The 57,479-nt window shown below is 64.0% G+C and carries 51 protein-coding genes and 1 pseudogene (2 of these 52 cut by a window edge); 19 read left to right on the top strand and 33 right to left on the bottom strand.

Annotated features, from left to right (window positions below):
• On the bottom strand, positions 1–100 hold the start of the coding sequence (locus Q2941_RS00275) for a GntR family transcriptional regulator (protein WP_051389613.1). It extends 596 nt beyond the left edge of the window; the window shows 100 of its 696 coding nt (coding positions 1–100); it begins with the start codon at positions 98–100; its stop codon lies off the left edge, out of view.
• Positions 101–439: 339 nt separating this feature from the next.
• Here Q2941_RS00275 and Q2941_RS00280 point away from each other — a divergent pair, with 339 nt between their 5' ends.
• From Q2941_RS00280 to Q2941_RS00310, 7 genes and pseudogenes are all read left to right on the top strand, one after another.
• The gene (locus Q2941_RS00280) at positions 440–2,569 is read left to right on the top strand and encodes an acetate--CoA ligase family protein (protein ID WP_458191186.1); all 2,130 of its coding nucleotides are present in this window, start codon (positions 440–442) and stop codon (positions 2,567–2,569) included.
• 173 nt (positions 2,570–2,742) lie between these two features.
• Positions 2,743–3,594: an IclR family transcriptional regulator gene (locus Q2941_RS00285; protein WP_458191188.1), complete on the top strand. Its 852-nt coding sequence runs from the start codon at positions 2,743–2,745 to the stop codon at positions 3,592–3,594.
• A 115-nt stretch (positions 3,595–3,709) separates the two neighbouring features.
• Entirely contained in the window at positions 3,710–5,512 is a 1,803-nt protein-coding gene (locus Q2941_RS00290) for an adenine deaminase (protein ID WP_458191190.1), read from the top strand.
• Between the two features lie 153 nt (positions 5,513–5,665).
• Positions 5,666–7,456, top strand: coding sequence for a glyoxylate carboligase (gene gcl, locus Q2941_RS00295; protein ID WP_027521213.1), 1,791 nt, complete (start codon positions 5,666–5,668; stop codon positions 7,454–7,456).
• A gap of 13 nt (positions 7,457–7,469) precedes the next feature.
• The gene (gene hyi, locus Q2941_RS00300) at positions 7,470–8,255 is read left to right on the top strand and encodes a hydroxypyruvate isomerase (protein WP_027521212.1); all 786 of its coding nucleotides are present in this window, start codon (positions 7,470–7,472) and stop codon (positions 8,253–8,255) included.
• Between the two features lie 217 nt (positions 8,256–8,472).
• A pseudogene (locus Q2941_RS00305) lies at positions 8,473–9,359 on the top strand (2-hydroxy-3-oxopropionate reductase).
• 118 nt (positions 9,360–9,477) lie between these two features.
• Positions 9,478–9,864 carry a DUF1236 domain-containing protein gene (locus tag Q2941_RS00310; RefSeq protein WP_027521210.1) on the top strand — a complete coding sequence of 129 codons (387 nt, stop codon included), beginning with the start codon at positions 9,478–9,480 and terminating at the stop codon, positions 9,862–9,864.
• A 58-nt stretch (positions 9,865–9,922) separates the two neighbouring features.
• On the opposite strand, the gene Q2941_RS00315 is transcribed toward Q2941_RS00310, so the two are convergent.
• Positions 9,923–10,525: a thiamine pyrophosphate-dependent enzyme gene (locus Q2941_RS00315; protein WP_027521209.1), complete on the bottom strand. Its 603-nt coding sequence runs from the start codon at positions 10,523–10,525 to the stop codon at positions 9,923–9,925.
• Between the two features lie 8 nt (positions 10,526–10,533).
• Positions 10,534–11,094: a thiamine pyrophosphate-binding protein gene (locus tag Q2941_RS00320; RefSeq protein WP_027521208.1), complete on the bottom strand. Its 561-nt coding sequence runs from the start codon at positions 11,092–11,094 to the stop codon at positions 10,534–10,536.
• 256 nt (positions 11,095–11,350) lie between these two features.
• On the opposite strand from Q2941_RS00320, the gene Q2941_RS00325 reads away from it, so the two are divergent.
• Positions 11,351–12,400 (top strand): hydroxyacid dehydrogenase, encoded by a 1,050-nt coding sequence (locus tag Q2941_RS00325; protein WP_458191193.1) that lies wholly within the window; start codon positions 11,351–11,353, stop codon positions 12,398–12,400.
• A gap of 34 nt (positions 12,401–12,434) precedes the next feature.
• Here the strand turns inward: Q2941_RS00325 and Q2941_RS00330 are convergent, their stop codons facing one another.
• On the bottom strand, positions 12,435–12,668 hold the full coding sequence (locus Q2941_RS00330; RefSeq protein WP_245287953.1) for a hypothetical protein: 234 nt from the start codon (positions 12,666–12,668) through the stop codon (positions 12,435–12,437).
• On the opposite strand from Q2941_RS00330, the gene Q2941_RS00335 reads away from it, so the two are divergent.
• A complete protein-coding gene (locus Q2941_RS00335; RefSeq protein WP_245287950.1) occupies positions 12,562–12,966 on the top strand; it encodes a flagellar basal body rod protein FlgC in 405 nt (134 codons plus the stop codon). The two genes, Q2941_RS00330 and Q2941_RS00335, sit on opposite strands and share 107 nt — an antisense overlap.
• Positions 12,967–13,081: 115 nt before the next feature.
• Here the strand turns inward: Q2941_RS00335 and Q2941_RS00340 are convergent, their stop codons facing one another.
• Positions 13,082–13,363: a hypothetical protein gene (locus Q2941_RS00340; RefSeq protein ID WP_027521205.1), complete on the bottom strand. Its 282-nt coding sequence runs from the start codon at positions 13,361–13,363 to the stop codon at positions 13,082–13,084.
• A 169-nt stretch (positions 13,364–13,532) separates the two neighbouring features.
• Between Q2941_RS00340 and Q2941_RS00345 the strand changes: the two genes are divergently transcribed.
• A complete protein-coding gene (locus Q2941_RS00345; RefSeq protein WP_027521204.1) occupies positions 13,533–13,745 on the top strand; it encodes a hypothetical protein in 213 nt (70 codons plus the stop codon).
• An 18-nt stretch (positions 13,746–13,763) separates the two neighbouring features.
• Here Q2941_RS00345 and Q2941_RS00350 read toward each other — a convergent pair whose 3' ends face one another.
• Entirely contained in the window at positions 13,764–14,342 is a 579-nt protein-coding gene (locus tag Q2941_RS00350) for a GNAT family N-acetyltransferase (RefSeq protein ID WP_458191195.1), read from the bottom strand.
• 1 nt (position 14,343) lies between these two features.
• Positions 14,344–16,701 carry an Orn/Lys/Arg family decarboxylase gene (locus tag Q2941_RS00355; RefSeq protein WP_027521202.1) on the bottom strand — a complete coding sequence of 786 codons (2,358 nt, stop codon included), beginning with the start codon at positions 16,699–16,701 and terminating at the stop codon, positions 14,344–14,346.
• Positions 16,702–17,338: 637 nt separating this feature from the next.
• Between Q2941_RS00355 and Q2941_RS00360 the strand changes: the two genes are divergently transcribed.
• Complete coding sequence (locus Q2941_RS00360) at positions 17,339–18,178, top strand: universal stress protein (RefSeq protein ID WP_027521201.1); 840 nt, start codon at positions 17,339–17,341, stop codon at positions 18,176–18,178.
• Between the two features lie 29 nt (positions 18,179–18,207).
• Positions 18,208–21,567, top strand: a complete 3,360-nt coding sequence (locus Q2941_RS00365) for an AAA family ATPase (protein ID WP_458191197.1) — start codon at positions 18,208–18,210, stop codon at positions 21,565–21,567.
• A gap of 67 nt (positions 21,568–21,634) precedes the next feature.
• Here Q2941_RS00365 and Q2941_RS00370 read toward each other — a convergent pair whose 3' ends face one another.
• The gene (locus Q2941_RS00370) at positions 21,635–22,924 is read right to left on the bottom strand and encodes a patatin-like phospholipase family protein (protein ID WP_035661138.1); all 1,290 of its coding nucleotides are present in this window, start codon (positions 22,922–22,924) and stop codon (positions 21,635–21,637) included.
• A 419-nt stretch (positions 22,925–23,343) separates the two neighbouring features.
• Positions 23,344–23,823: an Lrp/AsnC family transcriptional regulator gene (locus Q2941_RS00375; protein WP_027521198.1), complete on the bottom strand. Its 480-nt coding sequence runs from the start codon at positions 23,821–23,823 to the stop codon at positions 23,344–23,346.
• Between the two features lie 144 nt (positions 23,824–23,967).
• Here Q2941_RS00375 and ald point away from each other — a divergent pair, with 144 nt between their 5' ends.
• Positions 23,968–25,083 carry an alanine dehydrogenase gene (gene ald, locus Q2941_RS00380; protein WP_458191200.1) on the top strand — a complete coding sequence of 372 codons (1,116 nt, stop codon included), beginning with the start codon at positions 23,968–23,970 and terminating at the stop codon, positions 25,081–25,083.
• A 535-nt stretch (positions 25,084–25,618) separates the two neighbouring features.
• On the opposite strand, the gene Q2941_RS00385 is transcribed toward ald, so the two are convergent.
• Positions 25,619–27,529 (bottom strand): flavin-containing monooxygenase, encoded by a 1,911-nt coding sequence (locus Q2941_RS00385; protein WP_458191202.1) that lies wholly within the window; start codon positions 27,527–27,529, stop codon positions 25,619–25,621.
• Here Q2941_RS00385 and Q2941_RS00390 point away from each other — a divergent pair.
• Positions 27,528–27,974 carry a hypothetical protein gene (locus tag Q2941_RS00390; protein ID WP_254113241.1) on the top strand — a complete coding sequence of 149 codons (447 nt, stop codon included), beginning with the start codon at positions 27,528–27,530 and terminating at the stop codon, positions 27,972–27,974. The two genes, Q2941_RS00385 and Q2941_RS00390, sit on opposite strands and share 2 nt — an antisense overlap.
• A 185-nt stretch (positions 27,975–28,159) precedes the next feature.
• Positions 28,160–29,218, top strand: coding sequence for a YeiH family protein (locus Q2941_RS00395; protein WP_027521194.1), 1,059 nt, complete (start codon positions 28,160–28,162; stop codon positions 29,216–29,218).
• Between the two features lie 187 nt (positions 29,219–29,405).
• On the opposite strand, the gene Q2941_RS00400 is transcribed toward Q2941_RS00395, so the two are convergent.
• The 5 genes from Q2941_RS00400 to Q2941_RS00420 all read right to left on the bottom strand — a co-directional run bounded on the left by Q2941_RS00400 (position 29,406) and on the right by Q2941_RS00420 (position 34,116).
• Positions 29,406–30,278: an ABC transporter ATP-binding protein gene (locus Q2941_RS00400; protein ID WP_458191205.1), complete on the bottom strand. Its 873-nt coding sequence runs from the start codon at positions 30,276–30,278 to the stop codon at positions 29,406–29,408.
• Positions 30,275–31,147: an ABC transporter permease gene (locus tag Q2941_RS00405; RefSeq protein WP_458191323.1), complete on the bottom strand. Its 873-nt coding sequence runs from the start codon at positions 31,145–31,147 to the stop codon at positions 30,275–30,277. The genes Q2941_RS00400 and Q2941_RS00405 overlap by 4 nt, the downstream gene beginning before the upstream one ends.
• Before the next feature lie 38 nt (positions 31,148–31,185).
• Complete coding sequence (locus Q2941_RS00410) at positions 31,186–32,607, bottom strand: ABC transporter substrate-binding protein (RefSeq protein WP_458191207.1); 1,422 nt, start codon at positions 32,605–32,607, stop codon at positions 31,186–31,188.
• Positions 32,608–32,772: 165 nt separating this feature from the next.
• On the bottom strand, positions 32,773–33,549 hold the full coding sequence (locus Q2941_RS00415; protein ID WP_458191209.1) for a Crp/Fnr family transcriptional regulator: 777 nt from the start codon (positions 33,547–33,549) through the stop codon (positions 32,773–32,775).
• A gap of 261 nt (positions 33,550–33,810) precedes the next feature.
• Positions 33,811–34,116: a gamma-butyrobetaine hydroxylase-like domain-containing protein gene (locus tag Q2941_RS00420; RefSeq protein ID WP_254113238.1), complete on the bottom strand. Its 306-nt coding sequence runs from the start codon at positions 34,114–34,116 to the stop codon at positions 33,811–33,813.
• A 225-nt stretch (positions 34,117–34,341) separates the two neighbouring features.
• Here Q2941_RS00420 and Q2941_RS00425 point away from each other — a divergent pair, with 225 nt between their 5' ends.
• The 4 genes from Q2941_RS00425 to Q2941_RS00440 all read left to right on the top strand — a co-directional run bounded on the left by Q2941_RS00425 (position 34,342) and on the right by Q2941_RS00440 (position 38,209).
• Positions 34,342–35,115, top strand: coding sequence for a ferredoxin--NADP reductase (locus Q2941_RS00425; RefSeq protein WP_458191211.1), 774 nt, complete (start codon positions 34,342–34,344; stop codon positions 35,113–35,115).
• A 103-nt stretch (positions 35,116–35,218) separates the two neighbouring features.
• On the top strand, positions 35,219–36,961 hold the full coding sequence (locus tag Q2941_RS00430; RefSeq protein WP_458191213.1) for a fumarate reductase/succinate dehydrogenase flavoprotein subunit: 1,743 nt from the start codon (positions 35,219–35,221) through the stop codon (positions 36,959–36,961).
• A gap of 34 nt (positions 36,962–36,995) precedes the next feature.
• Positions 36,996–37,229, top strand: a complete 234-nt coding sequence (locus Q2941_RS00435) for a 4Fe-4S dicluster domain-containing protein (protein WP_254113236.1) — start codon at positions 36,996–36,998, stop codon at positions 37,227–37,229.
• A gap of 2 nt (positions 37,230–37,231) precedes the next feature.
• Entirely contained in the window at positions 37,232–38,209 is a 978-nt protein-coding gene (locus Q2941_RS00440) for a HEAT repeat domain-containing protein (RefSeq protein ID WP_027521185.1), read from the top strand.
• A 3-nt stretch (positions 38,210–38,212) separates the two neighbouring features.
• On the opposite strand, the gene Q2941_RS00445 is transcribed toward Q2941_RS00440, so the two are convergent.
• The 18 genes in view from Q2941_RS00445 to Q2941_RS00530 are tightly spaced (at most 31 nt apart) and all read right to left on the bottom strand, a layout consistent with a single transcriptional unit that may run on beyond the window.
• On the bottom strand, positions 38,213–38,839 hold the full coding sequence (locus Q2941_RS00445) for an FMN-dependent NADH-azoreductase (protein ID WP_458191215.1): 627 nt from the start codon (positions 38,837–38,839) through the stop codon (positions 38,213–38,215).
• Between the two features lie 3 nt (positions 38,840–38,842).
• Entirely contained in the window at positions 38,843–40,411 is a 1,569-nt protein-coding gene (locus Q2941_RS00450; protein WP_458191217.1) for an isochorismatase family protein, read from the bottom strand.
• Between the two features lie 20 nt (positions 40,412–40,431).
• Positions 40,432–41,280, bottom strand: coding sequence for an MBL fold metallo-hydrolase (locus Q2941_RS00455; protein WP_254113235.1), 849 nt, complete (start codon positions 41,278–41,280; stop codon positions 40,432–40,434).
• Positions 41,281–41,311: 31 nt separating this feature from the next.
• Positions 41,312–42,202 (bottom strand): amidohydrolase family protein, encoded by an 891-nt coding sequence (locus Q2941_RS00460; RefSeq protein ID WP_027521181.1) that lies wholly within the window; start codon positions 42,200–42,202, stop codon positions 41,312–41,314.
• Entirely contained in the window at positions 42,199–43,320 is a 1,122-nt protein-coding gene (locus tag Q2941_RS00465; RefSeq protein WP_458191220.1) for a vWA domain-containing protein, read from the bottom strand. Before Q2941_RS00465 ends, Q2941_RS00460 begins: the two co-directional genes overlap by 4 nt.
• Positions 43,317–44,198 carry an AAA family ATPase gene (locus Q2941_RS00470; protein WP_458191222.1) on the bottom strand — a complete coding sequence of 294 codons (882 nt, stop codon included), beginning with the start codon at positions 44,196–44,198 and terminating at the stop codon, positions 43,317–43,319. Before Q2941_RS00470 ends, Q2941_RS00465 begins: the two co-directional genes overlap by 4 nt.
• Positions 44,199–44,206: 8 nt before the next feature.
• Entirely contained in the window at positions 44,207–45,229 is a 1,023-nt protein-coding gene (locus Q2941_RS00475; RefSeq protein WP_027521178.1) for a xanthine dehydrogenase family protein molybdopterin-binding subunit, read from the bottom strand.
• The gene (locus Q2941_RS00480; RefSeq protein ID WP_458191224.1) at positions 45,230–46,810 is read right to left on the bottom strand and encodes a xanthine dehydrogenase family protein molybdopterin-binding subunit; all 1,581 of its coding nucleotides are present in this window, start codon (positions 46,808–46,810) and stop codon (positions 45,230–45,232) included.
• An 11-nt stretch (positions 46,811–46,821) separates the two neighbouring features.
• Positions 46,822–47,298, bottom strand: coding sequence for a (2Fe-2S)-binding protein (locus Q2941_RS00485; protein WP_027521176.1), 477 nt, complete (start codon positions 47,296–47,298; stop codon positions 46,822–46,824).
• A 5-nt stretch (positions 47,299–47,303) separates the two neighbouring features.
• The gene (locus Q2941_RS00490) at positions 47,304–48,122 is read right to left on the bottom strand and encodes an FAD binding domain-containing protein (RefSeq protein ID WP_458191226.1); all 819 of its coding nucleotides are present in this window, start codon (positions 48,120–48,122) and stop codon (positions 47,304–47,306) included.
• A 2-nt stretch (positions 48,123–48,124) separates the two neighbouring features.
• Positions 48,125–48,568 (bottom strand): SRPBCC family protein, encoded by a 444-nt coding sequence (locus Q2941_RS00495; protein ID WP_254113231.1) that lies wholly within the window; start codon positions 48,566–48,568, stop codon positions 48,125–48,127.
• Positions 48,569–48,571: 3 nt separating this feature from the next.
• Positions 48,572–49,009 (bottom strand): SRPBCC family protein, encoded by a 438-nt coding sequence (locus Q2941_RS00500; protein ID WP_027521173.1) that lies wholly within the window; start codon positions 49,007–49,009, stop codon positions 48,572–48,574.
• Between the two features lie 10 nt (positions 49,010–49,019).
• Positions 49,020–51,920: a flotillin family protein gene (locus tag Q2941_RS00505; RefSeq protein ID WP_458191229.1), complete on the bottom strand. Its 2,901-nt coding sequence runs from the start codon at positions 51,918–51,920 to the stop codon at positions 49,020–49,022.
• A gap of 26 nt (positions 51,921–51,946) precedes the next feature.
• Positions 51,947–52,780 (bottom strand): phosphoenolpyruvate hydrolase family protein, encoded by an 834-nt coding sequence (locus tag Q2941_RS00510; protein ID WP_458191231.1) that lies wholly within the window; start codon positions 52,778–52,780, stop codon positions 51,947–51,949.
• A gap of 3 nt (positions 52,781–52,783) precedes the next feature.
• Positions 52,784–55,000 carry an ABC transporter permease gene (locus Q2941_RS00515; RefSeq protein ID WP_458191233.1) on the bottom strand — a complete coding sequence of 739 codons (2,217 nt, stop codon included), beginning with the start codon at positions 54,998–55,000 and terminating at the stop codon, positions 52,784–52,786.
• Positions 54,993–55,775, bottom strand: a complete 783-nt coding sequence (locus tag Q2941_RS00520; protein ID WP_458191235.1) for an ABC transporter ATP-binding protein — start codon at positions 55,773–55,775, stop codon at positions 54,993–54,995. Before Q2941_RS00520 ends, Q2941_RS00515 begins: the two co-directional genes overlap by 8 nt.
• On the bottom strand, positions 55,768–56,847 hold the full coding sequence (locus Q2941_RS00525; RefSeq protein WP_254113228.1) for a branched-chain amino acid ABC transporter permease: 1,080 nt from the start codon (positions 56,845–56,847) through the stop codon (positions 55,768–55,770). Before Q2941_RS00525 ends, Q2941_RS00520 begins: the two co-directional genes overlap by 8 nt.
• Position 56,848: 1 nt before the next feature.
• A protein-coding gene (locus tag Q2941_RS00530) for a branched-chain amino acid ABC transporter permease (RefSeq protein WP_458191237.1) crosses the window boundary here: on the bottom strand, positions 56,849–57,479 show its 3' portion. 380 nt of this gene lie beyond the right edge of the window; the window shows 631 of its 1,011 coding nt (coding positions 381–1,011); its start codon lies beyond the right edge, outside the window — the gene reads right to left on this strand; its stop codon occupies positions 56,849–56,851.

The following is a 57,479-nucleotide window of genomic DNA, read 5'->3' on the forward strand; positions in this document are numbered from 1 at the left end:
TGTCCATCTTGAGGATCGCTTCCTTCAAGGCGTCATACGCCTTGTTCTTGAAGCTGCTCTCCGGGGCAATACGGACGATTGCGAGATCTGCCTCGGCCATGTTGGGCGATGCCTTGATTTGCTTCACGACGATTCTCCTCCTCAGGGGGAGTCGTCTTTTACAGGAATATTTACCGAAATGTTTTTGGCATACCACATGCCAGAATGTCAAGCTGCCTATTTTTTGCGGCCCTCGGCCTCAGGACCCGCCTTGACAAGTTGGCTTCTGGCATACCAAATGCCATCGCCAGCCATTTTTGATCCAAGCCGGCGGAGTAAACTCGGGCTTTCTGCCCTCCGTTCCGCCGCATGGAACAAGGCGCGGCGAATGGCAAGCATCACGGGCAGCCGTAATACGCGCGCCTTGCAAAGCAAGATCTGAGGTCAAGGGAGAAACCACATGTCGAATTCCAAAGATGCCGTCCGCAGGGTGCTTGACCAGGTCAAGGCGGACAACCGCACCAGCCTGACGGCCCCCGAAGGCAAGCTCGTCTGCGATGCCTACGGCATTCCGGTGCCGAAGGAAGGGGTTGCGAAGTCGGCGGGCGAGGCCGGCAAGATGGCGACCTCCATGGGTTTCCCGGTCGTGATGAAGATCGTCTCGCCCGACATTCTCCACAAGACCGAGGCCGGCGGCGTCATCGTCGGCCTCAAGACGGCTGAGGATGCCGAGAAGGCCTACGAGACCATTCTCTCCAACGCCAAGAAGTACAAGGCTGACGCCAAGATCGAAGGCATCCAGGTGCAGCAGATGCTGGCCGGCGGCACTGAGGTCATCGTCGGCTCGATCACGGACGGTTCCTTCGGCAAGCTGGTCGCCTTCGGCCTCGGCGGCGTGCTGGTCGAAGTCCTGAAGGACATCACCTTCCGCCTCGCGCCCGCGACCAAGGAGGATGCGTTGTCGATGCTCGACGGCATCCAGGCGCATGAGATTTTGAAGGGCGTTCGCGGCGGCGAGCCGGTGAACCGCAACGCCCTTGCCGACGTCATCGTCAAGGTCTCGCAGCTCGTCACGGACTTCCCCGAGATCGTCGAGCTCGACCTCAACCCGGTGTTTGCGACGCCGAAGGACGCGACTGCCGCCGACGTGCGCATCGTCGTCGACTTCGCCTACAAGCCCAAGCCGAAGCCGCGCCCGACCGAAGAGATCGTCGCGGCAATGAACCGCATCATGCAGCCGAAGGGTGTCGCCGTGATCGGCGCCTCGGCCGAGGACGGCAAGATCGGCAACTCCGTGATGAAAAACCTCATCAACGGCGGCTACAAGGGTGAGATCATTCCAATCCATCCCAAGGCCTCCGAGATCCTCGGCTACAAGGCCTACAAGAGCGTCAAGGACGTGCCGGGCGTGGTCGATGTTGCGGTTTTCGCGATCCCCGCAAAGTTCGTCGCGGGCGCTTTGACCGAGTGCGGCGAGAAGAAGATCCCGGGTGCGGTACTGATTCCCTCCGGCTTTGCGGAGGCCGGCGCGCCCGAGCTCCAGGCCGAGATCGTCGAGGTCGGCAAGAAGTACGACATCCGCCTGATGGGGCCGAACATCTACGGCTTCTACTATACGCCTGCCAATCTCTGCGCGACCTTCTGCACGGCCTATGACGTGAAGGGCCATGCGGCGCTGTCGTCGCAGTCGGGCGGCATCGGCATGGCCATCATCGGCTTCTCGCGTTCGGCGAAGATGGGTGTGTCGGCGATCGTCGGCCTCGGCAACAAGTCCGATATCGACGAGGATGATCTGCTCGCCTTCTTCGAGCAGGATCCGAACACCAACCTGATCGCGCAGCACTGCGAAGACCTCAAGGATGGTCGCGCCTTTGCGGAAGCGGCAAAACGCGTCTCCAAGAAGAAGCCGGTCGTCGTGCTCAAGGCCGGCCGCACCTCGGCCGGCGCGAAGGCGGCGTCCTCGCACACCGGTGCGCTCGCCGGCAACGACAGGATCTATGAGGACGTGTTCAAGCAGTCCGGCGTGATCCGCGCGCGCTCCCTGCGGCAGTTGCTCGAATTCGCCCGCGGCGTGCCGGTGCTGCCGACGCCGAAGGGCGAGAACGTGCTGATCATCACCGGTGCCGGTGGCTCTGGCGTGCTGCTGTCGGATTCGTGTGTCGACAACGGCCTGTCGCTGATGTCGATGCCGCCGGATCTCGACGCGGCCTTCCGCAAGTTCATCCCGCCGTTCGGCGCGGCCGGAAATCCTGTGGATATCACCGGCGGCGAGCCGCCGATCACCTACGTGAATACGGTGAAGCTCGGCCTCTCCGACGATCGTATCCACGCGCTGATCCTCGGCTACTGGCACACGATCGTCACCCCGCCGATGGTGTTCGCCCGCAACATGGTCGAGGTGAAGAAGGAGATGGAGGCCAAGGGTTTTGTGAAGCCCATGGTCGCCTCGCTCGCCGGCGACGTCGAGGTCGAGGAAGCTGCCGAATATCTCTACCAGCACGGCATCCCGGCCTACGCCTATTCGACCGAACTGCCGGTCGAGGTCCTCGGCGCCAAGTACAAGTGGGCGCGCGGGGCAGGGCTGCTCTGAGCTGAGGAAACAAGAGATGCCGCTTCGGAAGTTTCCGGAGCGGCATTCTGACTAAGCGCAAGTGACGTGCGTCATTCCGGGGCGATGCGAAGGATCGAGCCCGGAATCTCGAGATTCCGGGTCTGGTCCTTCGGGCCATCCCGGAATGACGAACCAAGAGGCGGCAGGTCGCGATGAGCAAGAACGTGATCCGACGCAAATCGCTCGAGCCAAGACCGCCCCGAGAGGCGGATAGCGATGCGCGCGACGGCGGCGTGCAGTCCGTCGACCGCGCGCTGTCAATCATCGAGACGCTGGCCGAGGACGACGAAGGCTATCGCTTGCGCGATCTTGCCGTCCGCACCGGGCTGTCGGCCTCGACCGTGCATCGCCTGCTCGCGACGCTGGAAAGCCGCCGCTTCGTGCAGTTCGATCGCGCCGAATCCAAATGGCACGTCGGCGTGCGCAGTTTTACGGTTGGCGCGAGTTTCGCACGTCGGCGCAATTTCACGGCGCAGGCCATTCCCTACCTTCGCAAGCTGCGCGATCTCACCCGCGAGACCGCCAACCTTGCCGTCGTCGACGACGAATTCATCATCGTGCTGACGCGCATGGAGAGCCGCGAGATCATGCGCTCGTTGACCAAGGTCGGCGGCCGCGTCGCGATGGTGACCTCAGGCGTCGGCAAAGCGGTGCTGGCGACCTATTCGGACGAGGATGTCGGCGCGGTCATCCGGCATCACGGCATGCCGAGGCTCACGGAAAAATCGATCGTGCGGCCGAGCGATCTCTTCAGGGAACTCGCGACGATCCGCAAGCAAGGTTTTGCGGTGGACGATGAGGAGGCGCAGATTGGCCTCAGATGCGTGGCGGCTGTGGTCTACAATGCGCTCGCCGAGCCACTCGCCGCGATCTCTGTCTCCGGCATGACCAGCCGTATCACCGACGGCCGGCTGCCCGAGATCGGCCGCGTGGTCCGGGAGGTGGCAGCGGAACTCACCGCGGCGCTTGGCGGCGTTGTGCCCGCGGCTGCGGAGAAGGCCTGAACGGTTGGCCGGCAGCGTGCCCAACGCGTAAGCAGCGGTGCCGTTTTATTTGAGTTGCCCCTTCTGGCCGAGGGCGCAACCATCGCTTGGCCAACCACGCCCCGCGAGAGTCCTGATGACCAAACTGACCCGCTTTGCCGTCGCGCCTCTGCACAGCATGACCCGCCGCCTTGCCGACGTCGCCTCCGGGCGCGTTGCGCCTGACCTCGTCATCACGGGGGCGCGGGTGCTGTCGACCTATTCGGAGCGCGTCCACCCGGACCGCGAGGTCTGGATCACGGGCGGCCGGATCGCGGCGGTGAAGCCGGCGGGCACGGCCAAGAAGGCCTGGAGCGGCGTGGCCGTCTATGACGCTGCCGGCGGCATCGTCGCGCCGGGCCTCGTCGATCCGCATATCCACATCGAATCCTCGATGGTGACGGCCTGCGCCTATGCGGAAGCGGCGCTGCTCAATGGCACCACTACGATCTTCTGCGACAGCCATGAGATCGGCAATGTCATGGATGTCGCCGGCGTCGAGGCGATGCTTCAGGACGCGCGCGAGGCGCCGCTGTCGATTTTCCTGACGGTACCCTCGACGGTGCCGGCAACATCAGCTGAATTGGAAACTGCGGGCGGCGATCTCACTCCCGACAAGATCGCCGGCCTGTTCGACCGCTGGCCGGAAGCGGTGGCGCTCGGTGAGAAGATGGATTTCGTGCCGGTGACAATGGGCGACGAGCGTAGCCATGCGATTCTGGCCGCCGCGCTCAAGCGCGGGCGTCCGGTGTCCGGTCATGTCTATGGCCGCGAATTCGTCGCGGCGTATGCGGCATCCGGCGTCACCGATACCCACGAAGCAATTGATCGCGACATTGCCGACGATCTCCTTGATGCCGGCGTCTGGGTCTTCCTGCGCGGCGGGCCTCCGACCACGCCCTGGCACTCGCTGCCGCAGGCGATCCGCACCATCACCGAGCTCGGGGCCTCCCACAAGCGCACCGCGGTATGCACCGATGACCGCGACGCCGACGATCTCTTCCTGTTTGGCCTGGACTGGGTGGTGCGCGAGGCGGTTAAAGCCGGATTGTCACCGGAGCAGGCCTGGTCGATGGGCTCGCTGCATGGCGCGACGCGCTTCAACATGGAGGGCGAAATCGGCGGCCTCGGCGGCGGCCGCCGCGCCGATCTCGTGCTGATGGACGACAATCTGAAGCCGCAATGCACTTGGTATGGCGGCGAGCTGGTCGTCGAGAAGGGCAAGATCACAGAGCTCCTCGATCGGGCGCTGTCGCAGCGCTATCAATATCCAAAGGCGGCTTACGCGACCGTGAAGCTGCCGGAACAGCTCAAGCTGACGCCGGAGCTTCCGGCGAAGGCTTGCACCGTCAATGCGATCAAGACCGCGATTCCCGGCATCACGCTGATCCACGAGAAGGTCAGAATCGAGCCGGCGAAGGATTGGCCGACGCTGTTTGCGCGACACGCCCTGTGCTTCGTGTCGGTGGTCGAGCGCCACGGTAAATCGGCCGGCAACGTCGCCTTTGGCCTCTTGAAGGACTTTGGCCTCAAGCGCGGCGCGGTGGCCTCCAGCGTCGGGCACGACAGCCACAACATCATCGTCGCCGGAACCAACGAAGCCGACATGCAGGTGGCGATATCAGCCATCAAGCAGCAACAAGGCGGCGTCTGCGTAGTCGCTGATGGCAAGGTGAGGGCGCTGGTTCCGCTGCCGATCGCAGGGTTGCTCTCGGACAAGCGGATCCCCGAGGTGGCCGAGGAGGTGCGGGCCCTGAAGGAAGAATGGGCGGAGGCTGGCTGCACCATCCCCTACATGGGCTTCAATTTGATTCCCCTATCCGTCATTCCGGAAATTCGCATCACCGACAAGGGCCTCGTGCTGGTGCCGCAGATGGAGCTCGCGCCCTTGTTCGAGTAGCCGCTTTCACGCGTCTGTTGACCTAACCGATTGAGACCGCCGCAGATTTTTTTGCGGCTACCGCATCGTGGAAAATAAAATCGATCTCGTTGAGAGGGCGCCTCTTGCGATCGATGATCACGCTCGAAGTGACGCAACCGAGCGAGGTCCGATATGGCGAAGATGCGAGCCGTCGATGCAGCCGTGCGAATTCTGGAGAAGGAAGGCATCTCGACCGCCTTCGGCGTTCCCGGGGCCGCGATCAATCCGCTTTATTCGGCGCTGAAGAAGCGGGGTTCGATCCGCCACATCCTGGCGCGCCATGTCGAGGGCGCCTCACACATGGCGGAAGGCTATACGCGGGCCAAGGCCGGCAATATCGGCGTCTGCATCGGCACGTCGGGACCGGCCGGCACCGACATGATCACCGGGCTCTATTCGGCGATCGCCGATTCCATTCCGATCCTCTGCATCACTGGGCAGGCGCCACGCGCGCGGCTCTACAAGGAGGACTTTCAGGCGGTCGATATCGAATCCATCGCCAAGCCCGTGACCAAATGGGCAGTCACCGTGCGCGAGCCCGCGCTGGTGCCGCGGGTGTTCAGCCAGGCCTTTCACGTGATGCGCTCGGGGCGGCCGGGGCCGGTGCTGATCGATATGCCGCTCGACGTGCAGCTCGCCGAGATCGAGTTCGACGACGAGACCTATGAGCCGCTGCCGGTCTACAAACCGACCGCGACGCGCAAGCAGGTCGAGAAAGCGCTGGAGATGCTCAACGCCGCCGAACGGCCGCTGATCGTGGCGGGTGGCGGTATCATCAACGCCGATGCGTCCGACCTGCTCGTCGAATTCGCCGAGACCGTGAACGTGCCTGTCGTCCCGACGCTGATGGGGTGGGGCGCGATCCCCGACGATCACGTGCTGATGGCCGGCATGGTCGGCCTGCAGACCAGCCATCGCTACGGCAATGCCACCATGCTCGAATCCGACTTCGTGCTTGGCATCGGCAATCGCTGGGCCAACCGGCACACCGGCTCGATCGAGACCTACACCAAGGGCCGCAAATTCGTGCATGTCGACATCGAGCCGACGCAGATCGGGCGCGTCTTCAATCCCGATCTCGGCATCGTCTCGGATGCGAAGGCCGCGCTGGAGTTGTTCGTCACCGTCGCCAGGGAGTGGCGGCGGACAGGCAGGTTGCGCGAGCGCCAGGCGTGGCCCGCGACCTGCCGCGATCGCAAGCGTTCGATGCTGCGCAAGAGCCATTTCGATAACGTGCCGATCAAACCGCAGCGCGTCTACGAGGAGATGACCAAGGCTTTTGGCCGCGACACCTGCTATGTCACCGTCATCGGCCTGTCGCAGATCGCCGGTGCGCAGTTTCTGGGCGTCTACAAGCCGCGCAACTGGATCAATGCGGGGCAGGCGGGGCCGCTCGGCTGGACACTGCCGGCCGCGCTCGGCGTGAGGGCAGCATGTCCGGATCGCGACATCGTCGCGCTCTCGGGCGACTACGACTTCCAGTTCCTGATCGAGGAGCTCGCGGTCGGCGCGCAGTTCAATTTGCCCTACATCCACGTCGTCGTGAACAATTCCTATCTCGGCCTGATCCGCCAGGCGCAGCGCGGCTTCGATATGGACTATCACGTCCAGCTCTCCTTCGAGAACATCAACGCCCCCGAGCTCGGCGTCTACGGCGTCGACCACGTTGCGGTCGCTGAAGGCCTTGGCTGCAAGGCGATCCGCGTCACAGATCCGAAGGACGCGCAGGCCGCCTTCGCGACCGCGCGCGAGTTGATGGCGAAGCACCGCGTCCCCGTGGTGGTCGAGTTCATCCTCGAACGCGTCACCAACATCGCGATGGGCACCGAGATCGACAATATCGTCGAGTTCGAGGAAGTGCTTGATCTGCCGCTCGACGAGGTCGAGATCACGCGCCCGGGCGTGCTGCAGCCGGCGGAATAGGGAGGACAGCATCGTGCCGAAATTTGCCGCCAATCTCACCATGCTCTTCAACGAGATGCCGTTTGTCGACCGCTTTGCCGCGGCAAAAGCGGCAGGCTTCAGCGGGGTCGAATATCTCTTCCCCTACGATTTCGACAAGGCGCTACTGCGCGAGCAGCTCGAGGCTCACGGACTAACCCAGGTGCTGCACAATCTGCCTGCCGGAAATTGGGCGGGCGGCGAACGCGGCATCGCGATCCTTCCCGATCGCGTCGCCGAATTCCGCGACGGCGTGTTCCGCGCCATCGACTTTGCCAAGGCGCTCGACTGCGACCGGCTCAACTGCCTCGTCGGCATTGCGCCGGCGGATGCCGATCCGCGCGAGTTGAACGAGACGCTGGTCGGAAACCTGCGTTTCGCTGCCGCGGCGTTGGCGCGTGAGAATATCGAGCTGCTGATCGAACCTATCAACACCCTCGACATTCCCGGCTTCTTCCTCAACGGCACCGAGCAGGCAGTACAGCTCATCTCCGAGGTGCGTTCGGGCAACCTGTTCATCCAGTACGACATCTATCACATGCAGATCATGGAGGGCGACCTCGCCCGCACCATGCAGAAATATCTCGACCGCATCTCGCATATCCAGCTTGCCGACAATCCCGGCCGCCACGAGCCGGGCACGGGCGAGATCAACTATCCCTTCCTGTTCCGCCATCTCGACGCGATCGGCTTTCGCGGCTGGATCGGCTGCGAATACAAGCCGCGCACCACGACGCTGGAAGGCCTTTCCTGGCACGCGGCGCAAACTTTCGAGACCTAGAACGTAGCCACAGCGACGATGCGCTCCCTCTCCCGCTTGCGGGAGAGGGCTGGGGTGAGGGTGTCTCCACGATAAGATTCGTTGAGATGTGCGGAAGGAATCCCAACACGGAAAGAGCCCTCACCCGGCGCTGCGCGCCGACCTCTCCCGCAGGCGGGAGAGGTGCACCGAGCGCGCGGATGAAATTTCGCAAACGCAACTGAGAGAAAGTCACACCATGATCGACATCGGCTTTATCGGACTTGGCACCATGGGACGGCCGATGGCCGGCCATCTCCTTGCGGCGGGCCATCGTCTCTTCCTGCACGACGTCGCACCGATTGCGCCGGAGCTGATCGCCGCTGGCGGCGTCGCCTGCAAATCGGCGAAGGAGGTCGCGGAGGAGGCGGATGCCGTCATCATCATGGTGCCGGATACGCCGCATGTGGAGGCCGTGCTGTTCGGCAAGGACGGCGTCGCGAGCGGCATCTCCAAGGGCAAGATTGTGGTCGACATGAGCTCGATCTCGCCGCTGGCAACGAAGGAGTTTGCCAAAAGGATCGAGGCGCTCGGCGCCGATTATCTCGACGCGCCGGTGTCGGGCGGCGAGGTCGGCGCCAAGGCGGCGAGCCTCACCATCATGATCGGCGGTCCGGAGCGCGCCTTCAACACCATGAAGAGCGTCTTCGACAAGATGGGCAAGAACGTCACCCGCGTCGGCGCCAATGGCGACGGCCAGACCACGAAGGTTGCGAACCAGATCATCGTCGCGCTGACGATCGAGGCGGTGAGCGAGGCCCTGCTGTTCGCCTCGAAGGCCGGCGCCGATCCTGCGCTGGTGCGGCAGGCGCTGATGGGCGGCTTCGCCTCGTCGCGGACCTCGAGGTTCATGGCGAGCGCATGGTGAAGCGCAATTTCGATCCGGGCTTCCGTATCGAGCTGCACCAGAAGGATCTCAACCTCGCACTCGATGGCGCGCGAGCGCTCGGGCTCTCGCTGCCGAGCACGGCAGTGGCGCAGCAATTGTTCTCGGCCTGCACCGCGCACGGTGGCAAGGCGTGGGATCATTCGGCGATGGTGCGTGCACTCGAGTTGATGGCGGGTCACGAGATCGCCACTGCGTAAAACTGTTACGCAGTAACACTCCTTCGGATTGAGGCTCGTTGCCGCCGCTTGGGAACTCGGAACTATCACCGGGACCCAGCGGTTGATCGTGCACGAACAAACAATCTGGAGAGAGGACATGAAGACCCGTCTTGCGATTTCGTTGGCTGCCGCTTCGCTGCTGGCGTCCAGCGCAGCCTTTGCCCAGTCGACCACAGCCGAGGGCGCCGCGAACGGCGCGCGGGCCGGGGGCGTGATTGGTGGTCCGGTGGGCGCGATGGTGGGCGGCACCGTCGGCGCGGCCGTTGGCGCCGGCCTCGAAATTCCGAACGCGGTGATCGGTGCGGTGCCTCGCTCCGAGCCGTCCGTCGTGGTGCATGAGCGCGTGGTGGTCGGTGAGCCGCTGCCGCCGACCGTGGTGTTGCACCCGGTGCCGAATTACAGGGAATACGACTATGCGGTCGTCAACGATCGCCGCGTCATCGTCGAGCCGCGGACCCGCAAGGTCATCAGGATCATCGACTGATCAGCGTAACCAGAGGCTGAGGCCCCGCGGGAGATTGTTTCGCGGGGCCTGCACGTATTCAGAGTGGCTGCCGTACGCCGAGGCCGTGCATGAAGCGCTCGCGGATTTGTACGGGATCGCGGCGCGTGGTGCCGACGCCGGGCTTGTCGTCGATGCGCACCGCAATGAGGCTCGGTTCCGTGGCCGTCAGCGAACCCTCGACCAGCCGCTCGAAATCCTCCTCGTCCGCGGCCCAGGCGCTGTTGGCGAGACCCGAACCGGTCGCGATTGCCACGACATCGGCCACGCCTGCGGCCGGCGTCGGCTGCGCACCGGTGATCTGGTAGATGCCGTTGTCCATCACGATCATGGTGAGATTCTTCGGCCTCAAGGTCGCGATCGTCGACAGGGCGCCGAGCTGCATCAACAGCGAGCCGTCGCCCTCCAGAGCAATGACGCGGCGGTCGGGCTGCGCCAGCGCGACCCCGAGCGCGATCGGGAAAGCGAGTCCCATGCTGCCCAGCATGTAGAAGTTTTGCGGGCGGTGCCCGGCGGCCCAGAGATCGAAATTGGTGTTGCCGATGCCGCCTATCACGGCCTCCTCGTTGTTGAGCCTTGCGATCAGGCGCGAGGTGACGTCGAAGCGGTTCATCACCTTGGTGTTGCTGGTGCTGCTGTTCATCGCGGCGCTCACTTGTCAAAGACCTTGCCGCCGGTGAGCAGCGGATTGAGGATCAGCGCCACCGGCGCCTGTGTGGTGACGGCCTGCTTGATCGAGCGGTCGGCGATGAACTCGAGCTCGTCGAGCCGGGTAATGGTGTGATGCTCGAGCGCGAGCGAGTCCAGCACCGGGCGCATGGTGCGGCAGACCAGCGCCTGGCCGTAGTTGAACTCGCCGAGCGTGCCGCGCTCGGACACGAACATGATCAGCGGGATCTGATAGGGCACCGCAAGCGAGGCCAGCACATTGGCCAGCGTGGCAAAGCCCGAGGTCTGCATCAGTACGGCGCCCCGTCGTCCGCCCATCCAGGCGCCGGAGACGATGCCGACGGCTTCCTCCTCGCGCGCGGTCGCAAAGGTCGTGAAGAAGGGGTCGGCGTGCAGGGCCTTGATCAGCGGCGTCAGCACCCGATCGGGCACGTAAGGCACCAGGCTGACCTCGTTCCGCTTCAGGGTTTGCAGCACGATACTGTGCCAGCTTGGTTCGGTGGGAGACATCTGGGGCGGGGTCTGCTGCTCCACGATCGTCATCTCGTCCTCCCTTCCGCGACATCTTTTTGGTCTATGCGTGGTGCCGCTTCATAGGCGCCTTGGTCTCGAACTTGACGCGCTGGGTGGGATTGTCAACATGTCCGGGCTGCCACGGTGGTCTGCGCCCGGTGCGCTGCCGTGGCCGGCACCGCCATGTCATAACCAGTCACAACGAGAACTGCGGGAGGATGGCCGGAGCGGGCGCAAAGCGGCGCCGGCCCCGCGTGCCTCCTTTTCAGGAGCCGGAAGCCTGTCGATGCCTGTCAACACCAAGCGCGTCTTCTACGTCAAATATCTCGCACATCCGATCTATGTCGACGTCCTGAAGGCGCGGAGTGACGTCCGGCTCGATCGCATCGAGAATGAAAGCCCGGAAGAATTCTACGCGCCGATTCTGGAGGCCGCGCATGTCTATCAGATCGGCGCCGCGCGCGACGAGCTCGCTCCCCATTTCCATGCCCAGGCCGGGCTGCTGAAACGCGCGCCGAACCTGCTGATCGTCTCCTCCAACGGCGCCGGCTTCGATCCGGTCGATGTCGAGGCCTGCACGGCGGCGGGCGTGCTTGTCGTCAACCAGTCCGGCGGCAACGCCCATTCGGTGGCTGAACACGCGCTCGCGATGATGCTCACCCTGTCGAAGCGCATCATCCAGTCGGATCGCCGTCTGCGGCGCGAGCGCGACGTCAACCGCAACGATCTCATCGGCAACGAGGTCGGGGGCAAGACAATCGGCATCGTCGGGCTCGGCAATGTCGGCCGCCGCATCGCCGCGCTCTGCAACACCCTGCTGGGCATGAAGGTCCTGGCTTACGATCCCTATCTTTCTGCAGGCGAGATGGCCGCGCGGGGCGGGGAGAAGGTCGAGCTCGACGAACTTCTGCGCCGGTCCGACTTCGTCTCGATCTCCTGTCCGCTGACCAAGGAGAGCCGCGGCATGATTGGCGTCCGCGAATTTTCGCTGATGCAGCCGCACGCCTATTTCGTCACCACTGCGCGCGGATTCATCCATGACGAGGGCGCGCTACTCCAGGCCCTGCGCGACCAGCGCATCGCCGGCGCCGGCCTCGACGTCTGGTCCAAGGAGCCGCCGCCGCCGGAGCATCCGCTCCTTCAGTTCGACAACGTGCTGGCGAGCCCGCATACCGCGGGCGTGACCCGGGAGGCCCGCCAGAACATGGGACGCATCGCCGCCGAGCAGGTCCTCGATGCGCTCGACGGCAAGCGGCCGCCCCGCATCATCAACCCCGAGGTCTGGCTGCGCTACGCCGAGCGCTTCAAGCAGGCTTTTGGCGTGACGCCGGGGTAGGGCGCGCGAAGTCTGATTGCGCTCCGATCGTTGGTCACGAGGATGAGAACAGAAAGCGGCGGATTTTACCGATGGCGTGAATGAACGCGTATGACTTGTCCTGTAGATCAGGGTTCATGAGCATACCTTCGATTGCGACATCCGGACTTTCTGCGGCGAGTTTGCGCGTAAGCGTGGCCGCGAGCAACATCGCCAATGTTAACACGACCGGCCCGTTACCCGCGTCGGGCGGATCGAGCACGTCGGCCGGTGCGGGCAGCTCGGGCATTGCTCCGACTTTTCCCGCGGCTTATGTGCCATTGCGAGTCGATCAGGTCGCCCAATCGAGCGGCTCGATGCCGGGCGGTACGGTTGCGACCGTGTCGACGGTGTCGCCGAGCTTCACCGCCCAATCCGACCCAGGCGCTCCCTTCGCAAACCATGATGGTCTGGTCGCAGCGCCGAATGTCGATCTCGCCGGGGAATTCGTCGAGTTGACGACCGCAAAATACAGCTTCATTGCCAATGCGAAGGTCATTCAGGCCTACTCGGAAACGACAGAGTCGCTCCTCGACATCGACACGTGACGGGTGATGTCGGCCTGTCTTGCCAGCCTTCGCTCGTCCGCCTCCACCGGCGCGACGCCGGGGTAGGGCCTCTACCCCAGCTTTGCGCCGAGCTGCTGGAACGCGGCCTCGCAAGTCATGAGGTCGAGATGGCCGCCGCCCGCGTTCCGAAGAAGGTGATGTCGGACGGTGAGGTGCGTCCTTGCACGCGACCGCTGGCGAGATCGCAGAGATCTCCGAGGACGTCTTTCTCGCTGATCGCGCCGCTCGCGATCGGTTGCAGGATGTCACCAACGCCGTGAAAGGCGGATTCCCGCCGGTCCACGAACGCACGCGATATCTTTGCTGCCTCGTCATCAACCTTGCGGGTTTGTGGCGTGTAGCCGCCGACGAGGTCCAGATGCGTGCCCGGCCGCATTACGCCGAGCGCTTCCGGAAGACGTTTGGGGTCACGCGACGATAAGGCGCGGCGGCTGACGGATCGGGATTGGGTCCGGGAAGCGGCCTCAGTTTGATCCTTCTCAAAATCTCCTTACCCCTTTCGGGGTAATTAGGATTAGAGTGCTGCCGGGGCAGCAGGAGGTCCCATGTCACGCTATGTCGTCAGGTTCATGAAGGACGTGCTCGGTGAGTACGGCCGGCAGAGTGAGGTCTGCCAGGGAACCCTGGAAATCGACGCTTCCTGTGAACGCGAAGCGACCGAGCAGGCCAAGCTGAAATTCTGCAAGGACCAGGCGTTACATCACTGGTCCCTGCATGCGGATCGTATTCATGTGAAGGCGGCCGATTTTCCGTCCTGAGGCGGAGGTCCGGCGCGTTCAGCGGCTGAGGATGGACGCAGGCGGCGCCGCAGTCGCGCCGGCGCCGAGCGATCGCTGCACCATGACGGTATCGGACCAGCGGCGATGGCGGTAGGCGACCCCGCACAACAACCCGACCCGGGCAAAGCCGAATTTTTCGTGCAGCGCCAGTGAAGGCGCATTGTCGGCGTCGATATAGCCGATCATCTGGCGGAAGCCGGCCGCGGCGCAAGCGTCGACCAACTCCTGAAGCAGCAGGCGTCCGACACCGCGGCCGAGATGGTCGTGATGGACGTAGATCGAGTGCTTGGCGGTGTAGCGATAGGCCGGGCGCTTGCGAAACAGCACGGCATAGGCATAGCCGATCACCTCGCCGCGCCAGGTCGCGACCAGGTGGGGGAGGCGCGTCTGCCGCAGATTCTTGCGCCGGTCGCGCAGATCGTCGGGCTCGGGCGCGCCGGTGCCCTCGACGTCCTTCGCCACGCCGTGGCGGACGTGATGGCGGTAGATCGCCCGCATCGCCTCGACGTCGCTGTCGCGCGAGGGCCGGACCAGGACCGGCTCATCGTTCGTGCGCATTGCACTGGTTTCGTTCATGCTACTCGGCCACCACGTAGGTATAGAGCCCGATACGGCCGGCGGCGTCGACCTCCTTGTAGACACCCTGGATTTCGACGTCGAAGCCTGGAAACGTGTTGAAGCAGGTTTCGAACATCTTGAGATAATCGATCATGGGTTTCGCGCGTTCCGTGAGCCGCTCGCCGGGCACGATGGTGGCGATACCGGGAGGATAGACCACGAAAGGCGTCGTCGCGATGCGGCCGGCGATGGCCTCGATCGGCAGATAGTCGACATCGTTGCGGATCAGGCAGCGCGCGGCGTCGCGCGGCGACAGCGCGATCTCCGGGAGGTGCTCAGGCAGGAACTGACGCGCCTGGAGCGCACTGACGTCGGCCTTGCGGAAGAAGCGGTGCATCTCCGCACAGAGGTCGCGCAGCCGCACGCCGGCATAGCGCGCCTGCCGTCGTTGATAGAATTCGGGGATGGCGTCCGCGAGCAGCGTATTGTCGTCGTGCAGCTTCTTGAACGCGACGAGCCCCGAGATCAGCGTGCCAGCCTTGCTAGCCTCGACGCCCGGCGTCAGCAGGAAGAGCAGGGAGTTGAGGTCGTTCTTCTCGGCAACGATGCGATTCTCGCGCAAGTATTGCGCGACGACGGGGGCGGGGATGCCGTGTTCGGCATAGGTGCCGGTGGCGCGATCGAACCCTGGCGTCAGCAGCGTCAGCTTGTTCGGGTCGGTCATGGCAAAGCCCTCGGTCATGCCGGGGAAGCCATGCCAGGTGCTGTCGGGACCGAGCTGCCAAAGCGCGGGATTGGTGGCAAGCTCGTCGGTCGAGAGCGTCTCCCAGGCGACGTTATGCGCGGCGCCCGGCCGGCTCACATCCGGAATGGCAACGCGATCGGGGACGAACGGCTCGAAGAACCAGCGCCGCTCGACGTTCTGTTCTTTCTCCTCGAACTCGCGGCGCATGGCGCGGATCTTCTTGCGCAGTTCGATGCCGAGGCGGATCGTGTCGTCCCACAGCACCTCGCCCGAGCGGCCCTTCATCATCTGCGCGCCGACGTCGAGGGAGGCGAACAGCGGATAGAACGGCGAAGTCGAGGCGTGCTGCATAAAGCTTTCGTTGAAGCGGCGGTGCTCGACGCGCCGCTTCTGGCCGCGGATATGGCGGTCCCTGATGTGGATCTGGGACGCCTGCGAGAAGCTCGCGAGCTGCTTGTGGGTCGACTGCGTCGCGATGATGCCGGGTGCGTCTGGCGTGAGGCCCGACAGACCCATGGCAAAACGCCCGGCATAGAGCGGATGAAACTTCATGAAGCCGGCCCAGGCCTCGTCGAACAGGATGTAGTCGCAGAGGTGGCCGATGCGCTTCAAGATCATCTCGGCGCTGTGGATCGTGCCGTCATAGGTGCATTGTTCGACGACGGCGACGCGGAACGGCCGTTCCCTGCGCCAGGCGTCGCGATCGCTGACCAGCGGATGATTGCGGATCGCCTCGCGCAAGGCCTTCTCGTCGAGTTCCTCCCAGCGCATCGGGCCGATCAGGCCCCAGGCATTGCGGATGGTCGGCACGTAGACAGGGATGCCGCCATTGATCATCAGCGCGCCGTGATGGGCAGCCTTGTGGTTGTTCCGATCGAACAGCACGAGGTCACCGTCGGTGACGAGTGCGCCGAGTGCAACCTTGTTGGAGGTCGAGGTGCCGTTGAGCACGAAATAGGTCTTTTCCGCACCGAAGATTTGGGCGGCTTCCTTCTGCGCTTTCAGCGCCGGTCCTTCGTGGGTGAGGAGATCGCCGAGATCGAGCACGGAATTGTCGAGGTCGTCGCGAAATACGGACTCGCCGAGATGCTCGACGAAGACACGGCCGATCGGGCTGCGGCTATAGAACATGCCGCCATTGTGGCCGGGGCAGGTCCAGAGCTGGTTGCCTTCCTCGGCATAGTCGACCAGCGCGCCGAAGAACGGCGTCTTCAGCGTCTCCGCATATTGCTTGAGCCGGCTGATCAGGTTCTTGGCGATGAAGGGCGGGGTCTCCTCGGACAGGAAGACGTAGCCGTCGATAAAGTCGAGCACCTCGACCGGCAGGTCCTCGAAGCGCTTGCGGCGGATCAGGAGGATGATCGGGAAGTCGAGACCGCGGCGACGCATCAGGTTGATCAGGGCGGCGGTCTTGCCCTCCAGCCCCTTCTTGCCCCAGTCGACCACCATGCAGCCGATGGCGGCGTCTGTCTGCACGGCGATCTCGGCATCCTCGAGCTTGCGGGCCCTCACGACCTCGAAGCCGGAGCGCTGGATCTCCTCGATGATCTGGTTGAAGCGGATGCCCTCGAGGTCGTCGGCATCGAACACCGGGGCGGCGAACAGGAAGTTGAAGCGCTTGAAATAGTCCATGGTGGGTCCCGAATAGCGAAGCCAACAGCTCTCGGCATATTCGATGACAGTTCGATGACAGCGTCGTCCCTGATGGGACGCCGCTGCCGACGTCTCTGTTTGTAGGGGCAGGCGACGCGTGGCTTTCCAGCGGACATGAGGTTGGCGGCACGGGGCGTCCTTTGGAGCGTCTTCGCAGCCGACGCGGTGATTTGCCCGAGGGGCCAGGAGCGATCACAATGATTGCGTCCGGCCCAACTGGACGATCAGCAATGGTTGCTTTCGCGCCTCTTCTCAGAGCGGAGCAGCGAGCAGCCAACCGCTTCTTGTAGTGGTCAAACTGAGACTCCGCGACGATGCAGAAGACCGTCGCGATGCCACCCGGTGCGTTCTTGATTGCCAGTGAACGATGAAAGGACGCAGGTGGCGATCGCCGTTGGAGAGACGACGTTATTTGCCAGCCTGACATCGAATGGCGCGTCAGGCAATACTATCATAAAGTGAGGCGGCGCCAAATGGAGGTCGAGAAGCCGCCGGGTGCTGGATGGCTGGCGCCTCACCAACGGTCTGCCTCGGCAACAGCTAGCATTCGGAAGTCACTGCATTGGGAGATGAGCAGCGCCGCATCTGAGATTTGTGTCCAGCATGGGGGTTGAGAATGAAAACGATTCTAGTACCGACCTACAACATGGCGATGATGACATCCGCGCTCGAGGTCGCGGTACGACTGGCGCAACGGACTGGCGCCTATGTCGAAGGTTTTCCGCTCCGGTTCAGCATACCTCAATATGTCGTCGCAGAGTTGGCTACCGGGCTCTCCTTGGATTCGTACCATGAGAGGAGTGAGGAGGAGATCGCCGAACTGCGTCGTTCATTCGAGGCGTTCATGTTGAAGCACGAGGTTCCGAAGGCGACCGCAAGCTCGAACCGGCCATGCTTCGACTGGTTCGATAATGCACCTGAAGGTGAGGATTTTGTCGGAAGTTATGGACGTGCTTTCGACATCATCGTAATGCCGCGGTCCGACGTGGATGCCGCCGGCCCTCACCGCCGCGTCATTGAGTCTGCGCTGTTCGAGAGTGGCAGGCCTGTCCTGCTGGCACCACCAGACGTGCCGAGAAGCATTGCGACAAACATCGTGATCCACTGGAACGGGAGTACCGAACAGGCTCGTGCAAACGCATTTGCGATGCCGCTGCTTCGTTTGGCCGAAAGGGTTACGTTGCTGAGGGTGATTGGCGGACAGGACGTGGCAGGCCCATCCGCGGACCAGATAGTTCGCCAATTGCAGTACAATGACATTCCCGCCAAACTGGTGAGCGTTGAACTGGGAGATCGCAACACCGGCGAGGCGGTCCTCGATGCGGCCAGAGCTCAGGGCTGCGATCTCCTGATAAAGGGAGCCTTCACCCGCAACAGGTTGCGGCAAATGATATTCGGCGGTGCCACCAGCCATGTCATGGAGCACGCGGATTTGCCTGTCCTGCTGGCGCATTAGCATCGTATCGCACAGGCCGTAGGTATGCCATGACCGGTATTGCAGAGTGGCTAGCATCGATTGGTTTGGGAGAGTACGCCCAGCGTTTCGCCGAGCACGCCATCGACCTCTCGGTCGTCAGCGATCTCACAGAGCAGGACCTCAAGGACCTCGGCGTCCTGCTTGGTCACCGGCGAAAGATTCTGCGCGCGATTGCAGAACTTAAGGGTGAAGTCCTTGTATCGGCCCAAAGGAGCGCCAAACCAGCGCCGCGGGACAGCGCCGAGCGGCGCCAACTCACGGTCATGTTTTGCGATCTGGTGGACTCGTCGGCGCTTGCTGCCCGACTGGATCCAGAGGACTTACGCTCGGTAATCGGCGCCTATCACGACTGCATCGCGGAGATCGTCGCGCGGAATGAGGGCATCATCGCGCGGTACATGGGGGATGGCGTGCTTGCCTATTTCGGCTACCCCCAGGCGCACGAGGACGATGCCGAGCAGGCGACACGCGCGGGGTTGGCGCTGGTCGATGCCGTAGCCAACCTCCGGATAGATTTCGGCGCCAAGCTACAGGTCCGCGTTGGGATCGCCACCGGCATGGTAGTCGTGGGCGATCTGACCGGCGAAGGCTCCGCCAAGGAGCAGGCGGTCATTGGTGAAACACCGAACCTGGCTGCTCGCCTGCAGCAGTTCGCCGAGCCCGGTATGGTGCTGATTTCCGAGAGTACGCACCAGCTCACCGCCGGATACTTCGAATACGGCGATCTCGGCTCTATCGCGCTCAAGGGTTGGGCGGAGCCGATACCGGCCTGGCAGGTGCTCGGGATAAGCGGTGTGGAAAGCCGTTTCGAGGCGCAACGCAAGACTCGATTGACACCGCTCATTGGGCGTAACGAGGAGATCGAGATGCTGTTGCGGCGCTGGCAGCATGCCGCGTCAGGCGAAGGCTGCGTGGTGGTTCTAACTGGAGAGCCAGGTATTGGTAAGTCGCACATCGCGCTGGCGCTTCAAGAGCGACTCCGGGCCGAACCACACATCACGGTGCGCCATTTCTGCTCGGCGCACCACACCAACAGTGCGCTGTATCCACTAATCGCCAACCTCGAGCGTGCCACCCGATTCGAGCGAGGCGAGACCCCGACGGAAAAGTTCGCCAAGCTTGAAGCTCTGCTCTTGCGGTCTGGCGCTGACGTAGACCGCGTGGTGCCGGCTCTGGCCAACCTTCTGTCGCTGCCGATCAGTGACCGCTATCGTCTGCCCGAACTGAGTCCGCAGAAACGCAAGGAAATGACGCTGGCGGCGTTCTTGGCTCAGCTCGAGGCATTGGCGGCGCGGCAGCCAGTGTTCCTCATCTTCGAGGATGCCCATTGGGCGGACCCGACCTCGCTGGAGCTGCTTACGGTTACACTGGAGAGAGTGCCGCGACTTCGAGTGCTGCTGCTCATCACCGCGAGACCAGAGTTTACGCCGCCATGGCCTGGTCATGCGCACGTGACGACGGTTTCGCTCACACGACTGAATCGGCGCAACGGGGCGGCATTGGTCGAGCGCATCACTGCCGGCAAGACGCTCCCGGAGGAGGTCATGGACCAGATCCTCGCCCGTACCGACGGTGTGCCACTGTTCGTCGAGGAACTGACGAAGGCCGTGCTCGAAACCGGGCTGTTGCAGGAGCGGGACGACCACTACATGCTCAGCCGTCCGCTACCCTCGATGGCGATTCCAACGACATTGAACGCATCGCTGATGGCCAGACTCGACCGATTGGCCCCAGTGAAGGACGTGGCTCAGATCGGCGCAGTCGTAGGACGCGAGTTCTCTTACGAACTGCTGAGCGCTGTTGCCGGGCTGCCAAGACAAAGGCTTGAGGAGGCGCTTGCCACGTTGGTTCGGGCGGAATTGATATTCTGCCGGGGCGAGATACCTCGTGCGGTCTATACCTTCAAGCATGCGCTCGTGCGGGACGCGGCGGAAGCGGGGCTTCTGAAGAGCCGACGCGCAGCGCTGCATGCCACCATCGCAGACGTCTTCGAAGAACGGTTCCCGGAAATTGTGGAGACACAACCCGAGACTCTCGCACTCCACCTTACGGAGGCGGGACTGTTCGAAAAGGCAGGAGGGTATTGGCTTCAGGCGGGCAAGAAGGCGGCCATGCGCTCCGCCAACCTCGAAGCCATCGCACACTTGCGGAAAGGCATCGAGGTCTCGACCCATTTGGCCGACAGCGCACAGAGGGACAGACGGGAGCTCGATTTCCAATTCGCGCTGGGACCGTGCCTGATCGCTACCGAGGGGCCGGCCTCGCCACATGCGGTGGCGACCTTCGCTCGCGCGCGCGAACTGTGCCAGCGCCTCGGAGATCCCCCCGAGCAACTACAAATCATGTTTTGGTTGACCACTGCGAGCGTCATTCGTGGTGAGTTGCCGGTCGCCGAGGAAATGATCTCGGCACTGCTCGATCTCGCGGAGGCCCGCGGCGATCGACCAACGTTGCTCAACGCGATGCGCGGGCAGGGGATGATTCGCCTTTTCATGGGACATCTCACGGGCGCCCACGACGTGATCGAACGGGCCTACGAAGCATTCGAGGCGAGCAGCGAGCAGGACAGATTGGCGGCGCGTGCCGCCGGCCAGGACGCGGGCGTGGCCGACCTTGCCCTGATGTCATGGGCGCTCTGGCTGCTGGGCCGCGCCGATACCGCAGTCGCACGTCTCAATGCCGCCATTCAGCGTGCCGACGACACCAGTCATCCGCATTCGCAGGCCTATGCATGTTACTATGCGTCCATTCTCCACGCTCTGCGGGGCGAGTTCCTCGCCACGCACCGCTATGCCGAACGCTGTCTCGCCTTGTCAGAGGAGCACGGATTCCGGCAATGGCGAGGATTGGCGCGCGCCGTCCGGGGGATAAGTGCCAGCTTTCTTGATCCGTCGTCCGCTGCGCTCGCGGAAATCCGGACTGCGATGAACGAATATCGCAGCGCGGGCTATCAGCTCGGCATCACTGCACTATACGTGCTCCTGAGTCCGGCCCTGTTGTCGAGCCATCAATACGAAGCTACGCTGGAGCTGATCGAACAGGGCCTCGCTACAACCAGCCGCAACAGCGAACGGATATTTGAGGCCGAGCTCTACCGACTGAAGGCGCGCGCGTTGCTCCTCCATGGCGTTCCGCAGGCCGGCGCCGAGGCGCAATCGATCCTCGATCATGGTTTGACGATTGCAAGAAGCCAACACGCCAAGGCCCTCGAAATTCGAGTTGCAGTAGACCTTGCCGCCTTGTGGATCGATCAGGGCAGGCGCGAGGAGGCGCTTGACCTGCTCGCCCCCATCTACACCGGGTTCAGCGAGGGACTTGAAACGCAGGATCTAAGGCAAGCAAAGATGTTGCTCGACCGGCTGCGGTAATTCTGCTTGGACTACGGGTGTGGTGGCCTTGCTCAGCACGTCGGTCGCAAAGCCGCTCTATCTGGCGTCATGCATCCAATTGCTGTTGACATTCTCGATAGGTATTTTGCACCCCTTGCCACCCATCCTTGTGGTCCTTCGCCGGATTCTCGTTTATGAAGTGCGGCCCGGGAGGCGGCGTACCGTTTTGATGTACCTTGTATGCGTCGATCGCTTGTTCCGCAGCGGCTTTCCCCAACTTGCGCCCAGCGTCCAGGTTGCTGTGATTCCATTTGAAACTGATGTGCCCCGGTACGTGAATCTCCACGATGGTGCCTTGCCACCGATCCTCCTTTTTTCCGTCGAACCGCACGTGGTATTTGAAGAGCCTGACGTCATCTTCGCCAACGGTCGCCGCGAACAATTGGCAGAGATTTGCCAGGGCATCGTGAAGGTCTTTCGGTTTGCGGACTTGCTTCGAATCGACGATTCGGCTCACCCATATTTCGTCCAGCTCCTCGCCTTGCTTGCGGTGCTCCTGGATCAAACTCTCAAAGTTGACCGTGTCGACCAGCGCTCCCTCGCAGTAAGTAGCGCCATCGATCTTCACCGTTTCCTCGATGAAGGGAAGGGCTGAACATGCACACAAGCTCGACGCGCTGATCGGAACCCTGTACTCCTTGTCCTTGTCCTGCTGGGTCATCGGACGGTTGGAAAACAACGCAAGCCTGTGATCGTCAAGATTCCAAGCGTTATGAAATATCAGGGGCTTTTCGGGCTTGTTCAGCTCCTCGAAATTTATGCTCTTCATGAACTGGCTTTTTGGATAGTTGATCCTGGAGAGGCCGGTGACATGGGACAGATACATCATGGACGTAGCGTAGCGAACGAAAGGATTGGGTGCCAGCACCTGATTGAGGATCCATCTGTTTATGTCGCCTTCGTCCGGCATCGCGAACTTATTCCGGCCGTCTGCTTCAGGGTGTTGAGCGCACCAGAACGACATGGACTCCCCGACGGCACTCGCCATCGCTCGTGGGTCCCATAAATCCTTATAGGTTTTGGGATCTGTGACGAAGCTGGTCATTGCCCTGCCGATACTTTCCCAATCCGGACCGAACACCGTGTTTATGGGAAAGTGCTTGTAGCCTTCGTCGTCTCGGAACACGCCGTTCTTGAAGAACTGATAGGTCTTTTCCGCCCTATCTGTATTTTTAACTCCATCAAACTGATTATAGACGATCCCGACCCAAGCGCCGATGCAGGACAAAGCCCACACGTCAAACTTGATATCTGCGTTGGCAAGAGCTTCCAGAACCCCGATGTGCAGCCCCGCTGCTGGACCGCCGCCGCCTAGCGTTATCGCTCTCTTCACCATTGGTTCCTCCAATTAGTTTGTCGTGTAGTTTGTTCTCCGATCAATCTTCTGAATTGCGTAAAGTGAAGCGCTTGGTCGTTCTTGGATTATTGGAAAGCACCCGCAGGCTCACGGCCGTACAGCATGCCATCGAACCCCATTCAGACAGGCTCATAGATCCGGCATTGTGAAACACGTGTGACAGAGCGGTGCGTGTCGATGTCAGACGCATTCTCGAACATGCTGACCGCACTGGCGCACGTCGGCCGAGAACCTGAGTTAGCGTATCGCGGTCTGACCCGTCCATCTGTGAACCAGTTCACGTAAGATGTTTATCTCTAACGAGAGTACCCGTAGCCCAATCGTGACATCCGTGGTGAACACGAAGGAAGTCGCTGAGCGCGACGCGGTACGACGACGCGACTGGAGCAATGGCGCAATCAGCGCTTTATCTCGCCGAAGACCACGGTCGGCACGGCGCGGTTGACGACTTCGCGTAGGGCGAAGCTCGATTGGACCCGGGCGACACGAGGCAGGCGCGACAGCTCGGTGCGGTGGATGCGCTCGAAATCCTGGATGTCGCGCGCGAGCACGATCAAAATGTAGTCGTCGGTGCCCGACATCAGGAAGCAGCGCACGACGGAGGGGCATTTCACCACCTCGGCCTCGAAGGCCTTCAGCGCCTCGTCGCTCTGGCTCTCCAGCGCGATCCGCACCAGCACTGTCGTGGTGAGGCCGAATTGCCCGAGATCGAGCGCGGCCTGGTAGCCGTGGATATAGCCGTCATCCTCCAGCGCCTTCTGCCGTCGCGCCAGCGCCGTACTCGACAGGCCGACCTTGTTGGCGAGCTCGGTGTGACTGGCTCGCGCATTAGTGGTGAGTTCCGCGAGGATGGCGAGATCTTTTCGGTCGAGGGCCAAGGTTTCGTTTCCAGCGTGGAAGTGACAATCGGCGCCGGAAACCGGCGTCCGGGTACCGAAACTAGCTGATATTTGCACGAAACCAAACCGGGGCCGCCGCTACGATGAGGAGAAGAATCAAGACGTTAAGACAAGGAGCTCGGTATGCGCGTTGGTGTTCCCAAGGAGATCAAGGTGCAGGAGTATCGCGTCGGGCTCACCCCGGGCGCTGTTCGCGAATATGTCGCGGCCGGGCATGAGGTCTGGGTCGAGACTGGTGCGGGCGAGGGCATCGGCGCCTCCGACGAAGTCTACCGCAAGGCGGGCGCCTCGATTGCGGGCAACGCGCGCGAGATCTTTGCCAAGTCCGAGATGATCGTGAAGGTGAAGGAGCCACAGCAGAGCGAGTGGACGCAGCTTCGCGAGAACCAGATCCTCTTCACCTATCTTCATCTCGCGCCCGACCCCGCGCAGACCAAGGGGCTGCTCACCTCCGGCTGCACTGCCATTGCCTATGAGACCGTCACTGACGCGCGCGGCCAGCTCCCTCTGCTCGCGCCGATGAGCGAAGTCGCCGGCCGCCTCGCGATCGAGGCGGCCGGCGCCGCGCTCAAGCGTTCGGCAGGCGGACGCGGCGTGCTGCTCGGCGGCGTGCCCGGTGTGCAGCCGGCGCGGGTCGTCGTGCTCGGCGGCGGGGTCGTCGGAACCCAGGCGGCACGCATGGCGGCGGGTCTTGGTGCAGAGGTTACCGTGATCGATCGTTCCATCCCGCGCCTGCGTGAGTTGGATGATATGTTCCTTGGGCGCGTGCGCACGCGCTTCTCCACGATCGAGTCCGTCGAGGACGAGGTGTTTTCCGCTGATGTCGTGATCGGCGCGGTGCTGGTACCCGGTGCGAGCGCTCCGAAATTGGTTACGCGCGCGATGCTCAAGCCGATGCGGCCAGGCGCCGTGCTGGTCGACGTTGCGATCGATCAGGGCGGCTGTTTCGAGACCTCGCGTCCGACGACCCATGCCGAGCCGACCTACGACGTCGACGGCGTCGTGCATTACTGTGTCGCGAACATGCCGGGCGCGGTTCCGGTGACGTCGAGCCAGGCGCTGAACAATGCCACGCTGCCGTTCGGGCTGATGCTCGCGGGCACGGGCTTTGCAGCCGTGCTCGAGAATGCGCATTTGCGCAACGGCCTCAACGTCTATCGCGGCCGCATCACCAACAAGGCGGTGGCCGAGAGTCTCGGTCTGCCGTTCTCGCCGGTCGAGAGCAGCCTGGCGGCGTAACTGCGCCGTTACATCTGGCATGATGATCACGCATTAGGCAACGTGCGTTCCGCAGCGTCGCTCCGTAGTTGCAAACCTAACAATGCGCAGTTTTCGCATCTCGCTGAAAAGTTCCTACGCGCGCGAGAAACATGCGATCACGGATCAGTTCACGTCGTCGCTTAATTTCCTCGAAATGGTCACATCGGGGTTAGGTTGCTGGCATTGATAGGCACGATCCGAAATCTTCGTACGGAACGGTCCGAATGCTTGGCGTTCTCATCCTCATTCTGGTCGCCGCGATCTCGTTTGCGGCGGGATATGTCACGCGTGATCGCATCTCGCAAAAGCGCCGCGCCAAATATCTGAAGTGGGAGCCGTACGTGCGAGCGTCTGAACGACCGGCGCAGCCGCCGGCGTTTCTCGTCCAGACGCCAAGGACTCAAGCACCGAACCCTCAAACATCGAAGGCTCAGGCACCGCGGATCAGCGCAGTCGATGGCGCAGGGCCCGCGCCTGCTTCGCAGTCGCCGGCCGAAGCCAAGCGTCGCCAGGTTCACGCCTTCGTCAGGCGGTAGTCGCCGAGATCCGGATCGTGCGTCATCCGCCAGTAGTCCACGAAGCGCCACGGCATCGCTGAGAACACCCGGCCGCTTGTATTGCGGTAGTAGGTGGTCATGCCCGGATGGGTCCAGATCATCGCCTCGTGCTCGGCATCGACCTTCCGGATGTAATCGTCGTGCACATCCTGGCGGACGTCGATGGCGGCGACACTGTTTTCCATCATCTCGACGAGACAGGCCGAGATGTAGCGGCTCTGGCATTCCGACTGGAAGATCACGCTGCCGCCATGCGCAGGGCCGGAGTTCGGGCCCAGCATGCAGAAGAAGTTCGGGAAGCCCGGGACGGTGAGGCCGAGAAACGCGGTCGGATTGTCGCCCGCCCAGGCGTCGCGGAGATTCCTGCCGTCGCGGCCGGTGATGTCGAGGCGGGCCGCCATCTCGGTGACCTTGAATCCGGTCGCGACCACGATGATGTCGGCCCGGCGGTTCTCGCCGTCGGATGTCACGATGCCATCGCGATCGACATGATCGATCGAGTCGGTGACCAGCTCGACATTGCCGCGCGTGAGCGTCTTGAACCAGTCGTTGTCGAGCAGGATGCGCTTGCCGTAAGGCGGGTAGGTCGGCACGCATTTGGCGATCAGGTCAGGGCGGTCCTTCAGCTCGGAAAGGATGAAGTCCGTCAACTCCTGGCGGTGCCGGTCATTGCCCTTGTTGACCGCACGCTCCGGATGCGGCCAGGCTGGATCCTTGCGCAGGAACGGCAACAGGCCGTCGCCATAGCGCCAGAACATGTTGAAGCGGTACCACTGCACATAGAACGGCAGGTGCGCGAGCAGCCAGCGCGCGCCCTGTGTAATTGGATCGGAATAGCCCTTCACCGGTCGCGCCCATTGCGCGGAGCGCTGGTAGACGGTGACGGAAGCAGCGCGGGGTGCGATCGCCGGCACGAGCTGCATCGCGGTCGCGCCGGTGCCGATGATCGCGACATGCCTGCCGTCGACGTTGATGTCGTTCGACCACAGCGCCGAATGGAGGATCCGGCCCTTGAAATCCTCCTCGCCTTTGAACCGCGCGCGGGAGGGATCGTTGAGCTGGCCTATCGCGCTGACGAGTGCCGTGGACTCGAACGTTTCTTCGCCGCTGCTTGTCCTCAGCGTCGAGATCCAGCGGCGCCTGCTCTCGTCCCATCGCGACGAGGTCAGTTGCGTGTTCAGCCGCAGATGCTTGCGCAGGCCGAACTCGTCGGCGACCTTCCTGAGGTAATCGAGCAACTCCTCGCGCTGGCAGAAATAACGGGTCCACGCGTTGCGCGGGCCGAAGGAGTAGGAATAGGAGTGGTTCGGCGTGTCGACGCCGCAACCGGGATAGCGGTTGATCCACCAGGTGCCGCCGAGCTCGGCATTCTTTTCGACGATGGTGTAGGGAATGCCGAGATGGCCGAGCGCCACGCCAAGCGCGATGGCGCAGACGCCGGCGCCGACGATCAGCACGTGCTGCTCCGCCAATTGCGCGTCGAACGGACGTCTGCTCCAGCGCGCCTCGCGCGGCGCGAAACCCATCTCCTCGCGCATCAGCGGCGCATATTCCGGCGCGACATTCTCGCCAAGGCAGGCACGCATCATCTTCAGAAGCAGCTCTTCGCCAGGATCGGTGATGACTGGTGTTGGATTGCCGTCGGCAAAGAGTCCGACCACAGCGGCGCGGATTTCGTCCTGCGCGTCCCTCGGCACGCCGGCCTCGGGATCAGGGATGAGACGGATGTCGCGCTTCGGCAAATAGGGCTGGGCGAGCCACCGCTCGTCGCCGGTCATGTGAACGAGCACCATCAGGAGGCAGCGGATGTCGCCCTCGGCGATTGCGGAGGCGAGGTCGAGGTGCTGGCGCGGCAGTTCGATGTTCATGAATGATCCCAAGTCCGGCGAAGGCGACCAATGCGATCGTCGCACTTTACTGCCGAACCGGGCAGGGGGCTTGGGCCCAGACGCCGCCAAAGAAGAAAGCTATCGTTGTAGCCTGCTCCCGCGGAAGGAAATTCCCGCGCGGGGGCGAAAAAAGCCAATCAGTTCCATTGCCGAGAGAAGCGCAAACGACGACATTCCGTTCAGAATTCAGTGGATTGGCCTCGCGATGGAACGCGCAAATTTCGAGCCTTTTGGCGAGCGACTGGCCCCGGCAAGGGACGACCGGCCGCAGTCTCGCGCCTCCAAATATCTGCTGTGGACGGGCACCGGTTTGTTCTGGTCGCTGGTCGGGGCCATCGTGCTCGCCCGCGCCGCCTTCTTCGAGCCTGGCGTTTTCGACGGTTTTAGCCGCGTCGCATCCCTGGCCAAGGGCCTGATCTTCTAGGCCATCCGAGCAGCCGCTCCCTTCTGTCTGCAATGTGCTCGAAGGCCATCCTTTGGGCCGCACTCGCCTGCGCGCACAGGAGAATAGCCTTTAAGGACATTACTTGCTTCCGCCGGCCGGAATCGAAAATATATTGCCCTCTTGCGCCCTCTCGCGCATAAAATCTTCTCCTTCGGGAGATTTGAGTGGCCCAGAACGAAGCATCCTCTTCAGCCGGCACAAGACCGGCGACCACTGCCGGCCGCATTGTGGCGCTGATTCCGGGCGTTCTCCTTTGCATCGGCATTGCCGGCATCTCAGCCGCCCTTGAAGCCACCGAACGGCACGCCTTCGCGCATCCCTATGTAGAGGCGCTGGTGATGGCGATCCTGCTCGGCATGGCCGTACGCAGCTTCTGGAAGCCGTCCGAGCGCTGGCAGGCCGGCGTCGCCTTCAGCGCCAAGCAACTCCTCGAAGTCGCGGTGATGCTGCTCGGGGCCTCCATCAGCTTTGCCGCGATCGCCGCCTCGGGCGTGACGCTGCTCGCTTCGATCGCCGCCGTGGTCGTGGTCGCGCTCTGCGTCTCGTTTGGCTTAAGCCGCATGCTCGGCCTGTCCACACGGCTGTCGATCCTGATCGCCTGCGGCAATTCCATCTGCGGCAACTCGGCGATCGCCGCCGTGGCGCCGATCATCGGGGCCAACAATGACGAGATCGCATCCTCGATCTCCTTCACCGCGATCCTCGGCGTGATGATGGTGCTGGGCCTGCCGCTGCTCATCCCGCTTTTGCAACTGACGGCGACGCAATATGGCATCCTCGCAGGGTTGACCGTCTACGCCGTGCCGCAGGTGCTCGCGGCGACCGTGCCGGCTGGCCTCGTCAGCACGCAGATCGGAACGCTCGTGAAGCTGATGCGCGTGTTGATGCTGGGGCCGGTCGTCGTCGGCCTCTCGCTCGTTGCTTCGCGCCGGCAGGGCGGAGCGAAGAAGACCAGCGTCGGCTTCTTCCGGCTCGTGCCCTGGTTCATCCTCGGCTTTCTCGCGCTCGCCACGCTCCGTTCGCTCGAGATCGTTCCGTCAACCGTAGTCGGTCCGGTGACGAAGATCACAAGCTTCCTCACCGTCGTCTCCATGGCCGCACTCGGTCTCGGCGTCGACGTGCGCGTGCTCGCCAACGTCGGGGGACGCGTGACGGCGGCAGTGACGCTGTCGCTGATGCTGCTGCTCGGGATCAGCATCGGACTGGTGCACTGGTTCAAGTGAGGGACGCACACTGAACCCTCTTCCCTTGTGGGAGAGGGTGGCTTCGCGTGAGCGAAGCCGGGTGAGGGGTCTCTCTCCGCGAGAGACACGCTCATGATATTCTCGGACGCAACCCTTCATCCGGCGTGCTGTGCGCGCCACCTTCCCCGACAACGTGAGAAGGGAAATCAGTTCACGAGAACGCCGCTTACAACACGTCCGCCAGAGAGTGGCCGTGCAGCTCGATGTTGAGCCCTTGCATACCGAGGTCGTTGATCTCGCCGCCCATCGCCTTCAGGCTTTCCTCGCGGATCAGGGACATCAACCCGCGGCGCAGCGCCAGGAACTCCGAGGACATCATCATGGATTGTTGTCGCGGCCGCTCCAGCGGAATCGGGATCTCCGCCTTGATCGAGCCGGGCCGCGCGGTCATGCAGTAGACCCGATCGGAGAGGAAGATTGCTTCGTCGATGTCGTGGGTGACGAACAAGACCGAGATCTTCAGCCGCTGCCACATGTTGGTGAGGATCTGCTGCATGATCACCCGGGTCTGCGCGTCCAGCGCGCCGAAGGGTTCATCCAGCAGCAGCACCTTCGGCCCCGTCGCGAGCGCACGCACGATGCCGACGCGCTGCTTCATGCCGCCGGAGAGCTTTTCCGGATAATGCTTCTCGAAGGCCTCGAGGCCCGCGAGCCCGAGCAGCGTGCGCGCCGCGCGCTCGCGCTGCGAGCGGGGCATGCCACGCATCTTCAGGCCGAACTCGACGTTCTCCCGCACCGTCTTCCAGGGAAACAGCGAATATTGCTGGAACACCATGCCTCGCTCGGCGCTCGGCCTACTGACGCGTTCGCCGTCGACCGTGATGGTGCCGGTGGTGGGTTTGAGAAACCCAGCCACCGCATTCAGGAAGGTCGACTTGCCGCAACCCGATGGCCCGACGATCGAGACGAATTCCCCCGGTTTGACATGGATATGCGTGTTGGTGACGGCCTCGACCGATCCGTCGATGGTCTCGTAGATCAGCGAAAAATTCCTGACCTCGATATGTCCCTGCGGGGTGGCGGTCGCGATCTCGCTCATTTCGCCCTCCATGGCATCACCAATTGTCCGGCGCCGCGGATCAGCAGGCTCGATCCGAGGCCGAGCACGCCGATGGCGATCATGCCGAGCGCGATGTCGGCATATTGGACCAGCGAATAGGCCTCCCAGGTGAAGTAACCGATGCCGTATTGCCCGGAGATCATCTCGGCCGCGATCAGCGACACCCAGGCAACCCCCATTCCGATGGTGAGGCCGGTGAAGATGTGCGGGAGCGAGGCCGGAAAATACACCTCGCGGAAGATCGAGCGCTCGCGCGCCCCCAGGCATTGCGCCGCGCGTACCAGCACTGGATCGACCAGCGACATGCCGTGCAGCGTGTTGACCAGGATCGGGAAGAACGATCCAAGGAAGGTGATGAAGACGATGCTCTGCTCGTTGGTCGGCCACAGCATGATCGCCATCGGCACCCAGGCGATCGCCGGGATCGGCCGCAGCACTTCCGCAACCGGGAACACCACCTCATGGACCAGCTTGAAGCGGCCCATGATCAGCCCGAGCGGCACGCCGACGATCGCAGCCAGCGAGAAGCCGAAGAATATGCGCCGGCAGCTGAGCAGGATGTGCATCAGGAATTTGGGATCGTGGATCGCCTTGGTGAAGCTCGCATAGACCGCCAGTGGTGAGGGCACGTTGGTGAAACGCACGAAGAACACGACGCGGTAGGTCGTGAGCAGATGCCAGACGAGCAGGAAGGCGGCGAGCGAGATCACGCCGATGGCGGTCGCACGCAACCTGTCCTGGTTGAGCCGATACCAGCGACCTGCCAGGGCGCCGAATGAGGGCGACGCGGGGGTCGGCGTCGCGACAGGCGCAGGCGAGGGCTCTGTGACGGCTGCGGCTGCCGGCATGGCGTCCTCCTGATGGCGCAGGATGGCGGGACTGCTGCTCACGTCTTGCCCCCGGTGACCGCCGATTTCACGGCATCATCGAAGCCGAGAACCTTGCCGTTGATCTTGGTCGCATAGGTTTCCGCGTCCTTCTTCACGAGGAACGGTGCGACGTCGCCGGCGCCGACCGCATAGAAGGCCTGGTCGGCGAACAGCTTGATGCCGCGGGTGGTGTCGAAGACGTAGGCGACGTTGATCTTCTTGCCCTTGGCCTTGAGGTCGGCATAGGCGCCGAGCGTGCAGGCCGCGCTGGCGAAGGGCAGGATGCCGGCATCGTCGACCCAGACCTCGCCGGCCTTGCGCGGATCGACGATCGGCTTCCTGCAGAAGCTGTCCTCGCCGGAGATCTCGTAGTTCTTGGTGCTCGCGAGCTGCGCGTCATAATCGAGCTTCATCTCGGCATAGGCCTTGCGGATGGAGCTGTCGTCGACCCATTTCTTCGGATCGAACTCCTTCATGCGGCCGAGATTCTGCAGCACCTTGACGTCGGTGGTGGCCGCGTCGATCAGTGCTGGCTTGATCGTGGGATCGGTGGTCATGTTGCCGCTGGGACCTAGGAAGATGTAGACGACCTCCTTGCTGATGCCGGTCCATTCCTGGATCTTCTCGGCCGCCAGCTTGGGATCGTCGCGCAGCCACTGATTGGCTGCGATGATCGCCTTCATGTAGGCGACGACGACCTCCGGATATTTTTCGGCGAAGTCGGTGCGCACGACGATGCCGTGAAAGGTCGGAAGGTTGGTCTCGACGCCGTCAAAAATCTTGCGCGCGAAGCCGCGGAACGGCAGCAGCTCGGCGAACGGAACGAAGTCGGCATGGGCGTCGATCTTCTTCTCCTGGAGATTGGTCGAGCCGACCTCGGGGCTTTGGCTCACGAGCTGGAAGAAGTCGGACGCATAGCCGCGGTCCTGCATCGCCTTCAGCACCATGCCGTGCGCGGCTGAGCCGAAGGGCACGCTGACAAGCTTGCCCTTGAGATCGGCGAGATCGTAGTAGGGCGAATCCTTGTGGACGACGATGCCGTTGCCGGAGCCGGAGAGGCTGTAGGCGGCAACGCCGATCAGCCGGCTCTTGCTCTCGGGATTGCTCTCGAAGGTGAAGCCGTTCACGATCAGCGGATAGTCGCCCATCATGCCGATCTGGAGCTTGTTCGCCATCATCGCATTGGTGACGGGCGGACCGGACGTAAAATTCTGCCATTCCAGCTCGAACTTGATGTTGGCGTATTTGCCGTCGGTTGGCAGATATTTTTCGAGGAGGTGAAGCTGCCGGATCACGACGCCGGCGGTGACCGTGTTGGTCGTGGTGTCCTGCGTGCCGATACCGAAGGTGACTGTCTCCGCCGTCGCGGGCTGCGCCAGCAAGAGCGCCAGCGATGTCACCGACATCGCGATCGAGAGCGTGGGAAGATGGCGGACCATTCTCATCCTCATTCGGTTGGATGTGCTGTGGTTGCCATGATTGGTTGAGGGGGCGGGCAGGGCAAATCCGGATTTACCGTCGCAGTCGATTAGTTGCCGGGAAAGACCGGTTGCATACTCCTTGGGCAGTTTCGCAGTTGAAAGCCAATTGCATGTGCACCAGTCTTAATCGGACGCCTGGCCGCGCATCTCCTCCAGGATGCCGGGACGGCAGACCACGATCTGGGAGCGCCTTGTCTGAACGATTCCCTTCTCCTGCATGCGCTTCAGGCTGATCGTGACCCATTGCCGGGTCGCGCCGACCATGTGGGCGATGTCGGCATGGGTGAACGCTGCGGCGATCACCGTGCCGTCAGCGTCTTCCACGCCGTAGAGCTCGACGAGGTGGAGCATCAGATGCGCAAGGCGCTGGGTGATCGAGCGCGTTCCCAGCATCTGCGCCAGCGCCGAATAGCATTTGCCCTTGAAGGTCAGCCCTTCGATCAGGCCAATCGCGAGGTTGGGGATTTCGGCCGCGAGTGTTCGCAGCTCCTTTCCGGGAAGGTGCACGACGCAGCAATTGCTGGATGCAACCCCTGACCATTGGTGCACGGTGCCTTCGAACACTTCGGGGCCGCCGACGAAATTGCCGACATGCCAGTAGGCGAGCGTGATCTCGCGGCCCAGCGGCGAGGTGTAGAAGACGCGGACGCGGCCGCTCTCGATCAGCCAGATGCCGTCATGCTTGCCGCCCTGGCTGAACAGCGTCTGGCCGCGGTTGAGCACCTTTCGGCGCCCCTGCTTCAGCACCAATTCGCGCTCGCGCGGGGTCAGCTTGTCCATCAGCGGCGGAGGTCCACCGATCCACTGCTGGTTCTCGGTGAGCAGCAGCGAGGAGCTTCCGGCAGGCCGGACCGTTGCGGGAACAGTCCCGCGAACCGCATTCGCCGCCTGCAACATCATTTGCCTCCGGATGTTCAAACCGTTCTAAAGAGGAGCAATGTCCGTGCCAGACGGGGCGCGGGACAGGCCTCTTAGGGGAACGCTTGTGGCAGGCCGGCGCCGTCCACTCCTCTGTCATCGCCCGAGAAGGCGGGCGATCCAGTATTCCAGAGACAGCAATGAGTTACGGAGAGGCCGCGGCGTACTGGATTCCCCGCTTTCGCGGGGAATGACAGAGGAGCTTGGGGCCCGCGCTCGCACCAATGCCGAGTCTGCTTCGGTCTACCGCCCCGCCAAATTCAGCAGATACGGCTTCGGGTAGATCCCGCGGTTGTGACCGTCCGAGAACGAGATGTTCAACCCGTAGCCGAGGTCGCCGATCTCCGTAATGGCGATGCCCGGAAACGCCTGGGGGAAGCGGCCGTCGAAGCGGGCGCGGGTGCAGTGGGCGCATTTGCAGGAGAGGCGGAGCTGCTCGGCGCCGAGCATGATCTCGCCATCGTGCGCGGTGCGCACGACGAGTGTCGCGAGATCGGCGCTTGTTGCGTAGTCGGTCACCGTTGGTGCGACCAGTGCAGTCATGGTCATGGCAAGCCTCCAGTCTCCTCCTAGCCGGCAAAGAAAGCGTCCCGATAGCAACTAATTGCCGGACTTGAGCGGACGCGACAATCACGAGCACAGCGCGGCTGCCTCCTCCTCGATCATTGCCCGCGAAATGTGAAACTAATCGACCGGGAACGGCAGTTCGCCGTTGCGGGAACTGCTCCTCTCCGAAACTTTCCCCGGCATCGGGCAAGCAAGGAGAGACGAACGATGAGCGCTTTTCAGAAGGAGACGGTCCTCTCGGTCAAGCACTGGACGGAATCCCTGTTCAGCTTCACCGCGACACGCGATCCCGGCTTCCGCTTCCAGAACGGCCAGTTCGCCATGATCGGGCTCGAGGTCGACGGCCGGCCGCTGATGCGCGCCTACAGCATGGCGAGCGCCAATCACGAGGAGAATCTCGAGTTCTTCTCGATCAAGGTGCCGGATGGTCCGCTCACTTCGCGGCTCCAGAAGATCAGGGAGGGTGACATCATCCTGGTCGGCCGCAAGCCCACGGGCACGCTGATCACCGGTAATCTCATTCCGGGAAAGCGGCTGCTCCTGCTGTCCACCGGCACGGGCCTCGCACCGTTCGCAAGCCTGATCAAGGACCCCGACGTCTATGAGAACTATGAGACCATCGTGCTCGCCCATGGCTGCCGCCAGGTTTCCGAACTCGCCTATGGCGAGCACCTGGTCGACAGCCTGCGTAGCCATGAATTCCTTGGTCCCCTGATCAGGGACAAACTGATCTATTACCCGACCGTCACGCGCGAGCCGTTCCGCAATCGCGGCCGCATCACCGACCTCATCGCGTCGAACCAGCTCTTCGAGGACATCGGCCAGCCCGGCCTCGACCGCGAGACCGATCGCATCATGCTCTGTGGCAGCCCCGAGATGCTCGAAGAGCTCCACGTGATGTTCAGGGATCGCGGTTTTGCCGAAGGCAATCACAGCCAGCCCGGCCACTTCGTGATCGAGAAAGCGTTCGTGGAGCGGTGAGGGCAAATCTCTCTCCGGCGACAACTAATTGCTATCGCCGGGACCCCACCTGAACAACTCTGATGCAAAGGCGCCGGACATGCCGGCGAACCAGGAGCAAGCGATGGCACTAGATCAGATCGTCGACGGACTTTCGGAGGTTTCCTGCGATGTGCTGGTCATCGGCGGCGGCACGGCCGGTCCGATGGCGGCACTGAAGGCGAAACTCAGGAATCCGAAGGCCAACGTCGTCCTGCTCGAAAAAGCCAACGTCAAGCGCTCCGGCGCAATCTCGATGGGCATGGACGGGCTGAACAACGCCGTCATTCCCGGCTACGCGACGCCCGAGCAGTACACCAAGGAGATCACCATCGCGAACGACGGCATCGTCGATCAGAAGGCGGTCTATAAATACGCGCAGAATTGTTACAAGATCATCGAGGAGCTCGACAGTTTCGGCATCCGCTTCCTGAAGAACGAGAACGGCGACTATGCCGTCAAGAAGGTGCACCACATCGGCACCTACGTGCTGCCGATGCCGAACGGCGAGACCGTGAAGAAGGCGCTGTACCGTCAGCTCCGCCGGGCCCGCATCCTGATCTCCAACCGCTATATGGCGACGCGGTTGCTGAAGTCCGCCGACGGCCGCATTGCCGGCGCGATCAGCGTCAACACGCGCACCGCCGAGATGCTCGTGATCAAGGCCAAGGCGGTGATCCTGTGCATGGGCGCCGCCGGTCGGCTCGGGCTGCCAACCTCCGGCTATATGTTCGGCACCTACGAGAACGCCGCCAATTCCGGCGACGGCTATGCCATGGCCTATCACGCCGGTGCGGCGCTCGCGAACCTCGAATGCTTCCAGATCAATCCGCTGATCAAGGACTATAACGGCCCGGCCTGCGCCTATGTCGCCGGCCCTTTCGGCGCCTACACCGCCAACAACGAAGGTTCGCGCTTCATCGAATGCGACTACTGGTCCGGACAGATGATGCTGGAGTTCTACAACGAGCTCTTGTCCGGCAAGGGGCCGGTGTTCCTCCAGCTCAAGCATCTCCATCCCGACACCATTTCGGAGATCGAATCGACTCTGCACAAGGTCGAGCGGCCGACGCGCGGCCTGTTCCAGCAGGGACGCGGCGTTGACTACCGCAGCGAGTCGATCGAGATGCACATCTCCGAGATCGGCTTCTGCTCCGGCCACAGCGCCTCCGGCGTGTTCGTCGACGACAATGCGCGCACCACCGTGCCGGGCCTCTATGCTGCGGGCGACATGGCGAGCGTGCCGCATAACTACATGCTGGGTGCCTTCACCAACGGCTCGGTCGCCGGCATCGACGCGATGGAGTTTGCCGACAGTCACGACTTTGGGGAGTTCGATGCGAGCGAGGTGGCGATGGAGCGCGAGCGTCTGATGGCGCCGACCACGCGCGAGGACGGCATTCCGCCGAACCAGATCGAATACAAGACGCGTCGCGTGGTGAACGACTATCTCCAGCCGCCGAAGGTCACCCGCAAATACGAGCTCGGCATGCGCCGCCTCGCCGAGGTGCGGGAAGACATGCAGGACCGCATGATCGCCCGCAACGCGCACGAGCTGCTCCGCGCGCTCGAGGTGCAGTCGATCATGGATTGCGCGGATATGGCGGCCCACGCCTCGCTGTACCGCGAGGAGAGCCGCTGGGGCCTCTACCACTGGCGCACGGATTTCCCGGAGAAGGACAACGAAAACTGGTTCTGCCACACGCTGCTGAGCAAGCAGGACGGCAAGATGACGAGCGAGAAGCGTGCGGTCGAACCTTATGTCGTGCCGATCGCCGACGACGAGAAGGACCTCTACGACAAGCAGCGCATCCGGGCGAGCGCCTGAGCCGCCGAAGAGCAACACAACAGGAGATTTGACGATGCCTCTCGCTTCCTATGAGACCTCGGTCCCGGTGGTGGTCGACGACGCCAAATGCATCGCCGACAAGGGCTGCACGGTCTGCGTCGATGTCTGCCCACTCGATGTGCTCCGTATCAGCGATATGACCGGCAAGGCCTATATGGCTTATGACGAGTGCTGGTACTGCATGCCCTGCGAGGCGGATTGCCCGACTGGCGCGGTGACCGTCAACATTCCCTATCTCTTGAGGTGAGCATGTCGAGCCCGTTCGAATCCTACGACGACCTCGACGACGCCGACGAACGGCTTCAGGCCGCGGACCCCGCGGAACGTCGGGTGGCCATCATCGCGCTCGGCCATTCCGGCGATCCCGCCGCGGTCGGTCATCTCGCCAACATGGTGTCCGATCCCGACGCCGGCGTGCGCCAGCAGGTCGCGATGGCGCTCGGCGAGTTCGACGGGCCGGAGGCGGCGAGCGCGCTCGTCAAGCTGCTCGTCGACCCCGAGCGGATCGTGGCGTCGGCCGCCGCCGACGGCATGGCCGAGTTCAAGGATCCGGCCTGCGCCGACGTCATCCTGCCGCTGGTGAGGCATGCCCACGCCTTCGTCCGCATGGGCGCGCTGCGCGCGCTCAAGGAGTTGCGCCGCAAGGACACGCTGAAGCCGGCGCTGGAAGCGCTCCAGGATACCGACGCGGCCGTGCGCGTGCAGGCGATCGGCGTCATCGGCTTCCTGAAGCTCGAAGAGTCGATTCCGGCGCTGACCGCGCTGATCCACGATCCCGACGCCCATGTACGCCGCGCCGCGGTGAGTGCGCTCGCCTTCTCGCAGATGAAGCCGGCCGCGGAGACGATCACCCGCGCGCTAAAGGACGACGACTGGATGGTCCGGGAGATGGCTGCCGAAACGCTGGGGCTCAACGTCAACGGTTCGCTCGCCGCCGACCAGCTCATTGCGACGCTTGCAGACCAGTTCTGGCAGGTCCGGCTCAAGGCCATCCGCAGCCTCGGCAAGATGAAGATCGAGCGCGCGGTGCGTCCGATCGGCAATGGCATCAACCACGAGCAGGCCAACCTCCGCAAGGAAGCGGCCGCTGCGCTCGGCGAGATCGCCGATCCCGAGGGCGAGGCGTATCTCGCCGTTGTCGCCAACGACCCCGATCCCGACGTGCGCAAGAACGCGCGCTGGGCGCTCCAGCAGATCGCTGCGCGGAAGGCGCGGGCTGGCTCGTAAGCGTCAGAACCGCCTCGCCATCTCAGCGAGGCGGCGGTGGGCGCTGTCGCGCGCGGCGCGGATCGGTTCGGCCGGTCCCGCCGTGGGGCCGATCGGCACGAAGCGCACGTCGCTCACGCCGATGAAGCGCAGCGCCTCGCGCAAATAGGGCGTGGCCATGCCAAGGCGGCCGCGATTCATCCCGGTCGAATAATCGCTGCCGCTAGCCAGGATCACCAGCGTGGGGCGGTCCTTGAGCAGCGGAAAATAGCCCTGCGATGGATCGAGGCGAAAGGTCAGCCCGGGCTGGATGATCACGTCGAACCACTGCTTCAGCTTGTAGGGGATGCCGAAATTCCACATCGGCGTCGAGATCAGCACGCGGTCGGCGAGCGAAAAGCGTAACGCCATCCGCTCGGCTTCGGCAAAGCTGTCCCGCTGTGCGTCGTTAAAGGCCTGCGCCTTCATGCGCGCATACTTCGCCTCGACGATCGGGCCGACGAACTCCGGCATGCGCTCTCGCCAGAGGTCCATCACGTCGACGTCCCAGTCCGGGTGCACCTGACAAAACCCGTCAAGAAAGACGCGCGCGCCGGCACTCGACTCGGAGTCGGCGCGCGGCGAGCAGGACAGGTGCAGGAGCTTTGCCACCGCTCATCCCAGCGCTCTGATGACGGTCTCGGCCTTGGTGACGACGGCGACGTTCTGCATGGCGAAGTTCACTGACGCGTTGTGCCAGTCGGCATTCATGGTCGAGCAGCAATCCTCCGGCACGATCATGAAATAGCCCTTGTCCGCACCGGTTCGCGCGGTGTGCTCGACGGACATGTTGGTCCAAGCGCCGGTGTTGATGATCATGTCGCGCCCCGTCGCCTTGAGGACCGTCTCGAGCTTCGTGCCTTCCCACGCGCTCATGCGCATCTTCTCGACCACGAAATCGCCGGGCCGCGGCTCGAGGCCGGACACGGGCGCAGCGCCCCAGCTCCCGCGCACCATCGCCTTGCTGTCGACCAGCCCCTCGAACAACGGCGCGTTCAATGTGACGCCGGGCGCGCCGGGCTCGACCACGAACCAGACATGGATGATGGCAACACCGCGGGAGCGCGCGGCTTCCGCAAGCCTACGCACGTTTTCGATCACGTTCTGCTGGCGCGCATGCACGGGGGCGCCGGACTCGGCAAAGGCGCCGCCTTCCATGACGACGTCGTTCTGCAGGTCCTGGATGATCATGGCGCAGCGCTGCGGATCGAGCCGCAATTCGCCGTCGGTCAGGATCGGCGCGGCTGCGGAGGCGCTCGCGCCCGCACCGCCGCGCTTGCCGCTCATATAGGCTTCGTGCCGCGGCCCCGTTCTGGTCGGGATCGCGTAGACCGAATGCGTCGCGGTGAGATAGAGCGTGCGGAAATCCGGGCCGCCCCAAGCGAGGTTGGCGACGAGCTCCGGTACCCGCACCTTGCCGAGCAACTCGCCCCTCGGCGAATAGACCCAGACACCGCCCGGCGCAGTGACCCAGACATTGCCGTGCTGATCGCACTTCATGCCGTCGGGCACGCCGGGTTCGAGCTCCGACTTGATGCCGCTTGCGAACACGCGCGCGTTGCCGAGCGATCCGTCGGTGCTGACATCGAACACCCGGATCAGCGCCTGCACGGTATCGTTGACATAGAGCAGCTTCTCGTCCGGCGAGAAGCAAAGCCCGTTCGGCTGGTCAAACAGGGTGCGCTCGACCACGAGCTGCGGCTCGCCGCCGGGCATGACGCGATAGACGCCCTGGAAGCCGAGCTGCCGCGGCCGTTCGACGCCGTAGACCGGCATGCGGCCATACCAGGGATCCGAGAAATAGATCGCGCCCGAGGAATGCACGCAGACATCGTTGGGGCTGTTGAGCTCCTGACCCTGGAAGTGCGAGGCCAGCACCTCGCGCCGGCCATCGGGCCGTTCGCGGATCAGCGACGACGTCGCGTGCTCGCAGACGATCAGGTTCAGCTCGGCATCATAGGTCATGCCGTTGCACTTGTTCGCGGGGCGCTTGACCTCGACGACACCGCGCCGCGCATCCCAGCGCCGGCGCACGTCGCCCGGCATGTCCGAGAACAGCAGGTAGTGATCGACCGGATGCCAGATCGGCCCTTCCGTGAAGTCAAAACCCGTGCCGACCTGGCCGACCGGCGCATAGGGGTCGATCAGGGTCTCGAATTCGGAACGCAAGGTGACGTGGGTCATCGGTCGCTCCCTTCGGAATATCAGGCGGGGAACCAGTTACGCTGCGGCAACGACTGCACGATCGGTCCGGGGACCTGGTCATGCAGCCGTCCCACGACATTGCCGCCTTCGATCTTGGCGGGCCGGTCGTGCACCGGCAGCAGGTACCGCGAATTGCTGAGCAGCTTCTTGATCGCCGCCTTCTCGGCGCGCTTGGTCGTGCCGTGATTGCCGGTCGTGCGCGGCTCCCAGTCGTGGATCTCGTGGAAGGGTGTGACGATCTGGTCGTTGAAATCGTAGATCACGTCGCCGCAGATGGTCGCGATGCCATCAGCAGTGTGGACGATGATGTTCATCGAGCCTTCGGTGTGCGCGTTCGCAGCGTCGCAATAGACACCGGGCATCAGCTCGATGGGACCGGTGATCTCGAGGTCGAGGAAGCGCAGCGCGCTCTTGGTGTGCAGACGGTCGATCAGATGCTTGATGTCGGGCGCCGGATATTGCGGGTGCATCAGGCCGGAGACCGAATATTCGAGCTCGCGGCGGTTGACGACGACCGTCGTGTTCATCGGGAACAGATCGTCCTTGCCGGCGTGGTCGATGTGCAGATGGGTGTGACAGACGAAGCGGACGTCACCCATGCGCACGCCGTGGCGCGCAAGCTGGTTCTCGATCATGTGCTCGTGATACTGCAAGCCACGCATGCCCAGCGTTTCCATGATCTGGTTGGAGCGGTAGCCCGTGTCGACGACGACCGGATAGGGGCCGCCAAGGATCAGGAAGCCGAGGGTGAGGACGCGCCGGGTGCGGCCGCAGTCGCGGCCGAGAACCAGAAAGCTCGATTCCAGCTCGATATCGCCATAGTCCAGGATCTTGATCTCCAGCGGCATTCTTTCCCCTCCCTGTCTCTCTTTGCTGCCTCTACGGTCCAAGCCGGTAGACGCTCGTCGCGGTTGTCCTGAAAATGGCCTGGCGCTGCGCGTCGTTCAGTGGCGCAGCGGCAGCGCTGAACGCGTCTACCAGCTCGCGATAGCTGGTCCACAATTTCTCAATCGGGAAGTTCGAGCCGAACAGACAGCGTTCGGCGCCGAACATCATGACGGTGTCGGCGACAATGGTGGCAATATGCGCGGCATCGTTGCGGTGGATAAACGTGCCGAGCCCTGAAAGCTTGACGTAGACGTTCGGGGACGCAGCAAGACGGCCCATGCCGACGCGCCAGGCGGCGCGGCCCGCGGGAGACAAATCCTCGGGCATGCCGGCATGTTGCAGGATAAAAGTGACGTCGGGGCAGGCGTCGGCGAGATCCGCTGCATCCGGCATCTGCGGTGTGAAGACCTGCAGATCAAAGCTCCAGCCATAATCGGCGAGCCGCGCGATGTTGCGGCGGATCATGAGATTGCAGCAGAGATCAGGCCGCGCCGCAAAGCGATAGAGCGGGTTCTCGTGCCAGTGGAGCTGCATGCGCACGCCGCGCATCAGAGGATAGCGCTCCAGGCGGTCGAGTTGCGGACGGACGTCCGCGGCGGCGAAATTGGCATAGGCGACGATGGCATGCGGCCAGCCGTGCTCATCGGCAGTCCGCTGCACCCAGGCGGCCTCATCCTCGAAACGGTCGTTGGCCCAGTTGGTCTGGACGTAGACGGAGCGGGTGACGCCGGTGCCCTTGAGATCGTCGAGATATTCTTCGATCGGATAGTCGCGCCGGATCGCCTCGTACGGGCCGAAGATGCGCGGCTGCATCGGGCCCGTCAGCCATGGCAGATCAGCCTGGCGCCAGATGTGGTGATGGCCGTCGACAATACCGGTCACGCCACTCTCCTTCGTCCCAGCGCCAGCACATGCGCAACGATCGACGCGCTCGAACTGCCGTCGACGAGATCGTCGACGAAGCGTTCGATGGCGACCAACGCTTCGGTTTGCGGACGGAAACCGGCAGCCGTTGCGAGCGGCGTAAGCCAACTCAGCCGCCAGGAGCGCCGCGACAATTTTGCGACTGCGTCGCGCAAGCTATCGGGCTCGCCGCGCTCCAGGCCGTCGGAGACGATGACGACCGCGGCACCGCGCGCATAGCCGCCGAAGCGTGGCACGGCGAGGAAGGCTTGCAGCGCGTCGCCGATCCGCGTGCCGCCGTCCCAGTCGCTGACGAGATGAGCGGCGGCATTGAGCGCCTGCTCCCGGCGCTTGATGCGCAATGCCCGGGTGACGCGGGTGAGGCGCGTGCCGAAGGTGAAGACCTCGATAGTGGGCGCGGCCTGCACCAGCGCATGCGCAAGCTTCATGTTCTGCTCGGTACGGGCTTTCATTGAGCCCGAGACGTCGATCAGCAGCAGGAACTTGCGCGGGCGCTGCCGCCGCTTCAGGTGTCCGAGCCGCAGGATCTCGCCATCGCTGCGGACCGTGTCGCGCAAGGTCCGGCGCAGATCGGCGAAGGGCCCGCGACGTGCGCGCATGCGGCGATGGCCGCGCCGCTTCGGCAGGCGCCTTGGCGCCTCGCGTGCGAGGCGGCGCAGTACATCGCTGCTTGCGGTGACCGCGAACCGCCGCTCGACCAGCGCCTCGGCACGGGTAGCAGTCAGGCCCGACTCGCTGGTGTCATCAGACCGCAGCGGCTCCTCGTCGCCGCGGCCTTCCTCTTGCAGCCGCACGGTCTCGTCATCTTCACCGTCATCGGTCCGCTCGATCGCCTCGCTGCCGCGGAAGTGCAGATCGAACAGCCGGTCGAAGGTGGCGCGCCGCTCGGGCGGCGGGGCCAGGGTTGCCAATGCCGCCTGCCGGATGTCGTCGAGGCTGCGCGGGCCAAGCAGTTCGATCGCGGCGAGGAAGGACGTGGTCTGTTCCGGCGCAACGGCAAAACCGTTGGCGCGCAGAAGCGCGACGAAGGAGATGAAGACGCGCGCGGCGCGTGGCAATTGCGGTTCCGTACTCATGCCGAAGCCTCCGCCAGCAAAGCGTCGAGCCGCGGCGAGATGAAGTGCAGGTCCTCTTCGTCCTTGAGCGCAACGCCGATCGAGCGCTTGAAGGCGTCCGGCCAGCGCGCGCCGCCCTTCTGCAGCAACGTCGCGGCCTCGGCCCAGTCCACGGCCTCGGCGATCCCTGGCGCCTTGCTCAGCGGCTCCCGCCGGAGCTTGCCGACTGCCGCAACGACCGCGCGAGCGGTCGCCTCGGCGACGCTGGAAGCCCGCATCATCACGATGCGCGCTTCGCGTTCCGGGGTGGGATAGTCGATCCAGTGATAGACGCAGCGTCGGCGCAAGGCTTCGTGCAAGTCGCGTGTGCGGTTGGAGGTCAGCACGACCACCGGCCGTTCCGCTGCGCGAACAGTGCCGCGCTCGGGAATGGAGATCTGGAAGTCGGACAAGAATTCGAGCAGGAACGCTTCGAACTCCTGGTCGGCGCGATCGATTTCGTCGATCAGCAGCACGGTGGAATCAGGTGCGCGCAGCGCGGCGAGCATGGGACGCTCGATCAAGAACGTCTCGCCATAGATGTCGATGCTCTCGTCGCCGGCCTGGCGGATCGCCAGCATCTGGCGCGGATAGTTCCATTCGTAGAGCGCGGCGGACGCGTCGATGCCTTCGTAACATTGCAGGCGGATCAGCCGGCGGCCCAACACGGCGGCAATCGCTTTGGCGGCCTCGGTCTTGCCGACACCCGGCGCGCCCTCGAGCAGCAGCGGCTTGCCGAGCGCGAGCCCGAGATAGGCCGCGGTCGCAAGCCCCTCGTCGGCGAGGTAATAGGCCGCGCGCAGCGCCTTCTCCAGCGCTTCGGGGCTGTCGATGCCGACGATGTTGGTGCGAACCGCCACGACAAACCTCAGCGCCGCGCCTGCGGCCGCGCGCCGCCCTGGGCCTTGATCGCGCGCAGCACTTTTTCGGGCGTGATCGGCAGATCGTCGATGCGCACCCCGACGGCATTGAAGATCGCGTTCGCAACGGCCGGCAGCACCGGATTGGCGCACATCTCGCCGGGACCCTTGGCGCCGAACGGGCCGTCGGGAGCCGGGCGCTCCAGTACGGCGATGTCGTGTGGGCAAATATCACCTGGCCCGGGCATCAGATATTCGACGAAATCCCGCGGCCCGTGCACCGGGTCCGGATAATAAGGTTCCGGCGTCTCGTAGAGCGCGTGGCTGACACCCATCCAGGCGCCGCCGACAAGCTGCTGCTCGACAAGCCGCGGGTTGAGCGCGCGGCCGAGTTCATAGGCCGAATCCATGCGCACCATGGCGACCTCGCCGGTCTCGTCGTCGACCTCGACCTCGGCGACGAGGCAGGCATGCGCATAGCAGGTTGCCGGCGACATCTCGCCAGTTTCAGGGTCCACGTCGGAAAGCGGCACCAGGAAAATGCCGCGGCCGGAGATGGTCTTGCCCTGCTTGAACTGCGCGGCGATGGCGACGTCCTTGGTCGAGATCGAGCGGTGTGGCGCGCCCTTGACGTGGATATTGCCGCGCCCGTCGGTCTCGAGATCGGCGGCGTTGACCTCGAGCTCCTCGGCGGCGGCCTCCATCATTACCCCGCGGGCCTCGCGCGCCGCGGCCATCACGGCGTTGCCGACGCGATGAGTGCCGCGCGAGGCGAACGAGCCCATGCAATGCGGGCCGGTGTCGGAGTCCGCCGTGTCGACATAGACGTCCTCGACCGGGACGCCGAGCGTCTCCGCACAAATCTGGCGGGTCACGGATTTCATGCCCTGGCCGAGATCGATCGAGGACAGCGCGACCGTGAACTTGCCGCTGGGATTGGAATGAACCAGGGCCTGGCTCGGATCGCCGCCGAGATTCATCCCGATGGGATAATTGATCGACGCCATGCCGCGTCCGCGATGCCTGGTCATCTAGCGCCTCCTGGTGCCGAAGACGGAGGAGAAACGGGTTGCTCCGTGCGAGGGTGCTGCGGGCCGCGGCGAGGGCGGCGGCGGTGTCGGTGGCGGCGGCTCGCGGGTCACCGTGGGCGGAAGCCGGTCATAGGTCGTGCGCTGCTGCGTCGGTGCGGCCGGCCGCGCGCGTGATTCTGTCGGCGTCGGCGGAATGGCTGCGCGGCTGCCGCCGCCGTCCTTGCGCGAGGACGCTCGCCTGAACTCCTCGCGGATCGGCCATTTGGCCTTTTCGGCTGCGACCTGCACACATTCGATCAGCGCCGTATTCTTCGCCTCGCGTCGATGCGCCTTCATATCGCCGTCGCGATAGGCGTTGAGGATGCGGAACTCCATAGGGTCCATGCCGACGAGATGCGCCAGCTTGTCCATCTGGCATTCGATGGCAAAGTCCATCGCGGTGACGCCGAAGCCGCGCATCGCTGTCGCCGGCGTGCGGTTGGTGAAGATGCAGTAGACGTCGCCATACACGTTCGGGATGGTGTAGGGCCCCGGCAGATGCGCGGCGCATTTCACGGCGGCGTAGCTGGAGAGCCGCGTATAGGCGCCGCTGTCGAAATAGGCGCGGATTTTTCGCGCGACGATACGGCCGTCGCGCATCACGCCATCCTTGATGTAGATGCGCTCGGCGCCGCGCGGCGGGCCATATTGCATCTCCTCCTCGCGCCCGAATACGTAGCGCACGGGACGCCCAGTCAGCATCGCGCCGAGGATGGCGAGCGGTTCGGTCAACGTATCCACCTTGCCGCCAAAGCCGCCGCCGACGGTGCCGCCGATGAAGTGGAAGGTGTTGGAGGGCACGTCCAAAATCTTCGCGCAGGTATCGACCGAAAAGAACAGCGCTTGGGTCGAGGTATAGACGACGTAGCGGCCGTTGGTGTCGGGCGCCGCGATCGCGCCGTTGGTCTCGGTCGGCGCATGCTCGATCGGCGACATCTGGTAGCGCTGCTCCAGCACGTGATCGGCTGTCGCGAGCGCCGCGTCCGCATCGCCGAAGCGGAGCTTCTGATGATCATAGACGTCGTGATAGGTGAAAGTGTTCTTCGGATAGGTCTCGTTGACCACGGGCGCACCGGGCTTCAGCGCGTCCTCGACGTCGAACACGGTCGGTAGCGGCTCGTAGTCGATGCACACTTTTGCGATGGCCTCGAAGGCCTCGCGCTCGCTATCCGCGACGATGGCGACGATTGGCTCGCCGTTGTAACGGACCTTGTCGACCGCAAGCGACGGCTCGTCGTCCTTGCCGAAATTGATCAGGCTGAGCAGCGTATTGAGATTGCGCGGCACGTCGGCGCCGCGGATGACCCGGCGTACGCCCTGCGAACGCTCCGCGTCGCTCGTATCGATGCGGCGCAGCCGCGCGTGGGCATGGCTCGAGCGGACGACCTTCAGATGCAGCATGCCCTGCAATTTGTGATCGCCGAAATAGGTCGAGGTGCCCGTGACGTGGCCGAGCATGTCCTGGCGCTGCGTGCCCTTGCCGATCTCCTTGAGATTGTCGTCGCGCTCGTCGGCGAAGATGTCCTTGCGCAATTCCAGCATGGCAAATGTCCTCAGGCGCTGGCCCGGCCACCCGAGGCGGCGAGGATCGCGTTGATGATCGGCTCGTAGCCGGTGCAGCGGCAGATGTTGCCGGAGATGGCTTCCACGATCTCGGCGCGGCTCGGCTGCGGATTACGGTCGAGCAGGGCCTTTGCGGCCATCAGCATGCCCGGCGTGCAATAGCCGCACTGGGCCGCGAAATTGTCGGCGAAAGCGCGTTGCAGCGGATGCAGGTTTGGACCTTGCTTCAAGCTGTCGAGCGTCTCGACGGAACGGCCGGCGACGGTCTCCGCCAGCGTCAGGCAGGAGAGATGAAGCTCGCCGTCAACCAGCACGCTGCAGGTGCCGCAACCGCCCTGGCCGCAACCGAATTTCGGTGTCATGTCGCCGATCAGCTCGCGCAGCGCGACCAGCAGATTGGTGCCGCCATCGACGAAGATAGCGACGTCGCGGCCGTTGTGACGAAATTGCAGCGGGGTCTTGGACATGACGTCTATTCCTGACCCGAGAGAAGGCGACGCAGATGCACGCCGACGATCTCGCGGCGATACCAGGCGCTGCCGAGTGCATTGTCGGATGGCGATGTCCCCTCGCTCGCGGCGGACGCTGCAGCTGCGATCGAGGGGGCGTCGAGCGAACGGCCCTCCAGTGCGCGTTCGGCGGCGCGCGCGCGGATCTGCGTCGGTGCCATCGAGCCGAGCGCGATTCTGGCGCCGGCAATTCGGCCACCGCTGATCGGCAGATGCGCCGCGAGCGTGATGACGGAACCGCCCTTGGGCTTGATACGGGCGACCTTGCGATAGCGGAATGCGTCAGCGCTCGCCGGCCGGGTGCATGACACGGACAGCACCAGCGTGCCAGCCTGCCGTTCGCGCGATTGCAGGAATTCTTCGATCGGGATATCGCGTGCGCCAAAACCGCCTTGCACGGTGACAGTGGCATCGAGCGCAAGCAGGGCGACCGTGAAGTCGCCGTATGGACTGGGTGCGAACAGATTGCCGCCGACCGTCCCCATGTTGCGAACCGCAGGCCCGCCGATCGAGCGGGCAGGGGCGTGCAGGAAGGCGAGATCGCGCTCCGCCAGGATCCTCGCAAAGGTCACGCCCGCGCCGAGCGTGATGCGCGGGCCGGATGCGTCGATCCGGGACAATGCCTGATCATTGGCGCGGACGACGGTCGAGATCGAGACATCGCCTTCGTTCAATGCGCGCATCACGAGCGTGCCGCCGCCAAGGTAGCGCGCGCTACGGTCCGACGACAGGGCCGCGGCCGCTTCGCTGGAGCTCGTAAAGGTCTTCACCGTCACAGACATGATTACGCGGCCTCCTTCAGATGCCGGCGGATGGCCTCGAAGCCGGCCTGGTAAATGTCTTCGGCGACCATGTGGGTGATGCGGGCTGCGTCCTCGGGCTTCGTCGTGAAGCGCGATTCCCAGTGCCAGAACGTGCGGTCGCCATCGGTGACCGGCAGCAGGCGTACATGGGCTACGTAGTTGAACATGGGAATGGGAGTATCGAGCAGGCAGTAACTAAAAGTCTGTTCGAGATCTGAGAGCGCCAGCAACTGCTCGCGCAGCTCCGAGCCGTCCTGCAGCTTGAATCGCCTGATGCAGCCGATCTTGTCGGAGGGGTGCGCGCGCTCGATCGAGGAGGTCGCGACCGCCGGGTGCCAGTGGTCATGGCCATTGAAATCGCGCAGCACGGCCCACGCCGCGTCGGTCGGCGCGTCCAGGATCGTGCTCTTGACGATGTGGGGCACGGCTCAACCTCCAAACACGCGCTTCAGGGCATCGAACCCGCCCTGGAACACGCCACCGCCGATATTGTTGACGAGCTCGCTCTCCCGCTCCGGAGCGCAGTCGAATTCGGCGGTCCACTCCATGAAGGTCTGGTCGCCGTCGGTGACCGGCGTGAGCCGCAGCGTCGCGACATAGTTCTCGACGCCCATGGGGGATTCCAGGATCGAATAAGTGCAGAACATGTCGTAGTCGGAGAGGCCGAGTAGCTTCTCGCGGATGCGGTCGCCGTTGCGCAGGCGGAAATCCCTGACGCAGCCGATCTTGTCGGAGGGCTCGCCGCCCTCGATGCGGCTCTCGGCGATTGCCGGATGCCAGTTTGGCATGCCATTGAAGTCGCGCACCCGCGCCCAAACGCGGTCGTTGCGTGCATTGACGACGGTTGAGACATAGACGCGGGCCATGGCCTAGACCTCAACTCTTCTTGCGCGGGCCGCGCCCGGCCGGCGGTTCGCCCTCGGCGGAAGGCGTAGGCGAGGCGGCCGGCTTGTCGCCGCCGCCTTTGCGCGTCGAATCCTTGATGCCCTGCATGTCGCGGGCCTCGCGGATCAGGCCCGGCATCTTGGCGAGGCTGCCGCCTTCGACGCCGATGTCGGACAGGATGGAGTCGATCAGCGGTGCCTGGACGCGGTAGCGCAGCGCCGAGTCGATCACCTCGTCGGTGGCGCTGCGGCCACCATTGCCACCGCCATGGCCGGCGCCGTTGAGGCCGTCGACCTGGAGAATGCGGATGCCCTCGATCTTCTCCATCGGCTTGACGCTCTCGCGCACGATGCCCTCGATGCGGTCGAGCAGCTTTCTGCGGAACAACGAGTAGCGCGCCTGATCGGTTAGCACATTCTCGGCCTCGTTCAGCATCCGCTGCGCCTCGGCTTCGACGGCCGCGCGAACACGCTCGGCTTCGGCGGCAATACGCGTCTCCTCGGCCTGCTTCTCGGCGAGCAGCACCTCGACCGTCTTACGGCGCTTGGCGATCTCGCTCTCGCGGGCTGTGACAACACGCTCGGCGGCTTCGGTCGCGCGCATGCGCGCTTCCTCGGCGGCGGCGCGCGCGGCGGACTCTTCCAGAGACTTCTGATGGATGGCGATTGCCTTCTCCATCAGGACGGTCTCGACTTCTTTCTCGCGATTGACTTCGAGCTTGCGCAGCTCGCGCTCGCGGCCGATGCGGGCTTCGTCCAGACCACGGTCGGAGGCGATGCGAGCACGCTCGACTTCCTCGCGGGAGGCGATCTCGGCTTCCTGCAAAGATTGCACGCGCGCGACCTCGAGCTGCTCGATCGCGCGACGCCGCTCGATACGCGCGGCTTCCAGCGCCTGTTCGCGCGAGACGTCCGTGGTTTCGACCTCCTTGCGCGCGACGATCTCGGCCTGCCTGACCTGGCGGTCGGCATCGATGCGCTCGGACTTCTTGGTCGATAGCGCGATGACGCGGTCCTCGTCCGCGATCTCGACCGCCTTCTTCTGCTCGATATTGAGCACCTCGCGCTTCTTGGAGGAGTTGATCCGCTCGGCTTCGAGTGCAAGGTCGACGCCGATGCGCTGGCGCTCGATGGCGTCGCGCCGCTTCAGCTCGGCCGCCTCCAAGATGCCGGTCCGCTCGATTTCGAGCGCGCGGGTCTCACGCTCGGCCTGGATGCGCTCGGCGGCAACCGTTTTCTCCTGCGCGATACGCGCGGCCTCGATCGCCTCGCGGGAGGCGATGTCGGCTTCCTCGACAGCGCGGTTGCGGGCGATCTCCAGCGAGCGGACGCGCTCCTCCTGGGCGATGCGCGCCGCCTCCGTCGCTTCGCGTGCCGTGACGCCGGCGATATCCAAGGTCTGGTTGCGATCGATTTCCAATTGCCGCGTGTTCTGCTCGGCGGCGATACGCTCTGCCGCGAGCGTCCGTTCGCGGGCAATGCGGGCGGCTTCGACCGCGCGCTGAGCCTCGATCTCGGCCTCCTGGATGGTACGCACCTGCTGGATTTCCAACGCGCGGGTGCGTTCGTCGGAGGAAATGCGCTCGACATTGACGATCATGGTCTGGGCGATGCGGGCCTTTTCAGTGGCCTCGCGTGCCGCGATTTCGGCCTCATCGACGGCGCGGGTACGCTCGATCTCGCGGCGCCTTGTCTCTTCCTCGTTGGCGATGCGGGCGTCGGTCACCACCCGATCCTGCTGGATGCGGGCCTTCTCGATCGCTTCGCGTGCGGCGAGCTCGGCTTCCTCGACGGTGCGCATCCGTTCGATCTCGCGCTGGCGGACCTCGCGTTCGGATGCGATACGCGTCGTATCGATCGAGCGCTGGTTGGCGATCCGGGTCTTCTCGACCTCCTCGCGGGCGAGCAGCTCCTTCTCTTCGATGGTCCGGGTCCGCTCGATCTCCTTCTGGCGGGTCTCGCGCTCGGAGGCGATACGGGCCTCGGCAATGGCCTGATCGTTGGCAATGCGGGCCTTCTCGATGGCTTCGCGCGCAGAAATCTGCGCCTGCTCGGCCTCGGTCTCGCGCAGTGCGCGCTCGCGGGCGACCTCGGTGCGCTGAAGCGCGCGGCGCATCTCGATGTCGCGTTCCTGCTCGAGGCGCGCGGTCTCGCTTTCGCGCTCGATCTCGAGCGCCTGCCGCTCGGCCTCCAGGTTGCGGGAGCGGATCTTGATCATCGAGTCCTGCTCGATGTCGTTGCGCAGCTTGCGCTTGGCCTCGATGTCCTCCATCAGCCTCGTCAAGCCTTCGGCGTCGAAGCGGTTCGAGGGATTGAAGAATTCGAGGTCAGTCTGGTCGAGATCGGTGATCGCGACCGACTCGAGTTCGAGGCCGTTCTGGGCGAGGGCTTCGGCTGCATTGGTCTTGACGCGTGCGACGTAGTCGCCGCGCCGCTCGTGCATCTCCTCCATGGTCATCTCGGAAGCAACCGAACGGATCGCGGAGATGAACTTGCCGGCCAGCAGCGCGTGGAGCTGCTCCGGCTCCATGGTGCGGCGGCCGAGGGTAGCGGCCGCAATCGAGACGGCTTCGCGGGTCGGCTGCACGCGGACGTAAAAGTCCGCCTCGATGTCGACGCGCATGCGGTCACGGGTGATCACGGCGTCCTGCCTGGAACGTATGATGCCCATCGGCAGCACGTTCATGTTGACCGGCGTGTAGTCGTGGATGAAAGGCAGCACGAAAGCGCCGCCGTTGATCACCACGCGTTCGCCGAGGAAGCCGGTCCGGACAAACGAGACTTCCTTTGACGAGCGATGGTACAGCCAGTTCACGATGTAGACGCCAACCACGATCACGACGATCGCGACGATCAGCCAGAGGATCAATTCACCGACTAGAATCCCCGACATCTTTCCCTCCCTCGAACGTTTCGGCGTTAGCGCGCGCCGATCGCCTTGAATTTGCGTACCTGGTCCGTCAGCGCCCGCTCCACGGGCAGGCGCTCCATCGAGGAGGCTCCGTAGAAGCCGTGGCAATAGCGGGTGTTCCTCATGATGAAATCGGCGTCCGCCGGATCCGCGATCGGACCGCCATGGGCGAGCACCAGAATGTCGGGGTTGACGCTGAGCGCGGCTGAGGCCCAGGTGTCGATATGCGCCGGGCAATCGGCAAGCTTCGGCGCGGTCTGCGCGCCAATCGTGCCGCCGGTCGTGAGCCCGAGGTGACAGACGATGATGTCGGCGCCGGCGATCGCCATCGCGGCGGCTTCCTTCTCGCTGAAGACGTAAGGCGTCGTCAGCATGTCCTTCTCGCGCGCCTTCGCAATCATGTCTATTTCCAGCGCGTAGGACATGCCGGTCTCCTCCAGATTGGCGCGGAAGATCCCGTCGATCAGCCCGACCGTCGGAAAGTTCTGTACGCCGGCGAAGCCGAGAGCCTTCAACTGGTCGAGGAAGACGTCCATGTCGCGGAACGGATCGGTGCCGTTGACGCCGGCGAGCACCGGTGTCTTGCTGACCACGGGCAGGACTTCGCTCGCCATTTCCAGCACGATGGCGTTGGCATCGCCGTAGGCCATCAGGCCCGCAAGCGACCCGCGACCGGCCATGCGATAGCGGCCGGAATTGTAGATGACGATGAGGTCGACACCGCCGGCCTCTTCGCACTTGGCGGAGAGACCCGTGCCGGCCCCGCCGCCGACGATCGGCTCGCCGCGCTTTGCCATCTCGCGAAATCGCTTCAGCAGTGCAGCCCGTTCAAACCTGGCCATCGGTCACCTCGCCATTCTCCGGCGCGCCCCGGTGCGTCCGAACAGGGTCTTGAACGCACTGACAATCGTGGAGGCGAACTCGGGATCGTTGATGTTGTTCTTGACGCGGAAGAGCTGGCGATTGCTCGTCTGCCGCACCGTGCGCTCGAGTGCACGGAACAGCGCGGCATCGGCCTCGGGATCCCAGAACGGTCGTCCCTGCGCATCGAGCGCGGAGACGCCCCCCTCAGGGAGGAAGAAGCGCACCGGCCCGTCCATCTGGTTGAGCCGCTCGCCGACCCACCGCCCCATGCGCTCGTTCTCCTCCACGGTGGTCCGCATCAATGTGACCTGCGGATTGTGGACGTGGAATTTGCGACCGCGATAGCGCTCCGGGATGGTGTCGGGCGCGCCGAAATTGACCATGTCGAGTGCACCCACGGAGCCGAGATAGGGGACGCGGCTGCGGATGATCGCGCCGAAGCGATCCTCGGTCGCCGGAAATACGCCGCCCATCAGGAGATCGCAGACTTCCGTCGTCGTGAGATCGATGACGCCGGCGAGCTGGCCTGACTCGACCAGCTTCTCCATCGAGCGTCCGCCGACGCCGGTGGCGTGGAAGACGAGGCATTCGAAATCATCGCGCAGGTCGGCCGCGATCTTCTGCACCGCCGGCGTGGTGACGCCGAACATGGTGATGCCGATCGCGGGCTGGCTTGCGCTCGCGGCGCGCTCCTTCGCCTCGCGCTGGTCGAGACGTGCCTTGACCATGCCGGCAAGCGCGTTGGCGCCGTTGGCCAGCACGGCGCGCGAGATCGAGTTGAGGCCCTGCACGTCGGTGACCGAATACATCATGGTGATGTCAACCGGCCCGACATAGGGGCCGACGTCGCCGGAGGCGACCGAGGAGATGATCAGCTTCGGCACGCCGACGGGGAGGGCCCGCATCCCCGGTGCAACGAGCGAGGCCGCACCCGAGCCGCCGGCCGAGATGACGCCGGCGACGTTGCCCTGGCGGCGCAGCCAGTTTGCGAATGCATCGGCCATCGCTGTCACGGCGACACCGCGGTCGGGGCCAAACACGGCCAATCCGCCGCGGCCGTGGTTCAGCGCGATCTCCTGCGCGGAGACGTCGCAGCTCGTGTGCCTGCCGCTGGTGGAGACGTCGACGAGGCGCGTGCGCAGGCCGCTTTCCGCGATGATGTCTCGGATGAAGCGCAGTTCCGTGCCCTTGGTGTCGAGCGTGCCGACGACCAGCACGACGGGCGGGCCGGAGGTTTGCGCCGCGACCGGCTCGCGCTTGCGCCGCGCGGTTTCGTCGAGCCGCGCGATCTGAGTGGAGAGTGTGCGCGCTGCGGCCTCGATGCGGGCGATCGGCACCGGCTGCGACCAGCGCGTCGGCAGGGTCGGGTTGGAGATGTAGATGCGGATCGGCCCGCTCGGACGCGTGGGCTGCGGTGCAGCTTTTCCATCAGAACCGGTCGCTGGAACATCGATGTCCGGCGCAAGCTCGGCATGAATCCCAACGCCAAGCAGGCGCTGTTGCAAATCGCGGTCAGCGGCAAGGCGAACCGAATCGATGATGCGATTGATCCGGCCGTTGACCATGATCGCGACGTTGCGCGAGATCGCGGTGGCAACGCCGATGTTCTGCTCGATCACGAGCACCGACATGTCGCCGTCCTCGCCGAGCCGCAGCAGCATGTCCTCGACCTGGGCGACGATGATGGGCGCAAGGCCTTCGGTCGGTTCGTCCATGATCAGGTGCTGTGGATTGGTCAGCAGCGCGCGCGAGATCGCGAGCATCTGCTGCTCGCCGCCGGAGAGCTGGCCGCCGCCATGATCCTTGCGCTCGGCGAGCCGCGGAAACGTGTCGTAGATCCGTTCGACGGTCCAGGCACCAGTGCGGATGCCGCCGGCAAGCTGCAAATGCTCGTCGACGCTGAGCGACCTCCAGAGGCGGCGTCCCTGCGGCACATAGCCGACGCCAAGCCGCGCGATATGCGCCGGTGGCCGCCTCGTGATGTCTTCGCCCCGAATGCGGATCGAGCCGCTGCTCACGGGCACAAGCCCCATGATCGCCTTGCACAGCGTGGTCTTGCCCATGCCGTTGCGTCCCACAACGGAGAACACGCCCGCATCGAGTGCCAGGTCGACGCCTTGCAGCGCGTGCGAATGGCCGTAGTAGACGTCGAGGCCTTTGACCTCGAGCGCGGGGCCGGTGCGGCGGACCTCATTCATGGCCGCCTCCGAGATAAAGCTCCTGGACCTCGGGGTCTGACTGGATCTCCTGCGGCAGGCCTTCCTTGAAGATGCGCCCGTTGTGCATCATCGTGACGCTCTCCACGACGCGCAGCGCCACATCCATGTCGTGCTCGATGATGATGTAGCCGATATGCGAAGGCAGCGAGGTCAGGATCTCGATCAACTCCAGCCGCTCGGCGGGCGAAAGACCTGCGGCCGGCTCGTCGAACAGCACGAAGCGCGGGGCGCCGGCGAGCGCCAGCGCGATCTCGAGCTGGCGCTGCTGGCCATGCGCGAGCTCGGCGACGCGCTGATCCCTGACATTCGTCAGATGCACCGCCTGCACGAGATTGTCGGACGCATGCATCAGCGCGTCGTTCTGGCCCGGCCGCAGGAGCGAAAAGCGCCCGCGTGAGACGCCGCGGCAGGCGAGGTAGACGTTGTCCTGAACGGTGAGGCCGGGGAACAGCGCGGAGATCTGGTAGGTCCGGCGCAGGCCGCGGCGGATACGCTCGTAGGGTGGGAAGTGCGTGATGTCCTCGCCGAAGAAACGGATGGTGCCGGAGGAGGGCGGGAAGTCGCCGGTGATGCAGTTGAACAGCGTGGTCTTGCCGGCGCCATTGGAGCCGAGCACCGCGCGCCGCTCGCCGGGCCGCACGGTGATGGTGACGTCGGTCAGCGCAGCGAGCGCGCCGAACAGCCGCGTCACGCCGCGCAGCTCGAGCGCTGCGCCGGCGCCAACAGCGGAGAGGCGATGGGCGACGCTATCCACGACCTCGACCTCCGCTTGAGCGAGGCGAGCTCAGTCGCTGGCGCCAGCGCTGCCACAGGCCGATGACGCCATCCGACGACCAGAACACGATGGCGAGGAAGCCCAGCCCGATCAGCAGCCGGAAACGGTTGCCGTCGAGCCCGATCTTGACCAGGAAGTCGAGTGCGAAGGTGCGAAGCAGCACGAAGATCAGCGCGCCGATGTAAGGACCGATCGGCCGCGTGATGCCGCCGACGATCGCAATGATGAGAATGTCGATGCAGGCGCCGACGCTGACCGAGCCGGGAGATATCTGCCGGTAGTTCCAGACCTGCAACACGCCGGCCAGCGCCGCGACGAAGGATGCGAAGGCGTAAGCCGCGACGCGATGGGCATTGACGTTGAAGCCGAGCGTCGCCATGCGGCGCGGATTGTCGCGCACGCCTTGCAGGGCCAGACCGAACGGCGCCCGCGAGATGTATTCGACCGCGAAGTAGCAGAGCGCGGCGACGCCGAGCACGATGTAATAGAAGGGAATATCGGCGCGCCAGTTGACGCCCCAGAAGCGCGGCGTGCCGACGTTGTTGATGCCGGTGTGGCCGTTGAAGATCGCCCAGTTCTGGTTGGTGAAGTAGTAGAACGCCGCGCCGATCGCGAGCGTGATCATGATGGTGTAGATGCCCTCGGTCCGCACCGCGAGCGCGCCGCCGAGCGAGCCGAACGCGGTGGCGAGCGCGAGCGCCATGGGGACCGCAAGCCACCACGGCCAGCCCAGGCTGATATTGGCGTTGTCGCTGGTGCCGAACACCGCGACCATGTAGGCGGCAAAGCCCGCCACGGTGAGCTGCATCAGGCTGACCATGCCGCCATAGCCAGCGAGGAACATCAGGCTCAGCGCGATGGTGCCGAGGATCAGCGTGGTCGCAAAGATCTCGATCAGGAAGAAGCCGTTGGCGATCAGCGGCATGATCAAAAGGACGATCGCGACGATCCAGGCGGCGGGATTGTCGATCTCCGGCCAGCCACGCAACGCGGGCCGCTGCACGCCGGAGGCGGTGCGAACGGGAACGCGTGCGTCGTGGGTGAGCGACATGTCAGCGCCTCGCGAGCAGGCCTTGCGGCCGGAGTGCCAGCACCAGCACCATGATCAGGAAGGTCACGACGATCGCATAGGTCGGGATGTAGACCGAGCCGAGCTGCTCGGCGAGGCCGATGATCAGGGCGCCGAGGGCGGCGCCCGGGATTGAGCCCATGCCGCCGACGATCACGACCACGAGCGAGGCGAGCAGGAAGCGGATGTCCTCGCCCGGCGAGAGCGATTGAAACGTGCCGCCGACGACGCCGGCAATGCCGGCGAGTCCGGCGCCCAGCGCAAACACCAGTACGAACACGACCTGGATGCGTACGCCGGTCGCGGCGAGGATGTCGCGGTCATCGACCCCGGCGCGGATGATCATGCCGATCCGCGTGCGGTTGAGCGCCAGCCACATAGCGATCCCGATCACCACGGACGCCGCGAAGATCACGAGCCGCACCAGCGGATAGCGCAGATAGACCGGCTCACCCGAGGATTTGAGCGCCGTGATCAGCGGCAGCTCGATGGGGCCGATCAGCCAGCTCGGGGTCGGGATCTGGTAGAAGTCGCCGCCGGCGGCCCACAGCATCAGGTCGGCAAACACGATCGAGAGCCCGATCGTCACCATGGTCTGGCGCAGGTCCTGGCCC

It is taken from the genome of Bradyrhizobium sp. UFLA05-153 (assembly GCF_054185185.1).

Excerpts from the sequence above, each read along its gene's own strand:
- Q2941_RS00410 (WP_458191207.1), bottom strand. The coding sequence starts at position 32,607 with ATGGTCCGCCATCTTCCCACGCTCTCGATCGCGATGTCGGTGACATCG.
- Q2941_RS00390 (WP_254113241.1), top strand. The coding sequence starts at position 27,528 with ATGAATGATCCCAAGTCCGGCGAAGGCGACCAATGCGATCGTCGCACT.
- Q2941_RS00430 (WP_458191213.1), top strand. The coding sequence starts at position 35,219 with ATGGCACTAGATCAGATCGTCGACGGACTTTCGGAGGTTTCCTGCGAT.
- Q2941_RS00310 (WP_027521210.1), top strand. The coding sequence starts at position 9,478 with ATGAAGACCCGTCTTGCGATTTCGTTGGCTGCCGCTTCGCTGCTGGCG.
- ald (WP_458191200.1), top strand. The coding sequence starts at position 23,968 with ATGCGCGTTGGTGTTCCCAAGGAGATCAAGGTGCAGGAGTATCGCGTC.
- Q2941_RS00455 (WP_254113235.1), bottom strand. The coding sequence starts at position 41,280 with ATGCCGCTGGAGATCAAGATCCTGGACTATGGCGATATCGAGCTGGAA.
- Q2941_RS00435 (WP_254113236.1), top strand. The coding sequence starts at position 36,996 with ATGCCTCTCGCTTCCTATGAGACCTCGGTCCCGGTGGTGGTCGACGAC.
- Q2941_RS00425 (WP_458191211.1), top strand. The coding sequence starts at position 34,342 with ATGAGCGCTTTTCAGAAGGAGACGGTCCTCTCGGTCAAGCACTGGACG.
- Q2941_RS00405 (WP_458191323.1), bottom strand. The coding sequence starts at position 31,147 with ATGCCGGCAGCCGCAGCCGTCACAGAGCCCTCGCCTGCGCCTGTCGCG.
- Q2941_RS00385 (WP_458191202.1), bottom strand. The coding sequence starts at position 27,529 with ATGAACATCGAACTGCCGCGCCAGCACCTCGACCTCGCCTCCGCAATC.
- Q2941_RS00285 (WP_458191188.1), top strand. The coding sequence starts at position 2,743 with ATGAGCAAGAACGTGATCCGACGCAAATCGCTCGAGCCAAGACCGCCC.
- Q2941_RS00290 (WP_458191190.1), top strand. The coding sequence starts at position 3,710 with ATGACCAAACTGACCCGCTTTGCCGTCGCGCCTCTGCACAGCATGACC.
- Q2941_RS00465 (WP_458191220.1), bottom strand. The coding sequence starts at position 43,320 with ATGAGTACGGAACCGCAATTGCCACGCGCCGCGCGCGTCTTCATCTCC.
- Q2941_RS00480 (WP_458191224.1), bottom strand. The coding sequence starts at position 46,810 with ATGCTGGAATTGCGCAAGGACATCTTCGCCGACGAGCGCGACGACAAT.
- Q2941_RS00525 (WP_254113228.1), bottom strand. The coding sequence starts at position 56,847 with ATGTCGCTCACCCACGACGCACGCGTTCCCGTTCGCACCGCCTCCGGC.
- Q2941_RS00345 (WP_027521204.1), top strand. The coding sequence starts at position 13,533 with ATGTCACGCTATGTCGTCAGGTTCATGAAGGACGTGCTCGGTGAGTAC.
- Q2941_RS00370 (WP_035661138.1), bottom strand. The coding sequence starts at position 22,924 with ATGGTGAAGAGAGCGATAACGCTAGGCGGCGGCGGTCCAGCAGCGGGG.
- Q2941_RS00280 (WP_458191186.1), top strand. The coding sequence starts at position 440 with ATGTCGAATTCCAAAGATGCCGTCCGCAGGGTGCTTGACCAGGTCAAG.
- Q2941_RS00515 (WP_458191233.1), bottom strand. The coding sequence starts at position 55,000 with ATGAATGAGGTCCGCCGCACCGGCCCCGCGCTCGAGGTCAAAGGCCTC.
- Q2941_RS00340 (WP_027521205.1), bottom strand. The coding sequence starts at position 13,363 with ATGCGGCCGGGCACGCATCTGGACCTCGTCGGCGGCTACACGCCACAA.
- Q2941_RS00325 (WP_458191193.1), top strand. The coding sequence starts at position 11,351 with ATGCCTGTCAACACCAAGCGCGTCTTCTACGTCAAATATCTCGCACAT.
- Q2941_RS00330 (WP_245287953.1), bottom strand. The coding sequence starts at position 12,668 with ATGCCCGAGCTGCCCGCACCGGCCGACGTGCTCGATCCGCCCGACGCG.
- Q2941_RS00315 (WP_027521209.1), bottom strand. The coding sequence starts at position 10,525 with ATGAACAGCAGCACCAGCAACACCAAGGTGATGAACCGCTTCGACGTC.
- Q2941_RS00475 (WP_027521178.1), bottom strand. The coding sequence starts at position 45,229 with ATGACCAGGCATCGCGGACGCGGCATGGCGTCGATCAATTATCCCATC.
- Q2941_RS00415 (WP_458191209.1), bottom strand. The coding sequence starts at position 33,549 with ATGATGTTGCAGGCGGCGAATGCGGTTCGCGGGACTGTTCCCGCAACG.
- Q2941_RS00350 (WP_458191195.1), bottom strand. The coding sequence starts at position 14,342 with ATGAACGAAACCAGTGCAATGCGCACGAACGATGAGCCGGTCCTGGTC.
- Q2941_RS00400 (WP_458191205.1), bottom strand. The coding sequence starts at position 30,278 with ATGAGCGAGATCGCGACCGCCACCCCGCAGGGACATATCGAGGTCAGG.
- Q2941_RS00505 (WP_458191229.1), bottom strand. The coding sequence starts at position 51,920 with ATGTCGGGGATTCTAGTCGGTGAATTGATCCTCTGGCTGATCGTCGCG.
- Q2941_RS00510 (WP_458191231.1), bottom strand. The coding sequence starts at position 52,780 with ATGGCCAGGTTTGAACGGGCTGCACTGCTGAAGCGATTTCGCGAGATG.
- Q2941_RS00365 (WP_458191197.1), top strand. The coding sequence starts at position 18,208 with ATGACCGGTATTGCAGAGTGGCTAGCATCGATTGGTTTGGGAGAGTAC.
- Q2941_RS00355 (WP_027521202.1), bottom strand. The coding sequence starts at position 16,701 with ATGGACTATTTCAAGCGCTTCAACTTCCTGTTCGCCGCCCCGGTGTTC.
- Q2941_RS00450 (WP_458191217.1), bottom strand. The coding sequence starts at position 40,411 with ATGACCCACGTCACCTTGCGTTCCGAATTCGAGACCCTGATCGACCCC.
- Q2941_RS00500 (WP_027521173.1), bottom strand. The coding sequence starts at position 49,009 with ATGGCCCGCGTCTATGTCTCAACCGTCGTCAATGCACGCAACGACCGC.
- Q2941_RS00440 (WP_027521185.1), top strand. The coding sequence starts at position 37,232 with ATGTCGAGCCCGTTCGAATCCTACGACGACCTCGACGACGCCGACGAA.
- Q2941_RS00360 (WP_027521201.1), top strand. The coding sequence starts at position 17,339 with ATGAAAACGATTCTAGTACCGACCTACAACATGGCGATGATGACATCC.
- Q2941_RS00490 (WP_458191226.1), bottom strand. The coding sequence starts at position 48,122 with ATGTCTGTGACGGTGAAGACCTTTACGAGCTCCAGCGAAGCGGCCGCG.
- Q2941_RS00420 (WP_254113238.1), bottom strand. The coding sequence starts at position 34,116 with ATGACCATGACTGCACTGGTCGCACCAACGGTGACCGACTACGCAACA.
- gcl (WP_027521213.1), top strand. The coding sequence starts at position 5,666 with ATGGCGAAGATGCGAGCCGTCGATGCAGCCGTGCGAATTCTGGAGAAG.
- Q2941_RS00485 (WP_027521176.1), bottom strand. The coding sequence starts at position 47,298 with ATGTCCAAGACCCCGCTGCAATTTCGTCACAACGGCCGCGACGTCGCT.
- Q2941_RS00320 (WP_027521208.1), bottom strand. The coding sequence starts at position 11,094 with ATGACGATCGTGGAGCAGCAGACCCCGCCCCAGATGTCTCCCACCGAA.